At 54.7% G+C, this 57,671-nt stretch carries 50 protein-coding genes and 1 tRNA gene (1 of these 51 running past the window's edge); 39 read left to right on the forward strand and 12 right to left on the reverse strand.

The window, feature by feature from the left end; all coding sequences use genetic code 11:
* Positions 1–83: 83 nt before the first annotated feature.
* From A6X21_RS22735 to A6X21_RS22810, 17 genes are all read left to right on the forward strand, one after another.
* Positions 84–998, forward strand: coding sequence for a major capsid protein (locus A6X21_RS22735; RefSeq protein ID WP_131818506.1), 915 nt, complete (start codon positions 84–86; stop codon positions 996–998).
* Between the two features lie 112 nt (positions 999–1,110).
* Positions 1,111–1,518 (forward strand): hypothetical protein, encoded by a 408-nt coding sequence (locus A6X21_RS22740; protein ID WP_068853227.1) that lies wholly within the window; start codon positions 1,111–1,113, stop codon positions 1,516–1,518.
* 98 nt (positions 1,519–1,616) lie between these two features.
* Positions 1,617–1,877: a hypothetical protein gene (locus tag A6X21_RS22745; protein ID WP_131818507.1), complete on the forward strand. Its 261-nt coding sequence runs from the start codon at positions 1,617–1,619 to the stop codon at positions 1,875–1,877.
* A 1-nt stretch (position 1,878) separates the two neighbouring features.
* A complete protein-coding gene (locus A6X21_RS22750) occupies positions 1,879–2,382 on the forward strand; it encodes a hypothetical protein (RefSeq protein ID WP_068853232.1) in 504 nt (167 codons plus the stop codon).
* 37 nt (positions 2,383–2,419) lie between these two features.
* Positions 2,420–3,367, forward strand: a complete 948-nt coding sequence (locus A6X21_RS24900) for a hypothetical protein (protein WP_068853235.1) — start codon at positions 2,420–2,422, stop codon at positions 3,365–3,367.
* A gap of 35 nt (positions 3,368–3,402) precedes the next feature.
* The gene (locus A6X21_RS22760) at positions 3,403–4,476 is read left to right on the forward strand and encodes a hypothetical protein (RefSeq protein WP_068853238.1); all 1,074 of its coding nucleotides are present in this window, start codon (positions 3,403–3,405) and stop codon (positions 4,474–4,476) included.
* 2 nt (positions 4,477–4,478) lie between these two features.
* Complete coding sequence (locus tag A6X21_RS22765; RefSeq protein WP_068853242.1) at positions 4,479–5,201, forward strand: hypothetical protein; 723 nt, start codon at positions 4,479–4,481, stop codon at positions 5,199–5,201.
* Positions 5,202–5,209: 8 nt separating this feature from the next.
* Positions 5,210–5,584 carry a hypothetical protein gene (locus A6X21_RS22770; protein WP_131818508.1) on the forward strand — a complete coding sequence of 125 codons (375 nt, stop codon included), beginning with the start codon at positions 5,210–5,212 and terminating at the stop codon, positions 5,582–5,584.
* Positions 5,581–6,546 carry a hypothetical protein gene (locus A6X21_RS22775; protein ID WP_068853246.1) on the forward strand — a complete coding sequence of 322 codons (966 nt, stop codon included), beginning with the start codon at positions 5,581–5,583 and terminating at the stop codon, positions 6,544–6,546. Before A6X21_RS22770 ends, A6X21_RS22775 begins: the two co-directional genes overlap by 4 nt.
* Positions 6,547–6,549: 3 nt before the next feature.
* Positions 6,550–7,536 (forward strand): phage tail tube protein, encoded by a 987-nt coding sequence (locus A6X21_RS22780; protein ID WP_068853247.1) that lies wholly within the window; start codon positions 6,550–6,552, stop codon positions 7,534–7,536.
* Between the two features lie 2 nt (positions 7,537–7,538).
* Positions 7,539–7,988 carry a hypothetical protein gene (locus A6X21_RS22785; RefSeq protein ID WP_068853250.1) on the forward strand — a complete coding sequence of 150 codons (450 nt, stop codon included), beginning with the start codon at positions 7,539–7,541 and terminating at the stop codon, positions 7,986–7,988.
* Between the two features lie 9 nt (positions 7,989–7,997).
* Positions 7,998–8,399 carry a hypothetical protein gene (locus tag A6X21_RS22790; RefSeq protein ID WP_068853254.1) on the forward strand — a complete coding sequence of 134 codons (402 nt, stop codon included), beginning with the start codon at positions 7,998–8,000 and terminating at the stop codon, positions 8,397–8,399.
* Positions 8,399–8,554, forward strand: coding sequence for a hypothetical protein (locus A6X21_RS24905; RefSeq protein ID WP_165603912.1), 156 nt, complete (start codon positions 8,399–8,401; stop codon positions 8,552–8,554). The genes A6X21_RS22790 and A6X21_RS24905 overlap by 1 nt, the downstream gene beginning before the upstream one ends.
* A 3-nt stretch (positions 8,555–8,557) precedes the next feature.
* On the forward strand, positions 8,558–10,975 hold the full coding sequence (locus tag A6X21_RS22795) for a coiled-coil domain-containing protein (protein ID WP_068853257.1): 2,418 nt from the start codon (positions 8,558–8,560) through the stop codon (positions 10,973–10,975).
* Positions 10,976–10,984: 9 nt separating this feature from the next.
* Positions 10,985–12,883: a hypothetical protein gene (locus tag A6X21_RS22800; RefSeq protein ID WP_068853260.1), complete on the forward strand. Its 1,899-nt coding sequence runs from the start codon at positions 10,985–10,987 to the stop codon at positions 12,881–12,883.
* A 14-nt stretch (positions 12,884–12,897) separates the two neighbouring features.
* Complete coding sequence (locus A6X21_RS22805; RefSeq protein WP_068853264.1) at positions 12,898–14,124, forward strand: hypothetical protein; 1,227 nt, start codon at positions 12,898–12,900, stop codon at positions 14,122–14,124.
* Positions 14,125–14,126: 2 nt separating this feature from the next.
* Positions 14,127–15,740 (forward strand): glycosyltransferase, encoded by a 1,614-nt coding sequence (locus A6X21_RS22810; protein WP_068853267.1) that lies wholly within the window; start codon positions 14,127–14,129, stop codon positions 15,738–15,740.
* Positions 15,741–15,750: 10 nt separating this feature from the next.
* Here the strand turns inward: A6X21_RS22810 and cdd are convergent, their stop codons facing one another.
* The gene (cdd, locus tag A6X21_RS23925; protein ID WP_131818509.1) at positions 15,751–16,773 is read right to left on the reverse strand and encodes a cytidine deaminase; all 1,023 of its coding nucleotides are present in this window, start codon (positions 16,771–16,773) and stop codon (positions 15,751–15,753) included.
* A 278-nt stretch (positions 16,774–17,051) separates the two neighbouring features.
* Entirely contained in the window at positions 17,052–18,620 is a 1,569-nt protein-coding gene (locus A6X21_RS22820) for a patatin-like phospholipase family protein (RefSeq protein ID WP_068853271.1), read from the reverse strand.
* 942 nt (positions 18,621–19,562) lie between these two features.
* Between A6X21_RS22820 and A6X21_RS22830 the strand changes: the two genes are divergently transcribed.
* From A6X21_RS22830 to A6X21_RS22835, 3 genes are all read left to right on the forward strand, one after another.
* Positions 19,563–20,372, forward strand: a complete 810-nt coding sequence (locus tag A6X21_RS22830; protein ID WP_068853275.1) for a DNA-methyltransferase — start codon at positions 19,563–19,565, stop codon at positions 20,370–20,372.
* Positions 20,373–20,377: 5 nt separating this feature from the next.
* Positions 20,378–20,453, forward strand: a tRNA-Leu gene (locus tag A6X21_RS24910).
* Positions 20,454–20,647: 194 nt separating this feature from the next.
* Positions 20,648–21,667, forward strand: coding sequence for a bile acid:sodium symporter family protein (locus A6X21_RS22835; protein ID WP_068853279.1), 1,020 nt, complete (start codon positions 20,648–20,650; stop codon positions 21,665–21,667).
* A 54-nt stretch (positions 21,668–21,721) separates the two neighbouring features.
* On the opposite strand, the gene A6X21_RS22840 is transcribed toward A6X21_RS22835, so the two are convergent.
* The 3 genes from A6X21_RS22840 to A6X21_RS24915 all read right to left on the reverse strand — a co-directional run bounded on the left by A6X21_RS22840 (position 21,722) and on the right by A6X21_RS24915 (position 23,703).
* Positions 21,722–22,321: a nitroreductase family protein gene (locus A6X21_RS22840; protein ID WP_068853281.1), complete on the reverse strand. Its 600-nt coding sequence runs from the start codon at positions 22,319–22,321 to the stop codon at positions 21,722–21,724.
* A gap of 37 nt (positions 22,322–22,358) precedes the next feature.
* Positions 22,359–23,339 carry a 16S rRNA (cytosine(1402)-N(4))-methyltransferase RsmH gene (gene rsmH / locus A6X21_RS22845; RefSeq protein ID WP_240490376.1) on the reverse strand — a complete coding sequence of 327 codons (981 nt, stop codon included), beginning with the start codon at positions 23,337–23,339 and terminating at the stop codon, positions 22,359–22,361.
* A 115-nt stretch (positions 23,340–23,454) separates the two neighbouring features.
* A complete protein-coding gene (locus tag A6X21_RS24915) occupies positions 23,455–23,703 on the reverse strand; it encodes a PGPGW domain-containing protein (RefSeq protein WP_165603913.1) in 249 nt (82 codons plus the stop codon).
* A 325-nt stretch (positions 23,704–24,028) separates the two neighbouring features.
* Here A6X21_RS24915 and A6X21_RS22855 point away from each other — a divergent pair, with 325 nt between their 5' ends.
* The 11 genes from A6X21_RS22855 to A6X21_RS22905 all read left to right on the forward strand — a co-directional run bounded on the left by A6X21_RS22855 (position 24,029) and on the right by A6X21_RS22905 (position 37,917).
* Positions 24,029–24,838, forward strand: coding sequence for an SDR family oxidoreductase (locus A6X21_RS22855; protein ID WP_068853425.1), 810 nt, complete (start codon positions 24,029–24,031; stop codon positions 24,836–24,838).
* Positions 24,839–24,947: 109 nt separating this feature from the next.
* On the forward strand, positions 24,948–26,030 hold the full coding sequence (locus A6X21_RS22860; protein WP_013110356.1) for a sugar kinase: 1,083 nt from the start codon (positions 24,948–24,950) through the stop codon (positions 26,028–26,030).
* A gap of 233 nt (positions 26,031–26,263) precedes the next feature.
* Positions 26,264–26,524 (forward strand): DUF485 domain-containing protein, encoded by a 261-nt coding sequence (locus tag A6X21_RS22865; protein WP_068853285.1) that lies wholly within the window; start codon positions 26,264–26,266, stop codon positions 26,522–26,524.
* Between the two features lie 135 nt (positions 26,525–26,659).
* On the forward strand, positions 26,660–28,432 hold the full coding sequence (locus A6X21_RS22870; protein ID WP_068853287.1) for a solute symporter family protein: 1,773 nt from the start codon (positions 26,660–26,662) through the stop codon (positions 28,430–28,432).
* Positions 28,433–28,558: 126 nt separating this feature from the next.
* Positions 28,559–29,290, forward strand: coding sequence for an MBL fold metallo-hydrolase (locus A6X21_RS22875; RefSeq protein WP_068853289.1), 732 nt, complete (start codon positions 28,559–28,561; stop codon positions 29,288–29,290).
* Between the two features lie 205 nt (positions 29,291–29,495).
* Positions 29,496–30,440 carry a DUF1559 domain-containing protein gene (locus tag A6X21_RS22880; protein ID WP_068853291.1) on the forward strand — a complete coding sequence of 315 codons (945 nt, stop codon included), beginning with the start codon at positions 29,496–29,498 and terminating at the stop codon, positions 30,438–30,440.
* Positions 30,441–30,528: 88 nt separating this feature from the next.
* Positions 30,529–31,068, forward strand: a complete 540-nt coding sequence (locus tag A6X21_RS22885; RefSeq protein WP_131818510.1) for a transthyretin-like family protein — start codon at positions 30,529–30,531, stop codon at positions 31,066–31,068.
* Between the two features lie 59 nt (positions 31,069–31,127).
* A complete protein-coding gene (locus A6X21_RS22890; protein ID WP_068853295.1) occupies positions 31,128–32,111 on the forward strand; it encodes a DUF1559 domain-containing protein in 984 nt (327 codons plus the stop codon).
* A gap of 128 nt (positions 32,112–32,239) precedes the next feature.
* Positions 32,240–32,737: a hypothetical protein gene (locus A6X21_RS22895; RefSeq protein WP_068853297.1), complete on the forward strand. Its 498-nt coding sequence runs from the start codon at positions 32,240–32,242 to the stop codon at positions 32,735–32,737.
* 256 nt (positions 32,738–32,993) lie between these two features.
* Complete coding sequence (locus A6X21_RS22900; protein ID WP_083233854.1) at positions 32,994–36,503, forward strand: DUF1553 domain-containing protein; 3,510 nt, start codon at positions 32,994–32,996, stop codon at positions 36,501–36,503.
* A gap of 91 nt (positions 36,504–36,594) precedes the next feature.
* A complete protein-coding gene (locus A6X21_RS22905) occupies positions 36,595–37,917 on the forward strand; it encodes a DUF1501 domain-containing protein (protein WP_068853299.1) in 1,323 nt (440 codons plus the stop codon).
* 8 nt (positions 37,918–37,925) lie between these two features.
* Here A6X21_RS22905 and A6X21_RS22910 read toward each other — a convergent pair whose 3' ends face one another.
* The gene (locus tag A6X21_RS22910; RefSeq protein WP_068853301.1) at positions 37,926–39,164 is read right to left on the reverse strand and encodes a DUF6268 family outer membrane beta-barrel protein; all 1,239 of its coding nucleotides are present in this window, start codon (positions 39,162–39,164) and stop codon (positions 37,926–37,928) included.
* Between the two features lie 440 nt (positions 39,165–39,604).
* Between A6X21_RS22910 and A6X21_RS22915 the strand changes: the two genes are divergently transcribed.
* Entirely contained in the window at positions 39,605–40,942 is a 1,338-nt protein-coding gene (locus tag A6X21_RS22915; protein ID WP_068853303.1) for a protein phosphatase 2C domain-containing protein, read from the forward strand.
* A 23-nt stretch (positions 40,943–40,965) separates the two neighbouring features.
* Here the strand turns inward: A6X21_RS22915 and A6X21_RS24920 are convergent, their stop codons facing one another.
* Entirely contained in the window at positions 40,966–41,115 is a 150-nt protein-coding gene (locus A6X21_RS24920; RefSeq protein WP_165603914.1) for a hypothetical protein, read from the reverse strand.
* A 130-nt stretch (positions 41,116–41,245) separates the two neighbouring features.
* On the opposite strand from A6X21_RS24920, the gene A6X21_RS22925 reads away from it, so the two are divergent.
* Positions 41,246–42,778 (forward strand): sensor histidine kinase, encoded by a 1,533-nt coding sequence (locus tag A6X21_RS22925; RefSeq protein WP_131818511.1) that lies wholly within the window; start codon positions 41,246–41,248, stop codon positions 42,776–42,778.
* A 147-nt stretch (positions 42,779–42,925) separates the two neighbouring features.
* Positions 42,926–44,317 (forward strand): sigma-54-dependent transcriptional regulator, encoded by a 1,392-nt coding sequence (locus A6X21_RS22930; protein WP_068853429.1) that lies wholly within the window; start codon positions 42,926–42,928, stop codon positions 44,315–44,317.
* Positions 44,318–44,396: 79 nt separating this feature from the next.
* Here A6X21_RS22930 and A6X21_RS22935 read toward each other — a convergent pair whose 3' ends face one another.
* Positions 44,397–46,067 (reverse strand): PP2C family protein-serine/threonine phosphatase, encoded by a 1,671-nt coding sequence (locus A6X21_RS22935; RefSeq protein ID WP_068853309.1) that lies wholly within the window; start codon positions 46,065–46,067, stop codon positions 44,397–44,399.
* A gap of 513 nt (positions 46,068–46,580) precedes the next feature.
* Here A6X21_RS22935 and A6X21_RS22940 point away from each other — a divergent pair.
* The 3 genes from A6X21_RS22940 to hisA all read left to right on the forward strand — a co-directional run bounded on the left by A6X21_RS22940 (position 46,581) and on the right by hisA (position 51,226).
* Positions 46,581–49,349, forward strand: coding sequence for a hypothetical protein (locus tag A6X21_RS22940; RefSeq protein WP_131818512.1), 2,769 nt, complete (start codon positions 46,581–46,583; stop codon positions 49,347–49,349).
* Positions 49,350–49,655: 306 nt separating this feature from the next.
* Complete coding sequence (gene hisH / locus A6X21_RS22945; RefSeq protein ID WP_068853431.1) at positions 49,656–50,318, forward strand: imidazole glycerol phosphate synthase subunit HisH; 663 nt, start codon at positions 49,656–49,658, stop codon at positions 50,316–50,318.
* A gap of 170 nt (positions 50,319–50,488) precedes the next feature.
* A complete protein-coding gene (gene hisA / locus A6X21_RS22950; RefSeq protein ID WP_068853313.1) occupies positions 50,489–51,226 on the forward strand; it encodes a 1-(5-phosphoribosyl)-5-[(5-phosphoribosylamino)methylideneamino]imidazole-4-carboxamide isomerase in 738 nt (245 codons plus the stop codon).
* A 15-nt stretch (positions 51,227–51,241) separates the two neighbouring features.
* Here hisA and A6X21_RS22955 read toward each other — a convergent pair whose 3' ends face one another.
* The 4 genes from A6X21_RS22955 to tdh all read right to left on the reverse strand — a co-directional run bounded on the left by A6X21_RS22955 (position 51,242) and on the right by tdh (position 56,687).
* On the reverse strand, positions 51,242–51,898 hold the full coding sequence (locus A6X21_RS22955) for a trimeric intracellular cation channel family protein (protein ID WP_068853315.1): 657 nt from the start codon (positions 51,896–51,898) through the stop codon (positions 51,242–51,244).
* 28 nt (positions 51,899–51,926) lie between these two features.
* Positions 51,927–54,284, reverse strand: coding sequence for a M60 family metallopeptidase (locus A6X21_RS22960; protein ID WP_083233856.1), 2,358 nt, complete (start codon positions 54,282–54,284; stop codon positions 51,927–51,929).
* 73 nt (positions 54,285–54,357) lie between these two features.
* The gene (locus A6X21_RS22965) at positions 54,358–55,542 is read right to left on the reverse strand and encodes a glycine C-acetyltransferase (protein ID WP_068853319.1); all 1,185 of its coding nucleotides are present in this window, start codon (positions 55,540–55,542) and stop codon (positions 54,358–54,360) included.
* 116 nt (positions 55,543–55,658) lie between these two features.
* On the reverse strand, positions 55,659–56,687 hold the full coding sequence (gene tdh / locus A6X21_RS22970; protein ID WP_068853321.1) for an L-threonine 3-dehydrogenase: 1,029 nt from the start codon (positions 56,685–56,687) through the stop codon (positions 55,659–55,661).
* Positions 56,688–56,943: 256 nt separating this feature from the next.
* On the opposite strand from tdh, the gene A6X21_RS22975 reads away from it, so the two are divergent.
* Together A6X21_RS22975 and A6X21_RS22980 are read left to right on the forward strand one after the other, a co-directional pair.
* Positions 56,944–57,483, forward strand: a complete 540-nt coding sequence (locus tag A6X21_RS22975; RefSeq protein WP_240490382.1) for a helix-turn-helix domain-containing protein — start codon at positions 56,944–56,946, stop codon at positions 57,481–57,483.
* A gap of 101 nt (positions 57,484–57,584) precedes the next feature.
* A protein-coding gene (locus A6X21_RS22980) for an FAD-dependent oxidoreductase (RefSeq protein ID WP_068853323.1) crosses the window boundary here: on the forward strand, positions 57,585–57,671 show its beginning. The gene runs 2,034 nt beyond the window's last position; only the first 87 of its 2,121 coding nucleotides appear in the window; the start codon lies at positions 57,585–57,587; its stop codon lies beyond the right edge, outside the window.

Genomic DNA, 57,671 nt, shown 5'->3' on the forward strand with positions numbered 1-57,671 from the left:
CGCCACCCGTGTTCCGTCAGTCCGTTGTTCACGTTTGATGTTTTGCCAAGTGTCGGCCCATGTGGGCCAGAAAGGATTTCGCCATGCCCACGGGAATGATCACTCTCTTGGATATCGCCAAGAAAAACGGCTCTGACCGCACAGTCGGGCTGATTGAAGAAACCGTTGTTGCCACGCCCGAGCTGCAACTGGGAGCGGCCCGCACCATTAAAGGGATCAGTTACCCCGTGCTGGTGCGAAACTCAGTCCCCAAAGGTGGCTTCCGTTCTGCCAACGAAGGGACGGAACGAGTCAAAAGCGAATACGTCAACAAGACGTTTGAAGCGATGATTTTCAACCCGCAGTGGGCGATGGATAAAGCCGTGGCCATGGCGGATGAAGACGGCCCGGCAGCGGCCATGGCTCGCGAGGCTCAGGGGATCATGTTGGGGTCGATGATCCATCTGGCCATGCAGTTTTACTACGGTGTCAACAATGATGCGAAAGGCTTCCCAGGCCTCGAAGCTCAGTATGACCTCACCGGCATGACGCTGGATGCCGAAGGAGCTGGTGGCCGTTCCGTCTGGGCCGTGAAGTTCGGCCCGCAGCATGTCCAGTGGCTCTGGGCTCAGGATGGTACTGGCCTGGTGGTCACACCGGAACGAGAGCAGACGCTCTACGATGCCAACGGCAAGCCCTACACGGGGATTCTGCAGGAAATCAACACCCGTGTGGGTCTCCAGCTTGGTTCTCGCCACAGTGCGGCCCGGATTGCCAACCTCGATGGAACGACCGGTCACACGCTCAACGATGACCTGATGTTCGATCTGCTGGCCAAGTTCCCCGCCGACGTGCGGCCCGACATGTTCCTGATGAACACCAAGTCGCTGAACGAACTCCGCAAGAGTCGCACAGCAACCAATGCGACCGGCACACCGGCACCGCTCCCCACCGAAGTGGGGAACATTCCCATCATGTTGACCGAGGCACTCAAGGACAACGAGCCAGCGGTGACCTAATCCGCTCGCCGTCTTCTGTCGGTGCTGTGCGTGTGATTGATGCGTCCGTTTTTCTTCTGTGTTTCATCAGTGGGCTGGCCCGTGCAGCCCACTTTTCTGAAAGGCCTCTGCCATGCCTCTGCCCAATCTCAAAGATGCCAGCCTGCAAAAGTCGTTTGCCTTGCCCAACGGTGTGGCCTCGACAGTTTCCGCCGCTATTCAGGTGAATGCCGCGGGCTATGAGTTCACCGCCAACGCTGAGCTGCTGATCGAAGCCCCCGCATTGACCACGGCCCGGCTCCCCGATGGCCAGACCGTCTCCTATGCCCTAGAGCAATCGGTCGACGAAGCCTTCACTTCGCCCGTGCCACTCTATGGCACCCTTTTCACCCAGACGGGAGCAGGTGGAATTGGTGCTCTGGCGGCCTCGGATCGCGTGCGGCTTCCTTCCGATGTGCTGCCCTGGGTGCGACTGAAGGCGACAAAAACCGGGGCGGCCAATGCCTCGGGAGCCAGTGCCACACTCAGCCTGGTGTTCTAACTCGCGTGCGGCTGCCAGCCGCTGTGCAGGACGGGTGGAAGTGCTGGCAGGTTGTGCGGCGACGTATGACCTGCCAGCACTTGTGGGAGGAGTTTTCAATGCTTTCGCGACGTATGGACAACATCAGCACCGTGGCTCATGTCCCCATTCACGACAAGGCCACCAGTGGCCTGCGCACGTTAATCCGGGCCATGCCTGGAAACACGGGCACAGTGAATGTCAGAGATGTGAATGATGCTGATGCCGATGGAATCACGCTGGCGGCTGGGGAGTTTCTCCCCGACCTGAAAACGCAGCCCTCTCAACTGGCCGTGCGGGCCAGTGCTGCCAATCAATCGATCGAGTGGGGAGCCGAATAACATGAAGTTCGGCAATGCACCCGGCGGTGGAGGTAATGGCGGAAGTGCGGGAGTGGTGCTGCAGCGCGTGGTCACCACGCGAACCGATACCGCGACGATCACGTCCACCATGTCCACAACGCCGACGAACACCAGCGGCACGGAAGTCCTCAGTCGCACCATTACTCCGGCCAACGCGGCCAACCTGGTGCGGCTGCAAATCCAGATCAGCGGCAGCAGCAACAATACCGATGACGGGCCGTCGAACAAGTATTTCCTGCTGACTGTGCTCAGGGGAACGACCGTGATTGCTGTCTTTGGTCTGCAGCGACAGGCCTTTTCCACCGAAACCGATGTGTTCCAGTTTACGGACGCACCCAATTCAACCGCACAACAAACCTACTCCGTGAGACTGGCCAGAAATGCCACCAGCTCAGGGAATTTCCTGCTGAATCAACTCTGGAACGCCACCACGCCAACCCCGGCCATGGCCTCCAGTCTCGAAGCGATGGAAATCGCTGGCTGATTCGGCCCATTCACTCAATCCGCTAGGGGAATGATTCGTGAATAACATTGTCCAACTGGCCATCGCCTTGATCGAGAAATCGACTGGCAAAAAAACCTACACCCTTTCGGGGCTGCTGGTCATTCTCGCCGTGTGCGACCTGCTGGGGCTGCTCCCGTCCGAAGGGAGAGAAGCCATCTATGTGGCGGCACTCGCGGGCGTGGCCGCTTCGCTGCGTCATGCCCTGACGACGAACAGCACCATTAACCAACTGGCCCAGGGGCTGGAGGGGCCAAACGAGATTCTAGTTCTCAAATCCCTCGATCCCCCTGAGTCGCCCACAGAGCAGCCACCGTCTGCAGGGCGGCTGTACGCTCTCATTCCCTTTCTGGTGATGAGCTGCTGTCTGGCGGGTTGTCTCCCCGAGTCGCAGGCCCGCACGAACATCGAAAAGCCTGCCGAAACCGCCCAGGTGAAAGCGACTCGCGATGCGGCAGGGAACACGCTCTTCGAGTGGTCAATCCGCTTCGAAGAACTCCGGCCCCAGGTGACACCACAACCAGTGACACCGCAGCCAGTCGGCCCCCAGCCTGCCAAGCCCGATCCTGTGAAGCCTGCAGGCCCACAGCCTCCACCCGTTCCACCAGGCCCCACGCCACCGGAACCGGACAAGCCCTTGCCCCCCGATCGGTTTGCGATCCGTGACAAGCTGGCCGCCGCCGCCCGGCTGGTGAGCCCCCAGGAGCGGGCCACACGCTGCCCCCAACTGGCGACATCGGCAGAAGACGTCGCCGAAAAGATTCGCAAGGGGACACTGACCACCCCTAACGCAGTGCTCCAGATCATGGTGGGCGAGCTGGCCGCACTCCCCGCCGAGTGGCAACCCCTCAAGAGTGCGGCCAAGACGGAGATTCAGCGGGTCTACATGGATGGACTGCTGAAAACGATGACCGATTGGGCCGACTTCTGCGACACCGTGGCCGCCGCTTTCCGGGCCGCCGTCTAAGTCCCGGGGCAGCCCTCATCAAAGGAGTGTGATTCATGCAGTGGAAGTTATGGTTGCGAGTGCTGCTCGCCATTCTCTCGATCTGCGGTGTGCTGTGCGTGGCCGTGGTCGTCATGCCCCCCAATCCCGCAGGCCCAGCCGCCGAGCCAGCCCCCCCTGTGGAGATTCGCCCGGACGCTGGCCCCGATCAGAACTTGGGCCTCCCCGACGACTTCGCGGAGGTCGATGCGGCCACCAATGATGCCCTGTTCCCCATGCCCTTCGCGGCGGAAGGTGACGAAAACCTCGAGCGCCACCAGTCGGCCAATGCCCGGCTCTATCGGGCCGCCGTGAAGGTCTCGACCCCATCGAAGCCTGTGGGCCAGCAGTTTCCGGCGATGTTCCAGGAGACGGGGGACTGTGTGAGCCAGGGCTTCTGCAATGCCTACAAGCTGCGGCTCTCGGTGCAGGTGGCCAGTGGCAGACCCCAACGGGTGATTGATCCGTTTCCGCCCTATACCTATGGAGCCACGCGGGTACTGGTCGATGGGCCGAAACTCCCCTGCCGCAGAGCCGGGGCTTATCCCTCATCCGCCATCAAAGCCTTTCGAGAATTCGGTGTGGTCACAGCGGAAGAAGCGGGGGTGCCTTATTCCGGGCGGCTCGCTGATGACTGGGGCTGCAACGGGCCACCGGCCCGCCTGATTGCCCTGGGCAAACAACGCACCGGCGATGCTTACCCGATCCGCTCTGCCGCCGAGGCCGCCGCCGCTCTCGACAATGGCTACCCGCTCACACTCTCGACCACTTGGCGGCCTGATGCAGGCCGGGAAATCGATGGCCGCATTGTCTGCCGACGTGGCGGGAACTGGGCTCATCAAATGGCTGTGATCGGCTTCGATGGTGCCGTCTCCGACAAGCTCGAGCGCAAGTATTTCCTGATCTGGAACAGCCACGGAGCCCAGGCCCACAAGAAGCCACTCGGCGATGAACCGCAAGGTTCGTTCTGGGTCACATGGCCCGAGTTCGACCGGATTTGTCAATCCTCCACCCTGTACGCGATCAACGACGCCACCGGCTTTCCTGCCGATGACCTCGACTGGTCTTTATTTGACCGACTGAAGGAGTAATCATGTGTGCGTTCAAAGTTCTGGCATTTCTCTGGGCTTTCGGCTTTGGTGTGCTGGCAGGAGTCAGCACCTGCCGCCTGAGTCATTTCGTGCAGGCACTGCCGCTCGCCGCCAGTGCTCCCACCACAGAGAGCCGCCCGGCCCAGGTCTTGAGTCCCGTGGCTGAAGCCCATCTCTCGCTCCTGTCGCTCCTCGATGAGGTGCCGCAGTCTCCACCGGCTCCCACGCCCGTGGCCCCGGCCCCGTTGACGCCCGCTGTCTTGACCCCCGAGGAGTGCGAGGATTGTCTCCAGCAGCTCGAGAGTGCGGCCAATGCTCTCCCGCCGGTCGATCTCACGCCGCTGGAGCTGCTCACGCCCCCGGTACTGGTGACGCCCCTAGTGCCGATCCCTGACCCGATCTCCACCCCCGACGCTCCCCGGCTGAATTGGGAGTTGCCACCCTCACCCGTCAAGGTGCGAATGCCGACACCAGCCGCCATTCCCGCCGTGATGCAGAAGCCGCAGCCCACTCCCGCCGAGGCGCCCAGGCCCCAACAGGAACCACAGCAGAAGCCCCAAGCAGCACTGAGCCCCACGGCTCCCTTGCGGCCCCCGGCTGTGATCTGCGAAGGGGGCCAATGTCGGCCCGTCACTCTGGCCAATGTCCCCCGGGCTGTCGTGACTTACCAGCCCGCACCCAGCAAGCCCCGCAAACGCCTCTTCAGCCGTCTCCACCGCCCGTGAGGCCCGCCATGGATATGTCCGATTCGATCTCTGCCGCTCTCCACACCATGAAGCTGATCAACGGGGCCACGGTCATTTATCGACGCGGCAACCAGTCGGTCGAACTCATGGGAGTGCGAGGCCAGAGCAGGCAGCGGGGCTACAACGCGGACGGGCTGGAGATCACGTGGCAAAGCCATGATTGGACGTTCCACAGCGATGAACTCGAACTGGCCGGCACTGTCATCACGCCGACCCGTGGGGACACCATCGAAGAAACGATTGGCGGCGAACTGCGGGTCTATGCCGTCACGCACTTGAGCCCCGCTCAGCAGCCCTACGAGTGGGAAGATTTTCGAGGCCTCGTCACCCGCATTCACACCGTTTTCCAGAGTGCCACATGACCCGCTATCACGCACTGCTTGAAGAACTGCAATCGGCCCTCGAACTGGAACTGGCTGCCGATCAGCAGCTCGAAATCCGCGTCGGTCATTTTGACCAGGACGAAGCCACCCGGCTGCGTGGCACAAAACTGCTCCTCATTTCGTGCGATTCGGTGCAGACCGTGGCCATGTCTGAGGATCAGCGAGTGGATGAAGGCGTCGTGCAGTTGCAAATTGTGCGGAATGTGAATGGAGCCAACCGCGACTCGCTGACCATTGAAGCCCTCGACCAGTTTGTGGAGTCGCTCAAAGACTCTCTGCCAGGCCGGAAGTTCGATTCGGGCCGTCTGCTGACTCTGCTCCCCTCCCCGCTCGTCTCGCTAGACCTGCTCCGCTCCCCGGGCATTTATCTGGCCACCATTCTGGTGAGCTTCCAGCAGTGCTACACGATCGAGGGCGTGGAGCTGCCCGAGATCACGCTCCCCGATCCCTTGCCAATTGTCTCCCGTGTGCGGCAAGCCGTCTGGGAGGCGATTGACCATTGGGAGTGGCCGGACGGCTTTGAATGGGGCCGCATCTTCGAGACAGATGCCGACGTCGCCGAGCTGGCGTTGCGTGGCGGCCCGGCAGTCGATGAACTCCCTGCCCTGTCGGCCCGCTGGCAGGTCTATCAGGTGCAGGAAACCATGAACCGGCTCGAAGATCTTCCTTTGCGGCTGGTGCTCGAAGCGTGGTTGCCAGTCGGCTGGCAGACATTGGCCGAAGTGCTCGCCGATCAGCTCATGCGGGCCGTGATTTCATCCGCTCCCACCAATGGAGCCATGCCTTTCGTGCGGGCCGTTATCGGACACGTTCCCCGCCCCCTGGGCCCCGTTTCGATCACTGAGAAAGAACTTCCGGGCCCAAGTGGCCGTCTCTGTCTGCAGGTGCAGGTGGTCTTGGGCCTCCTCTCTCGCACTGACCTTTACCATCAAGGAGCTTAGGCCATGCCGCAAGATGTCCAAATTCAAACCGGGTTCGAGTCGTTCATCACCATTGTGGATGAGTCAACATGGGGTGATTATCCCAATTCACCCGTCCTCTGGCATTGCCCCTACGACACGTTTGACGTCAAGCATCAAACCGAAGTCCGCAGCGGCAACCAGTTCACCGGCTTCCGGCAGGAGACCCACAGCCGCTTCGTGCGTGGCATGCCACAGGGGGCTTTGGCGTTGCCACTCTTTGGGTGGCATCCCGTCGCGGGCGAGGAAAGTCTGGCCCAGTACCTCATTGAGTGGGCCTTCGGGAATCCGGAAGCCAAGTTCCGGGCCTCGAAGTCGATCAACTACTATGAGGGGGTCAACTTCGACAACAACCGCTATCAAGGCCTGCGCGTCAATCAGGGGACGCTGGCCGGTCAGGATGGGGGGCCGGTGACGATCAATCTCGATCTGATGGGCCGCGAAACCATCCCCCAGGTGGCCGATGAAGAAGACGGGCCGGAAGTCGGCAATGCTCCCACTGTCCCTTATGACCGCTTCAAGCTGATTGAGTGCGATTTCACCGACGTGACACTCAATCTGGCGGGGGTGAATGGTGTTCCCTTCTCCGGCTTCAATCTGGTGGCCACGCACGGACTGATTCCCGATTATCTCGGGGGAAAACTGCTCCGCACCATGCCATCCGGGCCGACCATTCAGACGCTCACTCTGAACCCGCCCAAGACCTCCAAGGTGTGGGCCGAGACCATCCGCAAAATGGATTTTGAGGAACAGGAAGTCACGGCTTCGCTGGTGCTGAAGATTCCGCACATGGGGACGGGAGCCGTTGACACCAACTTCACGCAGGTGACAGCCACCTTCAACCGGCTCTCACTTCAGAAGGCCGATACCGCCCGCTCGAAGGGAGTGTTGCAGCAGCCCCTGGAATTCAAGGTGCTCAAACCGATGAGCAACAACCCCGCGATTTCCTGGGCTTTTGCGGACGTGGCCTAACGATGGCTGATATTCCGGTGGAGCAGGCCGCCCAGCGGCTGCAGCAGCTCCAGCAGGAGTGGGAACGGGAGTTTCGGCAGTTGCTCCGGGAGGTGGAGCAACTGCTGATTCGTCTCCAGCGGGAAAGGTTTTCCCGCTTATCGCAGGGCCAGACGCATGCCGGGGATCAATGGCCCAGCACAGAGGATTCCCGGCGAGGTGTGCGGCAGACAATCGGGATTCGCTCTCGCAGACTGGCCAACAGTCTCACGACCCGCACCCGGCAGGGCCGCCGCCATTTCGGCCAGGTGCAACTGGTCTATCAAGCCAGTTATGCCGCCGCCTTTGACAAGTTTCGACGTTTACTACCCCAGCGGATTCCCCAGGAGTGGGCCGCCCAGATCAATGGACTGATGGAAGCTCGGCTGGATCGTCTCGAAGAAAAATTGAGACAGGCCGGGCTCATCGATTAAGGACAAAGTATGTTTCAGCTCAAAGAAGTGACACGTTCCGTGGTGCTCGATATCGCCGCCGCCGAAGGAACATTCTGGGTCTCCTTTCGCAAACCGACCTTTGCGGAGGCGATGCAGCACGATGCCTTGTGGGAGTCGCTCCCCCGCGATGAATCGGGCCAGCAGTATGCCCGACTCACTCAGTTGCGGCTGTCGCTGGTGAATGGTTGGGGAAATGTGCGGCAGCCCGATGGCACGATGCAACCCTTCAGCCAGGAGGCCTTGGAAAATGTCGTCTGGCAGTCTCCCACCGCCTTTCAGCAGATCACGAAGAAAGCCATTGAGCTGCTGACAGGGACTCCGCTGGGGGAGTCCGTAAGCGTGCCCGTCTCTGGATCAGAGGCCGGGGACGTTCAGCCAGCCTCGACGTAATGGCCCATCTGCTGCGATCGGCCCCACTGCGCAAGCGGCTGGGGCTGTCGCTGGTGGAGTTCGAGGCACTCCCCGCCGATGTGGCCGAGGAATGGCTGGTCTGTTGGGAGCTGATCCAGGAAGAGGCCGCCCGCAAAGCGAAGCAAAGGAAGTAACCGATGGCCGCAGTCTTTTCGTTTGGCGTGCGTGATGAGGTGGGCCCCGGTCTGGCTGAAATGGGCCAACGGATTGAGCAAGTGGGCCAGACGGCCCATCAGACCACACAGGAGCAGCAGGAGCTGACCCGCAGTGTGGCCCAACTCGCCAAACAAATGGAAGAAGCCGCCCCCCGCCAGAGGAGCTGGGCCGGGGCCATTGCTGACCAGGCCGAAAATCTGGTGCTCTTTCGCTTCGGTGTGAATGGTTCGCGGGAAGCCCTGCAGGCCTACAACAAGATCACCCAGGAGACCAGCGGCCCCGAGCGACTGGCCCGCGTGACTCGCAGTTCGGAGCTGGCCATTCGAGCTGTGGGGAATGCGAGCCAGTCGACCGCTCGTGATCTGGTGCAGATGACCCGCACAGCCGAGCCACTGGCCCGACTGCTGGAAAATGTGGAAGCCCGCCTCGGTCGTACCAGCCAGGCCGCCGGATCATTCCGCAGATGGGCCGCCGGTGAAGGAGCCGAACTGGCCAGTCGACGACTGGCGACACAAGGGGGAGCCACGCTTGCAGGACGTGCCGCCGGTGCGGTCTTCACTGGTGCCCGACTCGCCACCAGCACCTTTGCCGTGGGGGCCGCCGCCAGTGTGCAGGCTCAGAGGGCATTGTTTGCCAATACCGGCATTCAACAGGTGGGGGAAACGCAGGACTTCTCCCGTTCGACGGAGGCCCAGAAAGAGGCCTTCGCCGCTCTGGAACGGCAAGCCAAAAAAACCGGTCAAACCGTGGCCGAGCTGATGCAGGAAGCGGGCCAGACGTGGGATGACTTCGGGGCCCAGACGGTGCCGGTCTTCGAGTCGAATCTTGACCGGATGGAGGCCTCGGTGGCCAAGCTCAAAAGCAGTGTGGGCCGCGATCTGCAGGGGATTGGCACGGCACTGGTGGAAATGGCGGATCGAGCCATCCCCGTGCGATCGGCTTTTGTGGCGATCGGTAAGGAAATCGACGCCTCAGCCACACGCGGGGCCAACAACTGGGTGCAAAACATGGATTTGCTCGACCAGTTGAAGAATCAGATTCTCGAAGTGGCTGCCGACTATGACCAGATTCTAGTGGGCGAAGGCCAGTCGCTGGACAACTACCGGGAACGGGCCAAGCTGCTGAAAGAACAGGAGGAGATGCACGCCCGGCTCGATGTGCAGCGAGAGAAAGAACGCGGCCATTTCGATCGACTCCGGGCCGCCCATGAAGCGGTCGAAATGCAGGTCAAAGCCGCCCAGGAGAGCCGCCGCATTGCCAGCCTGCAAACGGTGGAACAGATCGACGCCGAAATCAGGCGGCAACGCGAGCTGGCAGGCCAGCGGGCCACCGCCCTGCAATTTGATGCCCAGGCCCAGCAGGCCCACACCCAGTTGCTGATGCGACTGGAGCAGCAAAAGGCCGATGCCCAGGCCCGCATCATCGAGCAGCAGCAGGAAGCCCAACGAGTCTATCGGGAGGATCAAGCCCGCTTCGAGCGGGAGCGCGAGGAAGAGTACAACGCCCATCTCCAGCGGGTCGTGGATGCCTCCAAGAAGCGTTACGACGAAGAAATGGCCTATCGTGATCAGGTCTATAACGAAGCTCGCCAGACCGCCGTGGAGCAGCTCGAAAACCAGCAGAATGCCGCCTTGGAAATGATGCGAGCGGAAGGAGCCAGCACGAAGGAGCTGGCCCAGCAACGCATCCGACTGCTGGAAGAGGAACGCGACCGCAATCTCTCTTTTGCCAAGACTCGCGAGGAGCGGCTGAAAGCCGAACATGAGTTTCAGCGAAAGCTCTCCCGCGAAACGACCAGCTATGCCGTTGCGGCCCATCGGGAGGAAGTGGAAGCGGCCAAAGAAGCGGAAGAAAAGAAGCGGCAGGCCATGGAAGAGACCGCCAACCGCCGCCGCCAACTGGCTGGCGAAGGCCTGCAGAAAGCAGGAATTGACGGGCAGCGGCTGCTGCAAAATCAAGACCCCCGAGCTGTGACCAAACAATTGCAGACGAGGGCCGGAGTGCTCGCCGCCCAGAAGTTCGATCGAGCCAACCGAGGGACAATGGCCCACGGAACAGCCCAGGAGAAAGCCCGGCTGAATGCCCGCCGCAAAAAGGTGATTCAGGCCGCCCAGCGCGATGCGTTCCGCCAGGAGCGGATGGGCAAGACTGACCCCCAACAGCGGATTGCGGCCCAGCGTGATCTGGCCAAGTCGCAGATTGATGCAATGAAAGACACCGGCCAACTGGCCAAAGAGCAGATCGAGGTGCTGGAGGAGCAATTGAACGCCGCGGTGCAAACGCAGCAGACGGTCGAAGCTCTCCAACAGCGGCTGGATCAGCTCGCCGAAACCAGCAACCAGTTGAACCGCAACGCCGCCGCCCAAAGGCAGCGGGCCCAACGCGGAAGCATTAAGTAAGGGGAGGCCATGACGGTACACATCGAGATGCAGACCGAGCCCTTTGGCCCCTTCACGGAACTGGACTTGGAACAGTTGGCAATGTCCAACCTGAAGCTGCAGATTGCCTACGAGCATGCGGCCCGACTCAGCTTTTCCGTGGCCGAACCGCAGCACACGCGGCCCATTCCCTATGGGGCTTTTCTGCGCGTGTGGATCGACGGGGAAACCGTGCGGGGGGCGGCTCAATCAGCCACCAATCCACTCTTTGAGGGGTTTGTGGAACCGATTCAACCGGCTGAAGCCAATCGGGTCGATTACGAATGTTTTGACCCCACTTTCCGCTGCAACAAACAGGTCAATCTGTTCAATGCTCCGTGGGAGCCCGGCGACCCGTTCGAACTGCTCTGGCCCCAGCCGACTCTGGGAGCCCTGCCCCGCCTGGTCTACAACTGCAAGAACGAGGCCGATGAAGACTATGCCCATTCCGTGGGAAACGATGGGACTGTGGCCAACATTCTCGCGGGAATTCTGGAGTACAGCTATCACCCGCTGGTGTGGCGAAACGCGGCCCCGGGAGATGGAACGGTCGAAGCCGCCGAGCTTCCCTTTGTGTCGGCTGATCTGGAGCCCTTTGACTTCAAGCCGCAGCAAAAATTGGTGTTTCAATCGGAAGGCATCCGTTCCTGTGTGGAACGAGTCAGGCAGTTTGAACCCCGCATGCGGCTGATCTTCGAGCCCGGGACGCGGCTGTGGCGATTCGTGAAGATCGACAGTTCGAGCGTGATCACCTTGCGGCTGAACGATCCCGAGGTGCCGTTCCCGGTCTTGTCGCTCAACATGAACAGCTCGATCGAGAATTGTCACACGGCCATGCGGGTCTATGGCCCCGAGACCAACACGCTGGAGGAATTCCGCTGGACGAAAGCGACAGAGGCCGACCCCTCACCGGTCAACACGCTCGCACCCCTGGGCGATCCGATCGAGCTCGAGACCTGGGGCGATTCGTCCGGCTTCACGACCGAGCAGACCTGGCAGCGGTGGCAGATTGTCCCGGCCATCAAACGCCGCGGGGCTCAGATGTTGCCCCAGTGGATCACCATTCCCATGAATGCCTACAACTTCATGCCGTGCAGGCGGCCTGTGTTGCAGATTTCCTACGACCGGGGCACCACATGGACAACCGCTGAAAACGTGTGGTTTGATTGGCTCAATGGCATTGCGACCTTTCAGGGAACGGCCCCCTACTATCGCCACCCCACGGCCCGGCCCGGATCGACTCAAAGAACCTACGCCCCCACGGCGGTGCGGCTGATCTGGGCCCCGTATGCGGCCCCGCTGATGGTGCGAGTGCCGGAAGAAGGCTATGAGGGGACGGCTTACACCGTGGCCGGTCTGGAGCAGGAGCTGGAGGAATACAGCGAGTTTCTCGCGACCGGGAAGGAGTGGGGCACACCAGTGACCACGGAGGCCCGCATGGAGCAGTTTAGGAAGTATGCCCGTTCTGTCCTCGATGAGCGGAAGGACATTGTGTGGGGGGGCGGCCTGACTCTCGATGGTCTCGACTTCCAGTGGGCCGGACTCAATCGCCGGGTGTCATTTACCAGCAGTGATGGAGCGGGCGGGACTCTGACCATTGGCTGGGAGGAGATCAAGGCGATTGTGACGGACGTGGAATACGACATCAGCCAGCGGCTGACGACGTTGACCTTTTCCAGTGACTGGCTGGAGCTGCTCAGCATCGACCCTGCCGAGCTGCGGGAGCGGCTGAAGATCAAGGCCTTGGAGCAGGTGACGCAGTACCAGGGGCGAACGCTCTTCTTCGAGGTGTTCAAAACTTACAAGGGCTACAACGTCCGGCAAGTGGTGGGAGTGCGGGACAATTACCGCATTGCGTACATCGACGAGGAAACGGGTCTGGAACAGTAGCAGGAGTGGCCGACATGCCCGCCGACTTTCGATCATTTGAGCAGCGACTGAATGCCCTCGAGCGCAAGGGGAACATTCACGACGTGGACATTGAGCGTTTGTGGAAGCTCCAACGGCCCCAGGGCGAAGGCGTCCCAGTCGGCGGCCCATGGCCCCCGATCGACTTCACCGGCCCTTGGGATGAGGAGCCCCCCTGCACCGATTGCGAAACGGAGTGTTTCCGCATTGAGGCCAGCGGCTTCGCGGGCGACTTGGAGCAATTCAACGGGACGCGATGCTTCACCCGTTCCAGCGATTGCGGATGGGTGACCAGTTCTGCCGATGTTCCATTGTTGCGGTATATGTCCCTGCAGATGAACGAGTCGGCTGAACCTCCTGTCGTGATTTTGAGCCTGCAGGGACAGACCGTCAGCTATCGCACGAACGAAATGGATTGCTCGATCAGTCGCACCCTGACGGCGACTCCGGCACCGGATGAAATGACGCCACTCTGGCCAGCGACATTAGAACTTGTTCCGGTCACATGCGGCGATTGCACGCCGAGCACTGGCACAGGAACGGATACCGGGACAGGCACAGGCACCACGACCAGCACAGGCACAACAGCGACCTGCCCGCCGATGACCTCCACGGCTTGGGAATGGACTGGTGCATTCCCCTGGGTGGTCGGCAGTGGTGGCATGTGTTCCGGTCAAGATGGTTGCGAAGCCTGCCCACCAGATTACCCGGGCGAATATCCCGGTCAGATCGTGGTCACCCCTTGCGGCCCGGCCCCTGCCGATTGTTCGAGCAGCACTGGCACAGCGACCGGAACAGCGACCGGAACCACAACCGGGACAGGCACGACGCCACCCACTGAGGGGACGAATACCGGCGATCCATCCAGCACAGGCACCGGGACAACGCCACCCACAGGTACCGGGACAGGCACAAGCGGCGGCACTGGCACCACGGCACCGACTGGAACAGGGACAACGAGCGGAACCGGGACGGCTGCACCGGGCACCTGCAGTTACACGCTGGCAGCGGCTGCCTGGTGTGTGGTCGGTGGCGTGACTCACAGCCTTTACAACCTGGCGACCTCCTGCAGTGTCTCCGGGGGCGGATCATGCCCCGCCCAGCTTGTTGTTCCGGGGACTGCTCCCACCTTGACCGTGCCTTGTGGAACAACAGCCAGTTACCCATGTGAAGGGGGCGGCACAGAAGCCGGCACTGAAGAAGGCCCACCCGAGGAACCATAACCATGAAACCAATACTCACCATCGGCATTCCCACTTGTGACGATCAGCGGGCTTTGTGGTTTACGCTGATCGATCTCCAACGCACGCGCCGCGACTTGGGCCTGACGGATCAGGTGGAAATTTTGGTCATTTCGCAATCGGCCAAGGAAACCCACATCAAAGCCGAACGGGAACACGTTGCAGAAATCCAGAACGCTCGATATCTACACTTGCCCGAACCTCAGGGAGCAGGCCCGGCCAAGCAAGCGGTCTTCGATCATGCAACCGGAAATGCCGTTTGCTGCATCGATTCCCATGTGATCCTCGATACGGGCGTTCTGGCTCGCCTGGTGGCGTTCGCGGCGACGATTGACGACGGGCTGTATTTTGGCCCGAACTTGCGGCGGCGGTTGATCAACGCCGATGGAAAGCCCGCGATAGTTGGCACGCATTATCTGCCGCGATATGGAGGCAACGGCAACTGGGGAGACTGGGCGACCCATCCATCAGCCGACAACCCGCACGCGGCCCCCTTCGAAATCAATAGCTGCGGCACCGGCTGTTTCGTCGCCAAGCGAGAAACCTTTCTGGGCTTTCATGCGGGAGTTCGCGGGCATGGGGGAATTGAACCTTACATCCCGCAGAAATACCGGCAAGCCGGGCGTTCTGTGAAATGCCTGCCGTGGCTTCGCTGGATTCATCTGTATGGCTATTCGGATGGATCCCCCTACAAAGGGTTTGCCTGGTCAGTGAAAGCCCGGAATGATCTGCTGGGATTCGCCGAACTGGGTTACCCATCGTTTCAAATGATCCAATCCAACTACACAGCCCCTGGGCGGCTCTCGCTGGATCGATTCACCGAGATTGCCCGCGAAGTGGGAGCACTCGACCGGCTGCAGCAGATGCCAGCCCCGGCGGCTTTACAAGCCGCGCCAGCAGCAATTCCAGACAGTGACCATCGACGGCTGATCATTGGCGTACTGTCTGCCGACAACGAGCAAGCCCGCTATCGCGACAAGCGGGAAGCGATCCGGCAGACTTGGGGAAAAGATCTGCCTGAGGACGTGGAACTGGTGTTTCTCGTTGGCCGTCCTGATCTGGTCGCACTGCCGGACAAAAGGGGAGATATGCTTTTGCTCCCCTGCCCGGATGATTACCAGCATCTCACCGAAAAAACGATCTGGTTTTGCCGGTGGCTGGTGGCGAATCGCAAGTTCTCGCGCGTCCTGAAATGCGACGATGACACTTACGTTCACGTCCAGAGGATCCTTGGCCGCGACCGGATGACCGCCGATTACGTCGGGACTCCCACCCCGCAGCGAGTGGCAGCGGGCCGACCGTTCGAAACAGCCAGCGGCGGGGCTGGTTACTTACTCAGCCCGAGGGCCGTTTCGATTGTGGCAGCCAGCGAGCCCACAAAAGAATGGCAGGAAGATGTGCATGTCGCCCAGGTGCTGCACGCTGCAGGGATCAACCTGACAAAAAGCAGGCAGTTTCACGCTGGGAAACAGACCATTCCCGGGCCGGACAACCAGCAGGTGACCGCCCACTATGTCACTCCCGAGCGAATGCGGGAAATTTACTTGCAGTTAGGATGCTTAAACATCAATCGTGACAAACACATAGTCATCTCATGACGCTACTAGGTTATAAAAGAATATCGAGAACTTGCTCCCAACCCGTGACTCTACGAATGGCCCAAGTACGATCTCCAAGTGCATTCCAGGGGTGTGAAATAACTAACGGAAACAAACATCCCGACTTTGCGAAGGCCATTGCCTGATTAAGGTCATCCTCAACGCATGCCCAAACAGGCCCAACAGCCTGATGCTTCTGGCCGCTACTAACAAAATGCGTATCTTCAGAAGGAAAACCATGGGAATGAAGCCATTCCAAAGTTGCTTGCCTTGCAGCAGGAAGTCTGGACGTTGCAAAGTGTATTTTAAATCCCTTTGAAAGTTCTTTCACAGCTTCCACAGCACCAGGAAGAACGGCAATTTGTGAAATGATCTCAGGAGAAGAAAACAAGTCGTGACAGACCTTCCATTCCTCATAAGTTATTTGTTGCCCGTGGATATCACTACACCTCCAGTAATCAAACGAGCAAATATCGTCATATGATAGATGGACGCGGCCGTTAGTCACTCGCTCAATACACTTTCGCATTGTAGAATCACTAGCAGCCAGCACATTGTCAATATCAATGCACATAGCAAGTTGCTGCGGCGTTCTCTCGTAAGTCGAAATGCTGGTCTTATCGCCTTGAGAAAAATGAAAGGAGTTTGGAAGCAAATCAACTACACTAGTGTGGACGATCTCCCCTTTGTTACAACCGATAAATATCGGAACATTGCTACAGAATTCAGCCATAAATTGGCGGCAGGCACCACATGGAAATGATGCAGTTTCCGTAGGTGTAAAAATGGCAATGCCTAGGAACTCTTTAGCTCCGCAAGAAATTGCTGAAACAAATGCGCTTCTCTCACCGCAGATTGTTAAGCCATAAGATGCATTCTCTACATTAACTCCTGTGAAAATTCTTCCATCGGAAGCTAGTATCGACACTCCAACAGGAAATTCACTATAAGGAGCGTAGGCATGGTCGCATGCAAGTCGCGCCAAACTCACCAATTGTTCACCAAGAACTGTGTTTATGTTAGCGTGGTGCATGTCTTTCCAGTTGCTCACTCGATAGTTTTGTCCACAATGTAACAAGCTCCTCGGGAACAGGAACCCCACCAAAAAGTTTGACAAATCCCTCTGCATCTAACCCTAGAAGGGTTTTCATCCTCGCGTTAAAAGCGTCTGGAGAGTCGAGTAACTCAGAGAGGCCAGAATCTCCTTGAACTGGCTCCCAACGTGGGAGTCTTGGTTCGGTGTCAGCATTAAAAACATTACCATCGCATTTCTTTGAAGACATGATGTCACCTTCCTGATATGTCGAGTTGTTAAGAGATATTTGATAGTAGACTGACAATCATCCTGGATGAAGCGTCTATCTCGGTTCGATGATTCAAAAGGAAGTCCTGGAATATAGGCACAATTGCCTCGTCGCTGTCGAAATTTAGTACGCCTCTGAATGCTCTGTGCTTAGTATGGTCATCTATGTTCATGTCATCTAGTTGTGTATTTGTTAAAGTGGAGAGTGGGACTGATAGGAGAGATTTAAGATCGTGACGTACTAGGCGTTGTTGGTACTTGCTCATCTTCCATTTATCACTAAATACTTGTTTTGCATGTAATAGGTCACAAACTACAGGCCGCAGGCTCGACCAGCAATGACCGGCAGCACCGCATCCAATTGGGAGTTCAAGCATATCATCGCAATCCTCATCGCTCATGTTGTGAGTGTATATAACCTTAAGGGTGTCGTGTGTAATCGGAAGCATGATATTGATACGTAAGTGGCCTGAAAAAGCGTATGTGTTTCTGAAGTTGTTCGCAATCAGAGTTAGAATGCTAGATATATAAGAAGGTTCTTGTTTCCAAATGGTGTCTCGTCTCGACAGATAATTGTTTGTGGCGTCCCTTGCTGCCTCATAAGCCGTGTGGATACTCTCCTTATCGGCCAGTAGGTCATAGGTGAGGAGTTTTACTGGCAAGAGAATCTCGTGGAGAGTGGAAACCTGGCGTGTCTCGAGGGAATTGTCTCCAAACAATCCTGCTTTAGCGACACTCCACAAATACTCCATGAGGGTGGGGCTTTGCTGGCCATCGTCTTGTTTTTTAGGACTTAAAGGGCCATTTCTTCTTTCAACTAGTCGAAAGCCGAATGTTGGTGTTAGTAATGGAGCTGTCTTACGTTCTTCGTCAAACACCCAAACTGGGAAGTTAGACATTAATCCACCATCTGAGAACAGTCCTTCATTGTGTTTCTTTGGAGCAAAAAGGAGTGGCAAGGCAATTGATGCTCCTACGGCCTCTGAAACACTTTCTTCACGGTCACGGTCGTCCTCGTGGGAATTAGAAAAAATGCGTATTTTATTCTCAGTGAGGTTCGATGCAATGATCTTTAGTGGAAGCGTAATGTCCTTGAATGCTACTTTTCCATGCGTTGCGGTGGGAGCGTAATTAGGGTCATGTTCCCTTAACTTGTGTAACAATCGCTGTTCGAGCCATGCTTCAAAATGTTCCGTTGTCAGTAGTCCCAAAGTTTTGTGGGAATGTTTAAGTGCTTTTTTCTGCGACCAGGCTTCGGCAAGTAACGATGTGACCCAATTGTATGAAGACTTATTCGCCCCAATTCGTTTCAACGACTCCTGGATGGACCGGTACGTTTTTTGGTCATTGTCAGAAAGAAATGGCTTAAATGAGTCCTTGAGGAGACCGCTATCTCCTGCTGGGCTGTAGAGTTCCTCAGCCTTGTATCCGCAGGCGACAAGCACTGCAATAATTGCCCCGGCTGACGATCCGGCGACGCCAATGAAATCGATCTTGTGTTCTTCCACAGCTGCAAGCGCACCAATGTGAGCAACTCCTTTCGCACCACCGCCTTCAAAGATTCCAAATGCTTGCATGATATTAGATCACACCTCTCAAACGTTTTTCAGAAGAGTCATGTATTTCACACGAGCTGAATGGACAAGTGTATCGAAACGTTTCTGCTAGCCGATACAATGTTTTCAATCTCATGGAGGCGTGGTTATTGGAAGTTATGATCGATGTCCGCATTATCGTTAAGAGTGCGATGGTGTCGATTCCTTCGATTATTCCTTTAGATCAAGTTACTACGGACGAAAGGGAGTTTTTCCAGCGAAATCTGCCGAACTTTGTTAGCGTAAATTCTAAGACGGTTTTTCTGTCAAGGCTTCATTATGATCTGGAAGCCGAATTCAATAAGTCGTTACATGAAAATTCCCTGCATCGAATTGACCCCATTTCGTATTTGATTTTTCAGTTCACGTTATGCATCACATCAATCAAGTGGAATCTAGTCGAGTTTCACATGCAACAGGTGATTGATTGGATCAGGTTCACCATACCAAATCAGAGTATGTACGGAAGTCCACTCTTTGTCAACCTGTTGATTGGGCGTCTAACGAATCACCTTTGTGATGCTCATGATCAGTGTCCTCCCATTGTGTTCATTCAGCCTTAATGAGTTCCAAGTGAAGAACGGATCTCATGTGCCTGTAACTCCTTTTTGAGGCTGATGGACTGAACCGGCTTTCGGAACATGATTCCACGCAGAATCAATCTGCACTTGCGCAGCGCATTTGTTCGCGGTAACAACGAGTGGTGTCACAAAACAAGGTGGCGGCGAGGCTGCGCGAACAACCCCGCCGCCGACATCGCCGACTGAGCAAGCAGCCGGGATGCACCCACTGGGGCATCCATGCGCCGCATCAATCCCAAATTAGTACACCTCCAGCGGCTTGCCGTGACCGCTCGCCCTCCGCCTCCAGAATTGGCTCTGGTTGTGTCAGTTGTGCCGATTCTTCCCATTTTCGGAGGCAAGGATGTCCCCCTTTTTCCAAAGCGGTGCCGTGACGCTTTACCACGGCGATCTGTTCGAGGTGCTGCCCACATTGGGCGGCCTGGCAGTCGATACGCTGTTGACCGATCCCCCCTATTGCTCAGGGGCCGCCGGTGGGGGAGCGAAATGCGACCCACGGCTCAAGTATTGCCAAAATGGCCATAACTGCGGGCGGGTGAGTTTCGACGGCGATAACAAGGATTCGATCAGTTACGGCTGGTGGTCGATGCTCTGGCTGAAGCTCTGCCGGAAATCCTTGCGGGAAGCCTCGTATGCGATGGTGTTCACGGATTGGCGGCAACTTCCGACGATCACCAACGCCATGCAGGGGGCCGATTTCATTCACCGCGGCACAATGGCCTGGGATAAGGGTCTGGCTTCCAGGGCACCCCACAAAGGCTACATCCGGCACCAGTGCGAATTCATCCCCTGGGGGACTCTCGGAAAATGCGCAAACCGTACAGATGCGGGGCCGTTTCCCGGCTGTCTGCGGCATCAGGTGCGGCAGGATGATAAACACCATATGACGGGCAAGCCCACGGCCCTGCTGCTGGAGCTGGTGCAGATCTGCCCGACTGGTGGCATGGTTCTGGATCCGTTTGCCGGGTCTGGCACCACACTGGTGGCTGCCCAGACCAGCGGCAGGAGGGCCATCGGGATCGAGCTTTCCGAGGCGTACTGCGAGATTGCGGCCAAGCGGCTGGAGCTGCTCGCCTCGAAGGGGCCGGAGGCGATTGCCAGACCACAAAAAAGGAGTGCAAAAAAACCGCCGCCCCCCTGCTCTGCGGTGTAATTTCGAGTGGCATTTGGCATAATCTCACTAGCTTCAGGAGCTAGTGGGATCACTCCCGTGCAGGTTCGATTCCTGTCTTGGGCACTCGAGAGCCTGTTGAAGTTTTGCTTCAGCAGGCTTTTTTCATTGCCGGAGGTCTTCGACCTGATACTTCATTCATGGCACCGCGTGCATGATTCGAAAATTCTTCTTCTATCATTGGCGACACACGCAACTGACAACTCGGAACAGATTGTGTTGATTGAACCTGATAGGCCGCGAAAGAACCTGGCGAGATGAAGCCGAAAATTGATTGGTTTCTGCTCGGAATGCTGGTGGCTATTGGGCTGGCGTGGCTTTATCCAACGCCTGGGGCACGGGGTGGCTGGCTCCATCCGGAACTGATCACAAGTTTGGGTGTCGCTTTAGTCTTTTATCTGAATGGTCTTTCCCTGAGCTTTGCTTCGCTGCGTCAGGGAATCATGAAGTGGAAAGTGCATGTGGTTGTCCAAGGGGCGGTTTTTCTGCTGTTTCCCTTGATCGGATTGGGGTTGATGACCGTGACCAGGGGCTGGCTGCCTGAGGAATTGCGGCTGGGGTTGTTCTACCTCTGTGCCTCACCATCGACGGTTTCTTCATCTGTGGCTTTGACGGCTGCAGCGGGTGGAAATGTACCTGCAGCGATTTTCAATGCGACCACCTCCAATCTGCTGGGCGTCGTGCTGACTCCTTTGTGGATGGCAACTGTGCTGCAGGCCGGTCATTCGAATTCCACTGCGGGAAGTTTTTCCATGCAGGAGGTGATCTTCGAACTTTTATTATGGCTGGTTTTGCCACTGGCTCTGGGGCAGCTTTGCAGGCCATGGCTGGGCGAATGGGTGACCAGGCATCGACGATTTGTCACCTCGGTCGATCGCGGCACGATTCTACTGCTGATCTACACTTCGTTCTGTGATTCGATGGTACTGGGCATCTGGACAAAGCATGGGTTTATGGTTGTGGCAGTTACGGCAGCAATTACTCTTGCGCTCTTTTATCTCGTGTTTTTCATTCTCAGTGCAGTTTGCCGAGGGTTAATGTTCAATCGAGAAGACTGGATTGCGACTGTTTTTTGTGGCTCCAAAAAATCGATGGCGACGGCTGTTCCTATGGCACAGATCATGTTCGGTACCAGCCCTGCTCTGGGGATGATTCTTCTGCCAATTATGATTTACCATCCGCTCCAATTGGTAATCTGTGGTCTCCTCGCCACTCGCTGGAAGAAGTTGGCGCTCGATTCTCCCCTGAACCCAAAGGGACAAACCAATCCTTCCTGAATTCAGTTATCGAATGGGTTTCGCAGCCATAGGGAAATGTTAGCCTGGTGATGATCAAAATCGAAAAGGCTGTTCAAATTTCCCCGTGAAGATCATCTGATCAAGTGATCGCCGGGAACGCTCGGATCGTTCTCGCTGTTGCAGTTCTGAAGGAAGTTTTTCGACTTCTCCCGGAAAGCCAATCGCCATGACAGCGGCAGGTTCAAAGCTTTCGGGGATCTCGTAAATGACCCTTGCCTGAGCAGCGTTATAGCCACCCATGAGGTGAGCCTTGAGCCCCATAGCTTCCGCCTGGAGTACAAGCTGGATCGTCGCCATCCCGGTATCATGCATCCCGAATCGATTGGGGTGACCATTCCGAGTCAGGGTGGTTCGGGCAATTGCCAGAACCAATAACCCTGCATGTTGTGCCCAGACCTGATTGGCGTCAGCCAGACAACTCAGCAGGCGGGAAAATTCGATCTCATCGTCGCGTGGTGCCATTAAAAAAGACCACGGTTGATCGTTGTAACTCGAAGGAGCCCATCGAGCTGCCTCGCAAAGCTGCTGAATCTGCAGTTTGGTCAACGGTTCCGGACGAAAACTCAAAGGACTCCATCGATCTTGAATCAGAGGATGAATCTCGACCGAGGATGGGGCAGGCTTATGGGACATACGATGAACTTTCGACTTTGCATCAGATCTCTAATGCTTAGTTCCCTGCCACTCTTTGGGCAATTCGAAGTTTTGCAGAGCGGCTGCGAGGATTAAATCGAATCTCGGCAGGTGTGGGTACGATGGGTTTGTCTGATAATTCTTGCCATACGTCTTTTTGTCGAAAGGCCTGCTTGACCAGCCGATCTTCCAGCGAATGGAACGTGATGACTGCCATGATTCCGTGAGGAGCCAAGACTTCCGGTGCGATCTGGTTCAACATGGTCGAAACATGCGTGAGTTCATCATTCACCTGAATGCGCAGGGCCTGAAAAACGCGCGTTGCCGGGTGCTTCTCGGCATTTCGCAAAATCGCTGGAGGAACTGTCTGCTCGACAACACGCACCAGGTCTTTCGTTGTTAGTATTTCGCCCCGCCGGGCAGCAAGACCAATTGCCGGCCCTAATCGCTCCGCAAAAGGTTCTTCGCCAAACTCTGTCAGGACTCGAATAATCTCCGAATCATGGGTCGTGGCCAGCCACTGGGCAGCGGAGACATTCTCGCCAGTTGAGAAGCGCAGATCGAGTGGTCCCTCTGTCTGAAAACTGAAGCCGCGCTGTCGATCCGCCAGTTGGTCGGAAGAGTACCCGAGGTCGAGAAGCATGCGATCAACGAGAGGTGGGCGACCAGTTGACTGACTGTGACGCTGGAGCACATCCCGGATTTCGATGTAACTTCCGTGGTGAATGTGGACGTTTTCGCCACATACAATCTTCTCTGCCAGCGAAATCATCATTGGGTCGCGGTCGAAAGCGAGCAGCATCCCTGCTGATCCGATCGCTTTCAAAATCTCTCGACTATGCCCCCCTGCCCCGAGAGTTCCGTCGGCCACCACGAGTCCTGATTCGAGCCGGAGTTGCTGGATAACTTCTCGAAGCATAACGGGCAGATGCACAGCCCGCTGGGACGAGTTTTTCTTGCCAGACCCCGCAGGCTCAGCGTCGGGAGTCGAAGCATTTCCCGGCGAAAAATTACCCAAGATCTGGTCTCTTTACTGCAAAGATCAAGTGCCGACAACAAGTCTGCAGCACTTTAGCCAATCGCTCGATCAAATGGCATTCGGCATGAGCAGGTTTTCTTTTGGTCGAAGACCTTCACTTCACGCTTTGGGGTTCGATCATTCGCCTCCAGCATTGATTGATCCAGATGAGCCACGGCTTGCCATGCCGACCGATCCACTTCATTACTCCCGCAGCCCACAAAAACTCTGTCGAAAGAATACTCAATCCTAAAAGGATCGTCAGAATGCCCGGCCCCGGGATGACGAGCATGATGATCCCGGCGGCGATGAGACCTGCTCCCAGACAGAAAATGAAGATCAACCTGAGCGGCTTTGGAAACATTCGAATTCTGCGCTGGGACAGCCTGAGTCGATACCGCAGCCCTCGCCAGCATGAATTCTGGTGATTCGAAGGTGCTATTGTTCCCAAAGTGCTGTTCACGGATGAATCGGAAGGATTCGTGTTGCAAGACTCCATCAAATGATCTCCTTCGCATGTGTGCATGCGTGCGAAAAGATCAGCCAGTTGCTACTCTTTCCCAAAAAATGAAACCTCAAAATTAAGAAACGAACTTCCCGAGTGACCAGATTCAAAAAATATGAGATGAAACTCACTCGCTCACAGATCTGATTTTTCGAAATTTCGTAAGTTGTTTAATGGTAGGATGATGCGGAATATCTTTGATTTATCGGAAGATGTCGCCATTGTGATTGGCGCCACTGGTGTTCTGGGTGGCTCGATGGCGAGTGCTCTCGCTGCTCAAGGAGCCCATGTGGTCGTGATGGGTCGAAACCAGGAACGCGGTGAAGCCCGAGTGGCGTCCATTCGAGCGGAAGGCGGCCGGGCCAGCTTTGTATCGGCCGATGCTGGCCATGCGGAATCGTTGCTTCATGCCCGTCAGGAGATTGAGGGCACTGTCGGAACGGCGACAATTCTCATCAACGCGGCCGGCGGCAATCGGCCCGAGGCGACGCTTCCTCCCGGGGCTGACTTTTGCAAACTCCCGATCAGTGCCTGGAACGAAGTGTTTGATCTCAACTTGACGGCTGGTGTATTGCTCCCCAGTCAGGTTTTTGGTGAGTCGATGGTCAAGCAGCAGCGTGGCTCGATTATCAATATTGCCTCAATGTCAGGCATGATTCCGCTTTCACGTGTAGTGGCGTATTCGGCAGCCAAAGCAGCGGTATTGAATCTGACCAAGTTTCTCGCCCGTGAATGGGCCACGACCGGTGTGCGGGTTAATGCGATCAGCCCTGGGTTTTTTCCAGCCGAGCAGAATAAGGCTCTGCTGTTTAATCCCGATGGGAGCTACACCGCCCGTGGTCAGCAGATTATCTCACATACACCGATGGCCCGCTTTGGGACTGCGGACGAACTTTCGGGCGCCGTCGTCTGGCTCGCTTCATCAACAGCCTCCTCCTTCGTGACGGGGCAGAATATTGTGGTCGATGGTGGATTTTCTTCAGTCACCATTTAATGCCTGATTGAGGCAGGCATTTGTCGATTCGGCAGAATCGAAAACTGGCATGAAAACCTTATTGGCAAACACGGTTTCCTCCTTTATCTCAATAGAAAGTTTTCAACTCATGGCTGACCTCGCAATTCGTCAAGATGCCTGTGAACTCGATTTTCTGGCGCTGGGTGCTCTTGTGCATCGTCTGGATCCTGGCATCATCCCTTTCCGGAAGGCCAAGAGTTTTGACATCCATGTCTCGGGTGGTGAGTACAACGTCGCTGCCAACCTGGCGGACTGTTTTGGTCAGAAGACGGGTGTGGCCACAGCCATGGTGGACTACGGGATTGGTGAACTGGTGCAGGCCCGTGTTCGCGAAATGGGCGTCAAGCCTTTCTATAAGTGGTTCAAGCATGATGGTGTGCGTGGACCAAATATCGCGACTGTTTATAGTGATCGCGGTCTGGGAGTCCGCCCTCCCGTCGTGTTCTACAACCGCTCCAACGAAGCGGGAGCTATGCTCAAGCCCGGCGATTTCAACTGGTCAGAGATTTTTGCCAATGGGGTTAAGTGGTTTCATTCGGGTGGAATTTTTGCAGCCCTCTCGGAGACTACTTCACAGGTCATTATCGAAGGGATGAAAGCTGCCAAAGCTGCGGGAGCTATCACTTCGTTTGATCTCAATTACCGAGCCAAGCTCTGGGCATCGGTCGGTGGTGATGCCAAAGGTCAGGAAACCATCGCCAAGATTGTCGAGCATGTCGACTGTCTGATTGGCAACGAAGAAGACCTGCAAAAAGGTCTGGGGATTGAAGGACAGGATGTCGAGCACAAATCGAAACTCGACCCGGACTCTTTCTTCCAACTGATCGACAAAGCCACAAAGAAATTCCCGAACGTCAAGCTGGTCGCCACCACTTTGCGTGAGGTGCATACGACGAATCGGCATGACTGGGCTGCAGTGCTCTGGCTCAATGGGCAGAAGTTTGTCAGTCCTACCATGGCCCTCGATGTGGTCGATCGAATTGGTGGTGGTGATGGCTTCTGCGCAGGCTTGATTTACGGTCTGCTGAATGGCAAGACACCTGAGCAGGCACTCCGATTGGGCTGGGCTCACGGTGCTCTGCTTACAACCTTCCCAGGGGATACCACCATGGCCAAGCTGCCGGAAGTGGAAGCACTGGCCAAGGGTGGTTCAGCCCGCGTTCAGCGATAAACCTGATTCGAAAGTGCAGGATAGCTTGTCGGGATCGGAGTGAGATCATCATTCCGATCCCGAAACTTTCCCTGACAAACTCCATCTCTTCATCAATATGACCTGCCCGTGAAAATACGATTTGACCGTGAAGCTGAACTGTGCCGGATGCAATTGCGAGGTCCTCTCCCAGATCGGCTGATTGAGAATTGATCAGCCAATTGAGAGGTTTTCCAAAAGAGGGGTATTTCCTGATGCACTTCGATCATCAACCTGTGAACGAATCGGCCCCTCAGTCACTGGCTTCGCAGCAAGGCAATGCACGCCTGGGAATGAGGCTGTTCATTTTCTACACGAGCTTGTACAGCCTGTTTGTTGCCATCAGCGCCTTCTCATTTTCGTCACTGGCAATTCCACTTTTCGGTGTCCCCGCCGCAGTGACGGCAGGGTTTGGCCTGATTCTGGGGGCAATCGTTCTGGCAGTGCTCTATGCCAGAGCCTGCACGTCGGAATAACTCCCCCTTTTAAGTTCAGTGGGGAGTCAGATTCAATGACTCACCTGATGATGGCGTCATCAACAACATCTCGACTTCACAATTCGCAACGACAGCCTGACGAATTCTTCTGCCGCTCGGCGTAAAGGTAATCTCGTGCTGACAGACCCTTCACCATTGGCAATGTTGATCTTTCTGATCTTTGTTGGCTTCACGCTGGGGATCAGTTTCTGGTTTGCTTCCAAAAGTAAATCGTCGGCCTCTTACTTTGCAGCGGGTGGGCAGATTCCATGGTTTGTGAATGGTGTGGCTTTTGCCGGTGACTATCTGTCAGCGGCATCGTTTCTTGGAATTTGCGGGATGATTGCTCGCTACGGCTACGATGGATTTCTGTATTCGATCGGATTTCTGGCTGGCTGGGTGGTGGCCTTGTTTGTGATTGCCGAACCTCTCAAACGCATGGGTCGGTACACATTTGCCGATGCATTGAACAGTCGATTTCAATCGCGCGCAGTGACCTTTGCGGCAGGATTGAGTGCGCTGGTTGTCAGTGCGTTCTACCTCATACCGCAGATGGTTGGTGCCGGCGCACTCATTATGCCACTCTTTGGTTTGCCTCACTGGATGGGTGTGATTGCCGTGGGACTGGTCGTCACGGTGATCGTGGTTTCTGCCGGGATGGTGAGTACGACGTACGTTCAATTCATTAAGGGAGCATTGCTGGTGCTCTTCAGTGGTTTGATCACCATTCTCATACTCAATCGTGGTTTGACAAGCACGGATGATCCAGTGGCCATGCAGCCGCAGGTTTTAACGGTGACAACCTCAGGAGAAAAACTGATTGATGGTACTCCTCTGGGAAGTGGTGCAGGACAGGCTCGAATTCGCGGTGTCGGTCAACTGGCATCGTTAGCCAAAGGGCCGAATGGCGAAGATCGCACGAGCACAGGCCCATTGAGTCCGTGGGGATTTCTGCAGGAGTTGAATCAGTCACAAGTCATCCTGTGGAATGAAAACACGCAATCGACCGAAAAAGGAAAGGTTACGACCTATTCCCCGATCGTGGTTTCTGGCCAGGAAGTGCTGATGCCCGGGCGGAGTCCCTTGTTCCAGGGAATCAAGTCGGATTCCATCTGGCCCAAACTGAACTTCATCTCGCTGATGCTGGCTCTCTTTGCCGGAACAGCTTCTTTACCACATGTGCTGATTCGCTATTACACTGTTAAAGACGGCCGTGCAGCGCGCCAAAGTACCGTGGTCGGAATTGCGACCATTGGTGTGTTTTACATTCTGACTTTGTTTCTCGGTCTGGGGGCCATGACCGGTGGAAACATCGATCTGACAGACAGCAATATGGCGGCTCCCCTTTTGGCTCGAACCTTCGGTGAGCTTCCTTTTGCACTGGTCTCTGCCATTGCATTCACCACAGTTCTCGGAACTGTGAGTGGCTTGATTGTGGCCGCCAGTGGTGCCGTGGTGCACGATCTCCTGGTGGGGTGGCTGCAGATTCCATTGAGCGATCATCAGAAAGTTCGCTTTGGAAAACTCGTCGCTTTGTTGGTCTCTGTAATGGCCATTGGTCTGGGAATCTGGTTTCAGAAGTTTAATGCCAGCTTTCTCGTCGGTTGGGCCTTCAGTGTGGCGGCTTCGGCCAATCTGCCAGCTCTGGTGATGGTCCTTTTCTGGCGAAGGACAACCGGTGCCGGTGTGGCAGCTTCAGTACTTGTGGGAATGTTGTCTTCATTGACCTGGATTCTTCTCAGCCAGGAGACATTCCAGAATGTCTACGGCTACGCAAAGAACGATGCCGCCCAGATGGCGCTCGTCCCCTTCAGTCAACCCGGGATTGTGACAATCCCTCTCGGATTTCTGGTCGTGATTGTGGTGTCACTCCTCACGCGGCCTCAACCTGCCACTGAAAATGAATGATTGCATCACTGCTCACTCGCAGTGCATGATTGACATGCGGATGATTCAGAGTTTGCGAGTCGGCTGGTAACGTGGGGCACTCATCGTGCTGGTAAAGTCTTTCATTTTGAACAGGGATCAACCGTTATGGAGGTGATTTTCCTGGGCACCGGGGGGTATCACCCCAATGAAAGACGGCATACAGCGGGAGTGGCCATCCCTGAAGCTCGAATTGTCTTTGATGCGGGAACGAGTGCTTTCCGTATTCCCAAGGTCATGCCACCTGGGGAATTGAATGTCTTCCTCTCCCATGCCCATCTTGACCATGTGTGTGGTCTGACTTACCTGCTGGCACCATTGCTCACTGGGTACTTTACCAGTTGCAGGCTGTATGGCACAGCGGCCACTCTTCATGCCGTTCGCACTCATCTGTTTGCAGATCCGATCTTTCCCATTCTTCCGGCGTTCGAATTCTGCATTCTTCAGGATGTGATTTCTTGCGGTGACTATGTCATGACCTCACGTTCGATGGTGCATCCGGGCGGATCGATGGCCTTCCGCCTCGAAAAAAATTCGAAGGTGCTGGCCTACGTGACAGATACCACGGCGAACGAGAGCTATCTCGATTGGATTCGCGGAGTGGATCTGCTGATTCACGAATGCTCATTTCGTGATGCTGACGAGAAATGGTGCCAGCCGACAGGCCATAGCCATACCAGTGCGGTGGCCCGGCTGGCAATGGCGGCGAATGTCCAGCAGCTTTACCTGACACACATCGATCCGCGTGATCTGAGTGACGATCCGGTCGATCTCGATCAGGCACGTCAGATCTTTCCCAACACTGTTGTGGCAGAAGATCTCCTCGTCGTGCGGCTTTAGGCATTTTGCGAGGATTGAGGCATGTTGTTGAATCCAGCGGATTTCAAACGTGCAGCCATTTGAATGTCTCAAGTTCAGCGAAAACCTCCACATTTGTGATCGTAAAAGATTGATCGCATTAGTGTATGTTGTTATGTTCAAGTGACGCTCCATTCATTTCTGGGTCAGTTCTTATGGCCAATACTCCTTTCTGTGGAGAAATCGCATGTCTCGTCGCGCATTCACTCTCATTGAACTCCTCGTCGTGATTGCCATTATCGCGATTCTGATTGCACTGCTGCTCCCTGCTGTTCAACAGGCACGGGAATCGGCTCGGAGAACTCAGTGCAAAAATAATATGAAGCAGTTGGGGCTAGCTTTTCATAATTACCACGACGTCCACAAACGCTTTCCTGTCGCGGCTGTCGCAGGTGGTGTGGGAGCCAACCAGGACACGACGACGAGGTCGTGGACATGGACATGCATGTTGCTCCCATTTATCGACCAGACACCACTTTACACCGCCATCAACGTGGGGAATTCGAATCTCATTCCTCAGAACACAGCGAATATGTCCAACATTGAAGATTACTCAACAGCCAATGGCGGAACCGTCGAACGATTGCTGACGACCAAGATCCCCGGTTTCATCTGCCCTTCTGCCAATGGAGGTGATTTGAATCCAAACCACAAAAATCTGGGCGTACTCATGTACGCTGGCAGCAATACGATTTTCCCGGTGCCTAACCCACCAAGAGCCACACCCATCTCAGATATTCTCGATGGAACCTCGAATACGATCCTGGCTGGTGAAAAAGCATTAATGACGGCTCCCTTTGTCGCCATTGGCTCGACCTGGGGGACGGGAAAAATGTGCCAATTCCGTATCAATATTGTTTCACCACATACGGAGATTAATACCCCGTTTGATGGGACGTTAGACACCGCTACGAACTGCTATCTGGAAAATGGTACGCCGGTCAATCTTTTTTCCCGGGTGGCAGTGGCGAGTCCACACACGGGAGGGGCGCATGTCCTGATGTGCGATGGAACAGTCCGGTTTCTGAGTGAGAATATACAATCCAATCCAGCACTTGGGGCTGATACAGGAAATTTCCTTTACCAGAATCTCTTTCAGATCAATGATCGCAACGCGATTGGTGAATTCTAAAGCGGCTTTCCTCCGATCATCTGATATGAAATCGATTAAGGTTTAAGTCTGTCTGCTTAGAACATTCATATAGATAAGGGGCTTAGCAGTGGCTGCTGCCATGTATCGAACGGGTGTGTTGAGCCTCGGAATCCTGGTGCTCCTGGTCGAGTGCCTGACATCTTCCGGTTGTGGGAATGGACGTCCCAAACTGGTCAAGGTCACAGGGAAAGTCACGTTGGATGGTAAGCCTCTCGAGGGTGCCGCCATTGTCTTTCAACCCAAGACCTCCGGAGAAAAGGCAGGTTTTCAGCGTCCTTCGACAGGAGTGACAGATGCTCAGGGTCAGTTTGTCGTCAGGACTTATGAACCCGGCGATGGGCTGCCTTGCGGCGAATATCTCGTCGGGGTTCAGAAGCGTGAAGTCGTGGGTCAGTCCAAGGTGGATCCTGGCGATGAAGCCAGTTCGTCTATGAACATCACCTATAAATGGGTGGTACCTAAGTCATATGCGGATCCACTCGGCTCGACGCTGACAGCGAATGTCACGAGCTCAGGAATAAATCCTGCGGAGTTTGCTTTAACAACTGGTGGTAAACCCGCGCAAATTGAAATTGTAGGTCCCAGAGCCCGAATCAACGATCCATAATCAATTATCAGGTGTTGTAATCAATATAGAGTTCTTCGTTATTCCCTGGAGTGAGAAAGATGTTTTTTCAAAATCGTAAAGCCTTTACGCTGATCGAATTGCTGGTCGTTATTGCGATCATTGCGATTCTGATCGCCCTGCTGTTGCCAGCTGTCCAGCAGGCTCGTGAAGCTGCCCGGCGGACAGAGTGTAAAAATATTCTCAAGCAATGGGGGCTCGCACTCCATAATTATCATGACACCTACAATTGTCTTCCTGCAGCAGGTTTTTCAGTAAGTGCCGGAACTCCGCCCAATCCAGGTCAGCATAACCGCTTCAGTTTTCATGTGCGTGTTCTGCCATTTCTTGATCAGACCCCGCTCTATAACCAGTTCGATATGTCTCGCTTTTATAATGATGCACCCAATTTTGCCTTGAAGCGATCCACAATCCCGGTCCTGCATTGCCCCAGTGCCTTGCTCTCTGACAGGACAGCAGACAGCGAGACAGTCACTTATGGCTCCACCAACAACCAGACTCATTCGCCGGTATCGGTGCATTATCTGGGAGTTGCGGGTGCAAAAGGCTTTTTACCCGGTTCAACAACTGCGTATTACGCCTCTCTGCCGGCAGTTCCCAATCTGACGTCTGATCATGGTGGTCTGGCGACGAATGGTTTATTGACCCGAAATGTCTCGTCAAGATTCAGCGACTGTACTGATGGTTTGTCGAACACATTCCTCATGGGTGAGGCCTCAGCCAACGCAGCTTCGGGTTGGAATCGAACTTTTCGAGCCTGGACACAAGGCGTTTCGACCAACGATAACTCTACGGCCATGTATGCCTCCAAGAATATTACGCATCAGATTGGTTCAAATACCGGTTGGAGAAGTAATACGGCTGGCAGTCTCTACAATGATTCCCGGTTTGGCAGTCAGCATGTCGGAGGGACTCATTTTCTCATGGGCGACGGAACTGTCCGTTTTGTCTCTGAGAACATTGACTTTGCGACCTATCAAGGGGCAGCCAGTCGAGATGGTGCCGAATCGATGCAGATTCAATAAATCATGCGACGGCAGCCACTATGAGATGTGTTCATTCGTCGGATGTCAGCCGTTTGCGTGAGGCAACGACTCGCTTCTCTGGCGATTCCGGCTTGATCTGCAGGTGCTGAGAAATTAGGTGATTGAAGATGATCGATGTTTTTTACCGTTCCCATTTCAATCAACGGTTGCAATGGATCGGGTCTCTGTCGCTGATGCTCTGGATTGGCACCTTTGTGACAGGCTGTGGCCAGAGTGGCGTGCAACCCGTCGATGTCTCCGGGAAAGTGACTTTTGGGGGCGAGCCAGTGAAGTTCGGCCTGCTGGAGTTTGTTCCCGATAGCGCTAAAGGTCATCAAGGCCCCGCCGGTTCGGCGGAAATTGTCGATGGTCAATTCACGACAAGGGGTTCAGGGAAAGGAGTCATTCCCGGGCCCCATCTTGTGAGGGTGACAGGTTATGAGAAAAAGCCTGCCAGTAGCCAGGGGGATGAAACGGTAATCACCAAGGCTGATATACCGCTGTTTCTCATGTTCACCATTCCTGTGGAAAAGGTCGGTGCGACGTGTGATCTCGATGTGCCAGCCTCCGCGAAAGGCTATGGCGTAGCACCTGTCAATCGAGGTGGAAGAATCGCCGCTCCTTGATTTTGCACTCAATCCTGAAATCTTGATATCGAGATTTCATATCGAGATTGGTGGATGCTTTCGCTATACTGACAACGGCATCGTTTGCATCGATCTGTTCGTCGAGTGATCTGGCCCGCGGTGCGATGAAGCTGAGTGATGAGTTTGACAGGTTCGGCCCGTGAGCCCCATTTGCTCATGATGCGTTCGGAACATTTTCAATCATTCATTGAATCCAGCTTTGCTCCGCAGGTCTTCTTTGAGTAGCGAGTTCTCAATGAGCCATTCTTCTCTTCGTATCGTCATAATGGCGATCACCCTCCCTGTATTGACGGGCTGGCTGATGGGTGTGGGCTGGAGTCAGCAAGCGGAGGCCGTCCCTGGTGCTGATCAGCCAGTGAAGAGTTTTCAGGAAGCAGTCAGTAACCAGGACGATTCGGGAGAATCACAACCTTCGAAGAACCTGTATGCAGCGATGGTCGCTGCGGATCAACCCGCATTCTATTGGAGCTTTGATCAAGGCTCTCTAAAAGACGTTTCTGGCCAATGGGTCTTCCAGCAGCAAGGAAACGTCAAGTTCAAAGTCGCAGGGCCCAGGGGCGAAAAGTATCCTCTGTTCAGCAGCGACAACCAGGCTCTGGAGTTCGGCAACAAAGCCGGGTACCTGACTCTCGATGATTCCCCCATCACACCCAAAGATCCAGCAGCCTTAGCGGCCAGTCCCCTGCGATTTCAGCAAGGTGATTCGATCACTCTGGAGGCCTGGGTCGATGTGCAGCAGATTGCCGAAAATCAGCAGATGTACGTGGTCGGCAAAGGACGCACCAAACGCTCCGGCTATCCTGCCGAAAATCAGAACTATGCCTTACGACTGGCTGGCAAGAATGGCCAGGCCCTTGTCAGTTTCCTCTTTCGTGATGCGGAAAGTCAGCCGGGGAACAGTGAGAATTACCACCGCTGGAACTCGCAATCTGGCGTGGCTGTCGATTCGGGATGGCATCACATCGCGGTGAGTTACACTTTTGGCGAGCCCAAGTCGATCAAAGGTTACATCGATGGTAGCCTCGTGGAGGGGACTTGGGATTATGGGGGGGCGACAACCAAAGCTCCTGTCGTCGATGATGATCAGCTCTGGGTGGGCTCGTCGTTAGGCGGGAATCCCGCCAGTACCTTTCGCGGATTGATTGATGAAATTGCGATCTATCGATCCGCCTTGCCACCTGCCCGCATCGCACAACATGCCCGGATCGTTCAGGAGCCCCCTTACCTGACCCCTCGTGAGCATATCTCACGAGACAACGTCTTTGTTGAGGTCTTTCATCATGTTCCCGATAAGCATAACTGGGAATTTCGCTTAGGTAAGCCGTTCGAATCGTTCCAGCAGGTCGATTGGTCACTGATTGCGATTCCTCAGCTTTACAACTCGCATGGGGTGCGGGCTGATCGCAGCAATCCTGTCGTCGTGCGATTAAGCGGCTTGGTGGAGTTTCCACCAGAAACGCGGCATTTGCTGCTCAGGGCGCGCAGTGGAGCCAGGCTATGGATTGATGACCAGCTCGTGCTCGATAATCGGCACCCTGGTCGAGGAAGTGATGGTCATGGCCCGCTCTATCGAGTCGAGAGCCAGATCTCAGATGCGATTCGTCCTTTGCAGCCAGGTGACTATGAGCAGGCGATTGCATGGAGTCCCACACCCGGTGAGCATCGTGTGCAAGTTGATCTCTGGGTGGGTGGTAAAGGACGCCGCCCGGAACTGGGAGAGATGTGTCTGGCCATTAGTGATGATGGCAAACAGTTCCAGGTGTTGTCTGCCAGACAACCCTTTCCACTGGATGACTGGCATTGGGAACAATGGGCCAAAACCGAGAAGAAACGTCTTGAAAGTGAAAACACCATCAGGCGAAGAAAAGCCTCTGAGGCGTACGCCCGCTATTGGGAAAAACGTCATCAATTGGCGAAAGATACGCTCGGGCAGCAGTCTCAAGGGCCCATCGGAGAAGATCTCAGCAGAACCAGAGCCACTGTTGCGGCCATTAACCGCGAAATTCAACAAGGTCTGTCTTCGGCTGGTGTTGAGCCCATGGCTCCCATTTCTGATGCCGAGTTTTTGAGAAAATCGACACTCGACATTCTGGGAACGATTCCTTCATTGAAGCTCCAGGAGCACTTCTGGTCACTCACGGAATCCAATCGACGTGCCGAGTGGATTGATTGGCTGCTCGAGCAGCCGGGTTGGGCTGATCATTGGGTGGCTTACTGGCAGGACGTGCTGGCGGAAAATCCAAATCTGGTGAATCCTACGCTCAATAACACGGGTCCCTTCCGCTATTGGATTCATGAATCGTTCAGCGATAACAAGCCCTTTGATCGATTCGCGACAGAATTGATCCTTATGGAGGGGAGCACCTACTTTGGAGGGCCAGCCGGTTTCGCTCTGGCGACGCAGAACGACAGCCCGATGGCAGCCAAGGCTCATATCCTGGCGCAGGCCTTTCTTGGCATGGAGATGAAATGCGCCCGTTGTCACGATGCTCCTTATCATGATTTTCAGCAGCGAGACCTCTTCAGTCTGGCAGCGATGTTGAAGCGAGAACCCGAATCAGTCCCCAAAACAAGCACGATTCCCGGTGATGAAAATGCACTGAAATCACTGCTGGTCAAAGTGACGTTGAAGCCGGGTGAGCCTGTCCCACCGGAATGGCCATTTGCAGAACGTCTTTCGGTGAGTCTCTCTCCTGATATTCTTGAACATCCTGCGGATCGGCGTGAGCAACTGGCTGTGCTGGTGACCTCTCCTGCCAATCGGAGATTTGCAGATGTGATCGTCAATCGCCTCTGGCAACGGTACCTGGGCAAAGGGATCGTGGAGCCGATTGATGATTGGGAGAACCCCGACCCGACGCATCCTCAGGTGCTGTCGATTCTTGAACAGGAACTGATTGCTTCCGGTTATGATCTGAAGCAGATCGCCCGTGTGATCTTGAATACCGAAGTTTACCAGCGAAAGAGTGACCATTCGGTCTATAGTGATGCCCGGCGAGCACGACTTTTTGCTGGGCCCGCACCACGTAAACTGACTGCCGAGCAACTTGTGGATTCGCTCTTTGTGGCTTCCGGGAAGAGTTTCCGCACAGAAGAGTTGAATATTGATGTCGATGGGCTGAGGCCGATGAATCAGTCCCTGGGATTTGGTTTCCCGGAACGTGCCTGGGAGTTTGTGGCCACAAATAATGAACGTGACCGCCCGAGCCTGGCACTACCTGGGGTGCAGAGCTTTATCAATGTGCTCGAAACATTTGGCTGGCGAGCATCACGACCTGATCCCCAAAGTCTGCGTAGCCAGGAAACGACTGTGCTGCAGCCGGCGACCTTAGCCAATGGAACTTTAACTCTCAGGGCGTCTCAACTCTCCGATGATAGTTTGATCACGGAACTGGCGATTTCGTCGAAGTCGGTCGATGAGTTTGTTGAGAAGGTCTTCCAGCAGTTGATGACTCGTGCTCCATCTGTTCAGGAAAAGGGCATGTTCGTGGAGTTCTTAAGTTCTGGCTTCAGCGAACGTGTGCTGGCGGGTACAGAACCAAAGGTGGTGCTTCGTCCTCAGGCAACAGGTGTCTCCTGGACGAATCATCTGCAGTCAGAAGCGAATAACATTAAGGTCAACTTCGCCATGACGATCGAAAAAGGTGATGAACCCTCGTCGCGGTTACAGGCTGATTGGCGTGAACGGGCAGAAGATTTTGTGTGGACGCTGATCAATATGCCCGAGTTTGTGCTGCTGAACTGAACGTTAACGGTATGGATACAGTATCAGTTAACAGCGCGAACAGACCTGTCCTTCGATCGTTGATTTGGCCCAGTGCTGATGGAAGAACGCTATGAATCCATTTTTAAATCGTCGTGATTTCAACCAGTACACTGCACTGGGTGGGGCCGTTGCTTTATCAGCGGGCCTGGGTCGAGTTGGATCTGCATCTTCTCTTCTGGCTGAGGAGCATGCAAAAGTCAGTTTTCCGATGGGAAAAGCCGAGCATTGTGTCATGATCTGGCTCGGTGGTGGAGCCGGTCAGATCGATACCTGGGATCCCAAAGTGAAAGGCGATCCCAAAGCGAATAAAGCCGGTTCGTATTATGACAAGATTCAGACAGCGATCCCGGGGGTGGAAGTTTGTGAACACCTTTCACGCTGTGCACCGATCATGGATCGATTCACGTTATTTCGGACTGTGCATCACGATGTGATTGATGAGCATGCCGCAGCAACGAATCGAATGCATACGGGTCGCCCTGTCAGTGAAACGGTGATTTACCCTTCGGTCGGTTCTGTCATTGCTCATCAGCGTGGTGCAGCAGGTGATGGTGTTCCCGCATATGTTCTCATCGGGTATCCCAGCACGACGAGAGGCCCGGGATTTCTTGGTAGCAAAGGCAACTATGTCTATTTGACGGATACTGAAAGTGGACCCCAGGGTTTTCAGCCAGCTTCGGTGATTCGCCAGGAGCGGCAAGCACGTCGTAACGAATTGTTGAAGAAAGTTCGCCAGCTCAATACCACTGAAGAAAAACAGGCTTTACTCAAGAATTACGAGTCGATGATTGATGAAGCTCAGCGGCTCGCTGGCCCCCAGTTCATGCGGATCTTTGATTTGAAGTCTGAATCTGCCGACCTTCGTAATGAATATGGTGGAGAGTTTGGGCAGCGCTGCCTGCTGACCCGCCGATTACTCCAGTCAGGGGTGCGGTTTGTCGAAGTCTCGCACAACTTGAACTTTCTCAACGGTACTGGCTGGGATGTCCATAATGATGGGATCGTCCAGCAGCATCGCCTGATCCAGGAACTTGATCAGGCGCTGGCTGCCCTTGTGCTCGACCTGGAACGAAACAAACTTCTTGATAAAACACTGATTGTGGTTTCAACAGAGTTCGGACGACCTGCCAAATTCGATGGCGGCGGCGGGCGCGGGCATCACGGCAAATGTTTTTCAGTCGCCTGTGCAGGTGGTGGGATCAAGACCGGCGTGGCAATTGGTGAGACCGATGATCTGGCGATGAACATCGTGAGTCGTCCGGTTTCCGTGCCCGACCTGCATGCCACCATGTATGCAACATGTGGCGTGAATCCCCGGGAAGAACTCTATGCAGGTGAGCGTCCTGTTCCCATTACTGACGGTGGTACTCCCGTACTGGAACTCTTCTCGTGATCGTTCAGTTAGAACCCGAGACCCACGCGGATCATCGCTGCTGAACTGGGATTAAAATTCCCGACATTCGACTCATATTCGACTCGGCGATTGAAGACATAACCAGCTTCAAAGCGGGGAGCCAGCCGTCCCTTATGTTTGATTTCATAGCCGGCCAGCAGATAGAGAGCATTGTAGGTGAGAGTATCATCGACACCTGATGTCCGTTCGACGGCCCATGTACCGCCACCCAGTTCACCAGCAAGGTAGAACCAGCGTTCTTCATCACCAACTTGTGAAAGACGCCAGGCAGCCCGTGGTCTGGGGAAAATAGCTTCGATTCGAAATGATTCACTGGGGGTATAAACAGCCCCCACCGCTGGCAGAGCCACGATGTCATCCCGATCAAGATAGACCGCACCAAAAGCCAATTGCCAACTGGCATTCATCTGCCACATGAAGATCGCTCTGCCAGTGATGCGGTACGCATTGCTACTGGTATTCTGAGCATCTGTGTAAATGCCCGGAGCGACAGCCAGATTCATTTTCCATTTCGGCGAGAGTTCTTTAGCCCACATGAAATCAATCGAGCCGCTGTAGAGAGTGGGTGGGAGATCAGTCGATGTCGGGCCATTGAGAAAGTTTGTGCTGAAAGCCGGGGTCACCATCCAGCCATTGGATCGAGGGAAAAGAAACGTCTGCCTGAACTCCAGGTTCGTCATGCCCAGTTCGTCACCATCACCAGGTAGAATCGAAACTGCGGCTTGAGTCGAAATGGGGATGATCCAGGGTTTGCCGGCTTGAGGAAGCAGTGGTTCATGGAGGTTTGCCTGTCCAATGTCAGTTTCAAACGGGGATGCTGGCTCTCCCGGAAGCATGACGTTATCGCCCTGCATAATCTGATTTTGTGGTTCGCCCTGCCATTGAGCTGCAGGTACGACATGGGGCATGGTCGTGATCATGCCGGGAATCTCGTTTGAGGGAGATTCAGGCACCGCCCAGGCGTTTCCGGATTCGACAACGTCGGTCTGAACTGTCATGGCTTCCGGCATGAGCAGAATGACAGGCCAGGCTGTGGCACTGGATTCTGTTGCGAATGTCTCTGTTGATTGCTGAGCGAGAGGCGAAACAGTGTGAACCGGCCCGGACGGGTGCTGAGCCCCGGAGGTGCTGGAATAGAACATCGCTGCAATCAGAGTGATCGACAAGAGTGCTGGAGCGGAGTTTGTTCCGCGATGGAAAGCACCCTTTTGATTTGGAGAAGACATGAATCCTGTCCAGCACAACAGTTTGAAGATCATTCAGCACAGGGGGAGTTACGAGACGAGCAAGGCCAGAAGAGGAAAGGCGGGGAGAAGCCGAGGGAGAGAGAAGCGGAATTTGGTCTTATCAGAAGTTCGCCTGTCCTATCAAGTGAAAGTCACCCGATCGATGCGATTTCAGGTTTGTATAACGGAATTTTCTGCCTGATCGGTTGTGAGCTTGAAGGTTGTCTCATGGCTCTGCCATGTCGTTCGCCTCATGCCGGTGATGCACTGATAGGCCTCTGGAAATTGTCGGTACAAAGCTTACAACCTGAAACTCCACGAAATTGACGAACTCGCTGCTTTACCTGCGGTGATTCTTGCTGTTACAAATAATACTCTAAACGAGCTGGCGTCCGTAAAATCCAGCAGGTGGAGATCATTATTATTTCAGGAAGCAGGGCATGCTCTTTGAGCAGTCCGTTCAGTTCGCCAGTCTGAGTGATATTGGATTCAGGCGTCAGAATAATCAGGATTCCTTTGCGGTTCATATTTGCAAAGACCGCGAAGACTGGGTTCGTCGCGGCCATTTGTTTGTCGTTTGTGATGGCATGGGTGGTCATGCCGTCGGAGAGTTAGCCAGTAAGCTGGCGGTGGATACGATTCCACATGCTTTTCAGAAATCTCTCGAACAGGATGCTAAGACAGCACTTCTGAACGCCATTGTTGATGGCAATCGCGTGATCAATGAGCGCGGCACGCAGAATCGCGAATTTGAGAGAATGGGCACCACCTGTACGGCTCTCGCACTCGGAAGTACCGGTGTGCTGATCGGCCATGTGGGGGATAGCCGGGCGTATCGGGTCAGAGGCAGTCAGATTGATCAACTGACGGCAGATCACAGTCTGGTCTGGGAAATGATTCAGCAGCGCCGCGTGCATCCCAAAGATGCGAGTTCAATCGTTCCGAAAAACATTATTACCAGATCTTTGGGTGTCGAGCCCACAGTGAATGTTGATATGGAAGGGCCCTTCCCTGCTCTTTCCGGTGATGTGTACGTCCTGTGCTCCGATGGTTTGACGAACCTCGTAAGTGACCAGGAGATTGGCGTGGCTGTGCGGGAACTGGCTCCTGCAGATGCTTGTCGATTTCTCGTCAATCTCGCCAATTTGAGAGGTGGCATCGATAATATTACGGTGATCACAGTTCGTCTGGGGGCCATGCCTGAAGGGGTCTCTCTCGATGGAATTCCTGAGAGTGAGGCTCGCGAGATTGATGGACGCTCATTCGCTCGCCTGGCATGGGTCATTGCCATGGTGGTCTCATGTGGTTTTGGAATAAGCCTGGTGATCAATGGACCTGACTGGCGTGCCGCAGGTTTAGCGTTGATTGGATTATCTGTCTTTCTCCTTGCCGTTGGTTGGATTTTTCGTAGAAACCAAGTGAAGCCATCTGATAAAGCGGGGATTGAAGCCGATTCGATGGCGACTGTGCTCTGGCGGCCTTATCGCACAGCATCGGCTCGCGCGACACCGGAACTCATCGATCGACTTGCCAGGTTGCATGCTGAATTGCAGAAGGCGGCCCGGGAAGAAGAGTGGTCGATTGATTGGCCTGAACATGATGATCTCATGCAGAAATTCACCCTGGCCACGATGGAGAAACGTCTGAGTCGGGCATTTCGAGATCTGACGAAAGTGATCGGCATGCTGATGAGTGGCGTTCAGGCACAGCGGCGGCGGTTGAAACGAGAGTCTCGCTGGGGCTCAGTTCGAAAGCCGAATGACACTTCAGGCAGTTGATCTCGCGTGCTGTCACCGAGTGATCACCGATGAGCAGCGGCTGATGGGTTCTTCTGCTGGTGATTCAGCGAAGGGAGCTTTACCGCCGGTTGACTGAGTGATGATCGCGGGTCGTAAGAATTCGATAGGCGAGATGACTTCTCCCGGAAATCGGTCTTGCTGGAGTTGGGCATGACCTTGTAATCTTTTCAAATCCATTAAAGCTGTTCAGCAATTGGCACAGAAGCTGGTTGTGGCTGCCAGGAAGTCACGACGGCGGAACACAGGCTTGATGGAAAAGCAGGTTTACGGCAAGGAGGCCGGGTGTTTTTAACGCGTTCCATTCGTCGCAAGCTGTGTATTGTGCTCTTCATCTCGGGGGGGCTGCTCACCGCTCTATTTGGAGCCGGATTTCTAGGCCTGTGGTCTTATGGAAGTATGGTTCATGAGATCGAAAAAAATCTGAGGTCGAGTCCTCGTCGCTACGAAGTCCTCGCGGCTACTTCGAGATTGATGGATCCCACACTCAGGCGAGATGCATTTACGCTATCGAGGCATTTGGCTGATCTGGAGTCGGCCATGGCTGACTACCGGTTGCAGCAGGCAAAGCTGCCCAATTCACCCGAAAACCGGGAGCAGAGCTCAATTGCGTTCGCGATTCTCCAGAAAATGGATGCGGATATTGCCCGGATGAAAGACAAGCTCCCGGCGCTTGAGAGTCAACAGATTGCTTTTGTCGCCCAGCAGGAAATGACTGAATCGCTGGCTTCTCTGCAGAAGAGTGCTGTCAGTCTGCCCAATCCAATTGAGGGGTTGCAGAAGCTCTGGCAGGATTCGCAGTCGACTTATCAGGTCTTCTTCTGGATTTTGCTGGTCGTTGCCTTGTGTGCCGTCGTTGCAATTTTCATGGTGATGCACCTGATGATTCGCTGGATCTTCTTGCCCATAAAAGAGCTGCACCGAAAGGCGATGAAAGTTGCGCGCGGCGATTTCAGCGTGCGGGTCAAACTCGACGGACAGGATGAGATTGTCGATCTGGCACAGGCATTCAATGCCATGACTGAGCGATTTTGCGAGATTAAAGCCGACCTCGACAGGCAGGTGAATGAGCGATCAAGGCAGTTGGTTCGCTCGGAGCGTCTGGCGGGTGTCGGATTTCTGGCGGCAGGCGTGGCACATGAAATCAATAATCCGCTTTCGGCGATCTCGATGGCCTCTGAATCGCTGGCATCTCGAGTGGCGGGATCCAATGGCGAACCTTTGTTGATCTCAGCAGAAGATGCAGAAGTCGCGAGGCAGTATCTGGAGATGATTCAGTCAGAGGCGGGTCGATGTGAGGAAATCACTTCAAGATTATTGACTTTTGCACGCGGGCAGGACGCTCCTCGTGGTCGCCAGGATCTGACGAGGATTGTTCAGGATGTGGTGCAGATGGTGGGGCACATGGGGCGTTTCTCGGGACATACGATTGATTGCCGTCCTAAGGAATCGGTCTTCGCTGAGGTGAATGGTGCAGAAATCAAACAGGTGGTTTTGAATCTTGTGGCAAATGCCCTGGAATCGATGGGGGCATCTGGTGGGAAGCTCAGTGTGGAGATCAAAGAGCTTTCTGATGAGGTGTGTCTGGTTTTTACAGACACCGGTTGTGGCATGTCGGCCCGCGTTCTGGAGAATCTGTTTGAGCCATTCTTTACAGAAAGAAAGTCAGGGCGTGGGACTGGTCTTGGGCTGTCGATCAGCCACCGGATTGTCGTTGATCATGGCGGGCGAATTGAGGCTCACAGCGATGGCCCTGGCTGCGGAAGTACCTTCCGTGTTCATCTTCCCAAAAGAGCCGTTCAATCGATGGCAGCATGATGAAAAGCTGCTGCAATCGATGAATGCGGCATTGCCGGGATTCGTATCTTCTGTTAACAAGCCGATGTAATGATTTGCCAAATCAGCCTGAACAGGCCCTGAGGCATGATGCCTCTGGAAGGGCAAGGAGAAAGCCCGTTGGGTACGATGACATCAAACAAACTGCGTGTGCTGTTCGTGGATGATGAGGCGGCTATCCGCAGTGTGATGAAGATCGAATTGCCACGCATGGGGCACGATGTCACATTCTGCGAAGATGGTGAATCCGCGCTGAAAGTGCTGGAAAATCATACCTTCGATGCCGCAATTGTGGATCTGCGGATGCCAGGGATCAGTGGCTGGGATGTGATTGATCACATCAAAAAAGTTTCTCCTGAAACTGAAGTGATTATCAGTACCGGGCATGGTGATCTTGAGGCGGCCATTCAGGCTGTTCGCAAGGGGGCTTACGACTTTCTGCCCAAGCCCTGCAAATTGTTTGAGATTTCTGCTGCATTGAAAAGAGTCGCTGAAAAACGGACTCTCACCAATAAAGCGATTGCTCTCGAAACGCGATTGAAGGCGGTCGAAGGAGCGCCAGATATCATTGGCAAAACGCCATCGATGCAGCGTGTTAAACGGATGATCGAAAAGATTGCTCCGACAGATTCCGCTGTGTTGATTCTCGGTGAGACCGGGACTGGCAAGGAGCTGGTGGCTCGTCGGGTGCATGAATTGAGCCATCGTGCTCAAATGCCGTTTGTGGCTGTGAATTGCGGAGCCCTCCCGGATAACCTGGTGGAAAGCGAACTGTTCGGTCACCGGAAAGGTGCGTTCACCGGGGCGGATACGCCTCGGAAAGGACTCATTGAGGTGGCGAATGGAGGGACACTGTTCCTCGATGAATTGGGAGAGCTCGATAAGTCGATGCAGGTGAAGCTGCTGCGATTTTTAGAGTCCGGTGAAGTTCGTCGCGTGGGTGAGAACGAAGCTTTTCACGTGGATGTTCGCATCGTCTGTGCGACAAATCGTGACCTCGAATCAATGGTTCGCGAAGGGGCTTTCCGGGAAGACTTATTCTTTCGTGTGAATACGTTCGAAATTCGGCTCCCTCCCCTGCGCGAACGGAAAGAAGACCTTCCCGATGTGTCTCGCAATCTGATTGCGAGACATCTCAAGCGGCGTGACGTGCCACCCGAGATTCTTGCACCAGAAACGATCGAAGCCTTGCAATCACACGACTGGAGTGGAAACATTCGTGAGCTTGCCAATGCACTGGAGCATGCGGTAATTCTGGCGGATGGCGGAGTCATCCTTCCCGAACATCTTCCCGGTGCAATCACACGTCAGCGATCTGCTGTTCTGAATGGCAATAAGGGCGTCGAAGCTGCTTTTTCCAGCGGTTCTCCCAAAACCTTGCGTGAGATTGAAATGGAAGTCATCTATCAGGTGCTCGAGAAGCACAAAGGTGACAAAGTCAAGGTGGCTGCCGAGTTGGGCATCGCTCTCAAGACGTTATACAACAAGCTCAACGGTGATCAGACGCGTGCTGCCAGTTGATCAGGCCTGATTCGCGCCAGAGTGGTGGAGCCTGTGTCTTAGTGGTGTTGAATCGTACACTCTGTACAGGACGCGAGTATCAGACTTTCGTGGTCTGCGCGAGAGATGCTCCGATATTCAACGGTAAATTCGCATCCTGCGGAGAGCGTTTCAGCAAAAGGCAGGTCAGGTCATCCACGGGGCCTCGCTGACCAGCATGCCTCAGGACAGCCGTTTTGATCACACTCGTGAGGTGTTCGGCCGACTGGCCTTTTCCGGCATGCAGTAGCTCGTACAGAGGCTGTGTCCCCAGAGCAAATCCCGAGGTATCTGTCGTTTCAGTAATGCCATCCGTGTAAAGCAGCAGCAGACTGCCGGGAGGCAATTTCGTTTGTTCCTGAACGAACTGACAATGAGGATCAAAACCAAGCACGGGGCCGGTGGGTGACAGGGCTTGAGTTTCACCATCGGGGAGTAGAATGACACCCGGTTGACCTGCCGCGATGTAACGCAATTCGTGTTCTTCGGGAATCAGTCGAGCAAAAAACAGACTGACAAACCGGTGGTTAAGAATATCTCCATCGCAGAGAAATCGATTGAGACGTTCGGCAATGATCGCTGGATCATGACCCACACTGAGATCAGCACGTAGAAATGCGCGTGTCTGCGACATGAGGATCGAAGCACCCAGGTCGTGACCGCTGACATCGGCAATCACGAGGCCAATCGATCCATCGCCATAAACCAGATAGTCGAAGTAATCTCCTCCCACAGCCTCTGCAGGGATAGAAAAACCTGCCAGTTGATAGTTCCTGATGACGGGTGCTTCTCTGGGAAGAAGTGCCTGCTGCAGTTGGCGAGCCAATTGGAGTTGGGCCTCGGTACTCAACATTTTGGCTTCGACCTGCGAGACACGAGAGTAATCGCAGAGCAGACCAATGAAAGGGACGAGGTAACCGACGATCTTCAGATAATGGGCGATGACTGCCGCATTGTCGTCAAAACGGCGAGATCCAAAGGCCATATACATTTGCAGTAGAATATGGGGGATCACACTCAACAGCAGACCATGTGAGAACAGACTGGGATACTGCTTGTAAAATCGCGGCAGAAAGAAGATTCCAGTGATGAGGTAAATGATCAATGTAAATGCATCGAGGGGTCTGGGGATCGAAGATGCAGGGAACACCGTTTTGGGCAACTCGGGAATCCAGGCACAGAGCTCGACAATCGAGAAGGCACCAAGTCCGAATACGATCGCTGCACAAATCAGAAAACCTGCGTTACGGTTATTCCTTGATCCACTCCATTCGGGCGTGATGAACCCCAGAGCGAATGGAGCCGTCCCTAATGTAATGATCAAGGCATATGTCAGGCGTGTCATGGCATCGGTAAAGTCAGCAAATCGGGAGGGATCTGAAGCCGAGACCAGGATTCCATTGATCGCCAGTGCATTGGCAGCATCCATCAATCCGCAGAACAACAGTGCCGTCCCAAGAATGGGTGTCGTGACATCTCCCCGGAGACGAAACATGGAAAACGCGCTGACGGCTGTCACAACACCGGTGCAAGCGGCTGTCCATGAGAGCAGAGTGACAACGATCTCGCCACGAACCTGCTGAAGGGCCGTCCCCGCGTCAATCGGGTTGATGCCCCAGCGAATACCGAACAGATTGGTTACCAAAGGGAGAGCGCAGGCGACGACTAACCCCATGATGATCGATGGAGGAAGGACATCGGGAGGATTCTGTGAACGATTCCAGCTCGGCATCAGTTGTCTCGTCGCATTGAAATCGGCCCAGTGATCGGCAACTCGGCTTCCCTGTAATTTCCAGTTCCTGCAATGGAATTGCCAGTATCACTTCTTCAGCTTCGCGAAACATTCAATATTCCGTCCCGAGCGGTCTCAGCCGATTGATGAGTCTATTCATGCGTCCTTCTGGTTGATCCACACCGGACAGGAACTACAGTCCTCTGTGCGGCAGATTCTGCGAATAGAGCTTTGACACTGTCAAAGTTTAACGATCAGGCAAAGGGTACGGATTGTTCGTCGTATAACGACTTTAGCCAAAGTGCCACCTGAATCGCTCGTGACGCCCGCAGAACCGTGAAATTCGGTTTACCCGGAATGTCGATCCAGAACAGTGAGCGGCATTGTCCAGGGCCAGATGTGTGGACGATTGCCGAATGGAACTGAATTGACAGCTCGGGTGCCAGGTGTCGAGCCCATGCTTGACGCCAAAATGGTCAATCTGCCTGGTCTGTCGCGAGGAGTGCTTCTGCAATGAAAAAGTCGTCAGGGATGAATGACTATCGCTGGTTACTGACATGCGCAGCCGGGGGAATGCTGGCTGCGGCAACTCCTGCCGATGCACAGATCGTCAGGCCTGGGTTCTTGTCTCAAGGGCAGAAAAGTGCTCCAGCTCGAACAACGCCGATGACCAAATCGGATGACGTCAACTTCAAGCAGCAGACGGCGACGATTCAGCAGCCCTCGCAAGCGGCCAAAATCATTCCGGTCGGAAACAATTCGATTCAGGAAGAGTTAGAAAAGCTCTATCGAGAAAGTGGTCGGGAAATGCCGGCCATGACTCTCGAATCAGCGGCCCAGCAAACCAGCCCGAATTATCAGCGGCCGGGACAAACTCCGGGAAGTTCCGTCGCTGCCCCTGCTGGATCTCAACCCGCTCAAGCGGCACCTGCGACAAACTGGTACGCCCCGGGAGCGGCTCCAGCAAGTATGCCCCCCTCGGGAACTCCTGCTGTACCCGCCACTGCAGCTCCAACCGCTCAGCCTGCTCCTGCTCCCTCAGGGAATGCTGTTTCGCGATTCTTTAAGCGATTGACACCCGGTCGAAAAGAAACCACGCCGGCCAGCTCACAACCTCCGGTACCTCCGGGAGTCGCACAGTCCTATCCGGCGTATCAGGCTCCATCGGTGCCGCCTGCTGAGTTGATGACAGGTGATGAAGCCCCGCTGCCCTCTGCCGCACCGAACCGACTGCCCGCCGTAATTCCCCCACAGATTCAGGCGGCACCTTTGGCACCCACAACTCGTCCTGTGGTGACATTGCAACGCCCATTACCTGCACCTTCAACTCAAACTCAAGCGCAGGTTCCGGCCCAGGCTCCACCACAAGCTGCCCGGGTGATTCCTGTCCCTGCTCCAGTGCCCGCTCCAGTCGCTGCTTCGAGCATCCTCGCGGTTCCACAAGGGTTATCGCAGACTGTTGTGCCACCGGTGATGGCACCCGTGGATTCCTATGCAATTCCTCCATCGCCAGCACCTCGGCAAGCATCAGTCGCTGCCCCCGTTCAGGTACCAGCCCCTGTTCAACCACCAGCCACAACTCAGGTTCCAGTGACTGTCCAGACGCCAGTCACCACCACCCCTCAGGCGACTGTCGCGAAGATCCCTGTTGTGCCTGCGATTCCGGCAGTTCCTGCACAGCCTGTTCCTCAGGTCATGGTACAAACTCAACCAGTCCAAACTCCGCCAGTGCAAACTCCACCAGTGCAGAATGCGCCAGTCGCTGCTGAACCAGTGTTTTCAATGCCTGTCCCACTGGGAACCTTACCAGCCCCTGTGGAACCGACTTTGCAGAATCCTGGACGGATTCCAGCGACTCCCAGCGCAGCACAAGCAGTGCAGCAGCCTGTGGTGACAGAAACCAGGATTCCTGTGAATCAGGCCGCAATTCCTGTCGTCAAACCTGCCGTAGAGGCGACATCACAGGCCGCTCCAGCTGGGCAACCGGCAGTGGCTGCAGGACTGGACGACTTCCCGGATCCGTTTACCGAAGTCTCCGAAGCGATGGCGGATCGCGGCTTGCGTCGGGCCGAACCAGCACCACAGACTGCGGCTGCCGCTCCAATAACTTCGACAACTCCTCTTGCCGCTCCGGCGCAGGCTGTGCCAACGCAGAACGCCACGCTGTCGAACGCTCTTGTGCCGAATGCGCCTGTGCCGAACACTCCTGTGTTGCCAGTGGAAAAAACTCCCGCAAGTCCTGCACCGGTGGCTTCACAGGTGGCGACTCCTGCGGCGGCACCTGTGACAGATGAGGTCGCGGATCCCTTCTCGGGAGTTGCTTTACCTCCACCAAGCTTACCTGCCGCAGTGACGGAGAAAGCACCAGCAGTGGCTCCCTCCACAACGACTGCCAAGGAAGCCATGAAGAATGTGATTCCTAACAAACCAGGAGAACCAGCTCTGGAGGATTGGGAGCTGGAAGATCTGGCCGAAGAAGCTGCCGAACTCGAAGAAGAAGCTCGAAAGGCACGCGAAGCTGCCAAAGCTCCAGCAAATCCAACCGACACAGCCACTCCAAATGCCCAACCTGCAAGTCCAGTGGCACCTGCTGTTCCACCCGTTGGACAAGCTTTGGATTTGCCTCTCGATGCGGACAAGGGTGGACAGCCAGCGGCTCCTGCTCAAGCTCCGGTTCAGCCCCCCGCTTTGATGGTTCCCGCAGAAGTCCCTGCTCTGGCGATTCCGCCAGCGGCTGAGGCCGTGCCACCAGCAGCCATTCCCGCTCCGGCATCGCCACCAGCCACGCCACAGGCAAAAGAAGTATTACCTGGAACATTGGCCACTGCCGTTCCAGCAGTTCCAGCAACTCCAGCAGCCCCTGCCCATGCAGCCGTGGCACCGGCTCAGCTTCCGGCGGATGCACAGAATGACCCACGGATGAAGCAGATTTTTGCTCGTGAAGGAGTTTCGGGATTGAAAGGGTTCTGCCCAGTGGCCTTACGCGATCAACGCGAATTGAAGGATATTCAGCCCCAGTTTGCAGCCACCTATCGTGGGCAGAAATTCCAGTTCTCCTCGGCCGAGGCGAAAGCCCGGTTTGAACAGGAACCTACTCGCTATGCACCGGCTGCTTACGGTGCTGACGTGGTCGTTCTGGCAAACGCGAAAGATGTGGTGGAAGGCTCACTCGATCATGCGGCCTGGTACAAGGGCAAACTGTATCTGTTCAGTGATGCAGAGTCGCATCGGCAGTTCGTGATTGATCCCGCGAAGTATGCCTCACCTGCCGGGTTGGAATAATGGCGAGATCACACCTCGATTGACCTGAGCCCCTTGCGGGCGAATCTGTCAGGATCGATCACCCCTTTGGCCGGACCCTGCGACCGGCTGAAGGGGTGATTTTTTTGCTGCCATTGCTCGTTCAGAGAAAATGACCTGAACCTTTCACTCTGTGAGAGATCACATCCGTGCGAAGTGATAAGTGTTCAGAGAAGCTCGCTACGATCCAGTCGCTTTACGCGCGAATTGCCGAAAGCGTATGGTGGTATTCAGCTATGTGGCCATGGTGGGGCTCGTGTGATTGATCAAGTCGCGAAAGACAGTGAAATGATCGGGATTGTGGATTATGGAATGGGGAACCTGAGAAGCGTCCAGAAGGGCTTCGAAAAAGTGGGTTCTACCGCCCATATTGTAAGTACACCAGCAGAGATTGCTGCTGCTGATCGACTGGTTCTCCCCGGTGTGGGAGCCTTCCGAGATGCGATCAGCGAACTTCAGCGTCTCGATCTGATCCCAGCCATCAAGGAGCATATCGCAGCCGATAAGCCATTTCTCGGGATTTGCCTGGGCCTGCAAATGCTGTTTGATGTGGGATATGAAGATGGCGAATATCAGGGCCTGGGGATTTTTCGTGGCAGCGTACAGCGTTTCGCTTCGCGTGAAGGGCTGAAGATTCCTCACATGGGTTGGAATACGATCGAACTCCAGAAACCTGTCCCGCAACTGACTGGTATTCCCTCGGATGCCACTTTCTATTTCGTCCACAGTTATTTCGTCGTTCCAGAGGATCCTTCCCTCATTGCGACGACCACGACACATGGTGAAAGTTTTGTGTCCTCTGTTTCGCGGGGAAATCTTCTGGCAACACAGTTTCATCCTGAAAAGAGCCAGAACGCCGGGCTCAGATTATTGAAGAATTTTGCACAGAGTATGGAAGGTCAAGGTTCTACGGGAACTTCTCACGGGCTCCCCGTGGTTTCCGCTCAATGATCTGATACCGCGTGGCAAAAATTGTCTCCGAGTACCGGATCGGAGATGAGGTGACCCGTTTGTCCCGCTGATCTTTGAAATTGAGGTCTGCTGGGCTGTGGACGAATCCTTCTGGCGCAAGCTGAATCAGTATCTGTCGAGAATCAGTGTCTGTAGAGAAAGTGATGGGGATGGAAATTCTGCCTGCAATCGATTTGCGTGGAGGCAAATGTGTGCGACTTCGCCAGGGGGATTATGCCCTCGAAACGGTTTTTGGTGATGACCCGGTCGCCATGGCCCAAAAGTGGGCAGCCACAGGTGCAGACAGGCTCCATCTGGTCGATCTTGATGGAGCAAAAGCCGGCTATCCGGTGAATCATGAAATCGTGAGAGCGATCGTCAGTGAGCTGTCGATTCCCTGTGAGTTGGGAGGTGGTTTTCGCTCCGAGGATTCTGTGCGATTCATGCTGGAAGATGTGGGCCTGGACCGTGCGATTATCGGTACACAGGCACTCAAAGAACCGGCATGGTTTCGAGATTTGGTCAAGAAGTATCCCGGGAGAATCGCCCTGGGATTGGATGCTCGCGATGGCAAAGTGGCGACGGCAGGTTGGCTCGAAGTCTCGGCCGTCTCGGCACTGGAATTGGCATCGCAGTTTGTCGGTCTCCCGCTCGCAGCGGTCATCTATACCAATATTGCCAACGATGGCATGATGCAGGGTGTCGACGAAGGGACAATTGCCGACATGCAGCGTCTGGCCGACCTGGGTTTTCCCGTGATTGCTTCAGGTGGTGTGACAACCCTTGACGATGTGCGCCGCCTGGAGGCAGTGCATCGGGAGCAACCCCATCTGGTGGGAGCGATTATCGGTCGCGCAATTTATGAAGGAACGATTCGTGTCGAAGAGGCGGTGGCTCTCACCCGTTGATTCAGGCGGCCTGATTTATGCCACTGGTGGGAGCTTATCCTCTGATACGGTATGCGTGTCTTCGTGCGTGCGGAATTCGGGAAGCCGCCAGCGATACCGGAGAGCTGCCAGTCTCAGGATGAGAATCAAGGCGGAGGAGACGATGAGGTTGACCGGGTTGGGCCCCTGCACCAGATGAAGTGTCAGATAGCAGCAGGCACCGCAGAAGGCCGCTGTCGCGTACCAGTAGAAATCTATGCGAAAGATGCTGGGAAATTCACTGCAGAGGACGTCTCGAATAATCCCACCTGCGACTCCGCTGGTGACGCCCATCACAATGCAGATGATTCCCGCATGCTCCAGCGAGAGCGTCTTGGATGTCCCCACGATAGCGACAAACGCCAGTCCAGCGGCATCGGCGAAGATCAGGAGCTTCAGGGGCGTTTTGCGGTAGCGTGCCGTCACGAACATCAGGCACGATGCGACCACCACCGTGTAAACAAAATTCGGATCTTTCAGCCAGAAGACCGGGACATCGAGAATCAGGTCTCGTAAGGTCCCTCCGCCAGTCGCAGTGACCATTCCGAGAACCAGAATCCCGAACAGATCGACTCGCTTTCCCCTGCCGGCAAGCACACCGGCAATGGCCCCAAAAGCGACAGAAAGATGCTCAAGAAAATACAGAAACGACATAATGAAGTATCAGGGAACTCGTAGTCGATCAGGTTTGCGAACCGGGTCTCCCTGGTGGCATCCAGGTGGGGAGATCTTTAATCATCTGGCGGGCATTTTCACTCGTGGGGACTCCCCAATATTGGAAAAACGGCCCTAAATTGCGATTCACTTTGCGCGAAAACCGCACCATCCACTGATCCCGTTTATCCATTTCGGATTTAGGACGTTCGTCTTTCTGAAGCTTTTCGTATTCCAGGAAGACATCACGGAAGGGTTGCCAGCCGAATTGCTCCTTGAGCTGGATGTACATGGTCAGAGCCAGGAAAGGATCTTCCTGCCAGGTGCTGAAAGGAGCACCATTCGTGACATATTTGCGTTCGCGATTGTCACGCTCTGGCTGTTGAATCGCATCGTGAGAAAAAGCTCTGGGTGTGAGGGTGTCAATGACATACAGAGGTGTGAGGTTGTTCGTCACTTCACCTGTCCCCTGGAAAGTCCAATCTCCCTTTTGGTGATTATGGCCTAACTCGTGATAGAAACCCCAGCCCCCTTTGTTTTCAAGGAAATTGAGATCGACAACTTCGGGTGCCGAGGGGTTTGTAAAGCACATGATGGGATAACCACTATGCATGAACCCGGCACTGATCTGATCGTCGAACACAAAGCGCTCGGCATAAGGTCGATTTCTCGAAATCGAATAGAGATCAGCACAGGCATCGAGGACTGCGGCCCAGTGGTTCATGAGCTTATCTGGAAAATCGAGCCTACGGACGAGTTCGCTGGGCACCGTAATGACCAGGTGTCTCGTCTCCAGTTCGGCCCATGGAGCGGGATAGTTACGAATGGTAAATCGCCAGTCGCTGATATCCGTTTCGCCATGCACAAAATAGGGTGCATCGACCACATTTGAAAACTCGACTTCAAACTTCCCCGCAGGCGTTTTCTGGGGAACGACAACGTAGATTAACCCTCCATAGGCATTGCCAACTTCAAACTCGACTTTGTCGATGGGGAACTGGCGGATGACTGCCGGTGGTCGCTTCCATTCATCTTTCGACCAGAGGGAATCCGAGTGACTGCCAATCTGGATTTCGAACTTCTGGTCCACAATGTTTCGCGGAACTTTGACCTTGACCAGCGTTCCCGGGGCCGCATAAAGCCCTGTGCTTTTCCAGCGAGTGGTTTCGGTGTTGATGGTCACTTTTCGAGTGACCTTTTTAGCATTTGCTGGAACTGCCCCGGGAAAAACAGCAGCCGTCGGCGCGGGTTTCATCTCTTCTAAAGGGAGCTGCAGGTAGTAGCCTGTTTGTAATCCAACCAGTAACTTGGCATCGGCCTGCTTGGCTTTGACGGGCTGTTTAGAAGTTGGAACCGGGATTTGCTTCTTGAGGTCCTCGACGAAAGCAATCAGTTGTGAGACCACTCCGTGATCCATCTTCCAGGGAATGCCCACCAGTGCTGGTTCCAGAGTGGAGGCAATCATTGCCATTTCTTCAGCAGTGGGTGGGACTTTCGTCTCCAGCGCATCCTTAAGATGCTGGGTGGCATAGCCGGCATTGGAAAACTTTGGAACGGGGTTGATCACCTTGAAAATTTCATTCTGACCTTCTTGTGTCGCATCCAGCCAGACAATGCCCGCCTTTGAGAAGAGCTTGTTGGATTGGTTATCCGTGGCGGCGTTGCCCCCTTTGCCATATTGTTGCCACGCCCAGATCAAGGTGACGGAAATCAGTCCTCCACCGTCCTTGACGAAAGCTTCCAGACCTCGAAGCTCGTCATTAGAAAGTCCATCGGTTTCAGCAATGATGACATCAGCTCCGCGAGTTTGTGCCAGCCAGTTTTTCCCCCCGACTTCAATGGCAGCGATCTTCGCGGACTGCAATTGCTGCAACAGATTTCGCTTCCCCATCACGGCCACTTTCACTGTTCCCGGGGCTTTTTCTTTGTGTCCAGCCCAGGCAATGCAGTTGCTGATAAAGCGGCCGGTCATCGTGTGATTGGCTGGACCTGAGCCAAGCAGATCATTGTGGCAAAGAGCCACAACTCGACCTTTGCCAAACTCCGCCGCGGCCGCTGCCACACTGGTTTTCCCTTTGTTGGTCGAAACGACCACCGGGAAAGCTTCCGGGCCGTAAGGGAGGATTGTTCCGGGAGCACCACTAATTTTGATCTCCGTGACACCTTCCAGAAGAAAATCCTGGTGAGGCTTCCAGAGTTCGGGATCGAACTTTGAGGTTTCTGTGCGGGCAGCAGCCCCTTTTTTGGATGAGGATTTAGCTGAGGGCTTGGTTGCCGGTTTCGTTGCCGCTGGCTTCGTACCCTGTGATTTTCCTGATTGCGCCAGAAGGTTTTCTGTCATTAGACAGCAGGCGAGGCTCAAAATCATCACGTGTCGATATGACATGGAAAACTCCCTCAAAGCCAGGCAGAATCAACAATCGATTGATGGTGATAAATTTCTAGCGGGATAACATTGCTCAGACAGCCAGCTCTTTCCAGACTTTAGTAAATGCTGCCGCTGCAGTTTCCAGATCTTTTTGCGAGTGAGCCGCTGAAATCTGTGTGCGAATGCGGGCTTGTCCCTGGGGGACGACCGGGTAAGAGAAGCCGATGACATAAACTCCTTCGGCCAGCATGCGATCTGCAAATTGAGCAGCCAGGGCAGCATCACCCAGCATGACCGGGCAGATGGGGTGCGTCCCCGGAAGCACCTTGAGCCCTGCACTTTGCAGTGCATTTCGAAACCAGACCGTATTGGCCTCCAGTTGATCACGCAAATGAGTGGATTCGCTGAGAAGCTCTAACGCCTTGAGCGAAGCCGCAGCAATAGGAGGGGCGAGAGTATTTGAAAAGAGATAAGGTCTTGAACGTTGTCTCAAGAGATCAATGATCGGCTGGCGTCCACTGGTATAGCCTCCACTGGCGCCTCCCAGAGCTTTACCAAGCGTACCGGTCATAATGTCAATGCGATCCATGACGTTGTGGTATTCGTGTGTTCCGCGCCCATTGGGGCCAGTGAAACCAACAGCATGAGAATCATCGACCATAATCATCGCATCATACTTATCCGCCAGTTCGCAGATTGCGGGAAGATTCGCGATGTAGCCATCCATGGAGAAAACGCCATCCGTCGCGATGAGGCGAAAGCGAGCCCCCGAGGCTTCTTTAAGTCGTGCTTCAAGCTCGGTCATATTGTTGTTGGCATAGCGAAACCGTTGAGCTTTGCATAAGCGGATACCATCAATGATGCTCGCATGGTTGAGTGCATCAGAGATGATTGCATCTTCCGCTCCCAGCAATGTTTCGAACAGCCCGCCATTCGCATCGAAGCAGGATGAGTAGAGAATGGTATCCTCCATTCCGAGAAACTTGCTGAGTGCACTCTCAAGCTGTTTATGTAGCCCCTGTGTACCACAGATAAAACGCACTGAGGCCAGCCCGTAGCCCCATTCCTCCAGAGCCTTGGCAGCCGCTGCTTGAACTGCGGGATGCTGTGCTAAGCCGAGATAGTTATTCGCGCAGAAGTTCAGGACTGGCTTTCCTCCTGCAACTTGAATGCTCGAATTCTGCGGAGTCGTGATGACTCGCTCCGACTTATAAGTTCCGGCACTGCGAATCTGATCCAGTTGCCCGGAGATATGTTCGAGAAATCGTGTGGACATTGGGCGATCTCGGGAAGGCAAAGAGAGAGTCGTTTTTTAACAGTCACTATCTGATGAGTTGGTGCATTTCGTCGGAACTTCTTGCACCCTACTGAGTATTCAATGCAAGGGGAAATTTAGGTTTCCCAGTCGAGCACGACTTTGCCGCATTGGCCGCTGAGCATGACATCGAAACCCTTCTGGAATTCGGTGTAGTGGTAGCGATGAGTAATGACGGGGGCGATCTGGAGGCCACTCTGAAGCATGACAGTCATCTTGTACCAGGTTTCGTACATTTCTCGGCCGTAAATCCCCTTGATTGTCAGCATGTTAAAGACCACGGTGTTCCAGTCGATGGCCATTGATTTTTCGGGGATGCCGAGCATCGCAATCTTGCCACCATGAGCCATATTGGCGATGAGGCTATTGAAGGCGTGCGGATTTCCCGACATTTCGAGGCCGACGTCAAAGCCTTCCTTCATGCCCAGTTGTGCCTGGACTGCCGGCAGATCCTGCTCTCTGGGGTCGACAGCGACTGTTGCGCCCATTTTTCGGGCCAGTTCGAGGCGGTAAGGATTCAAATCTGTGACCACCACGTGTCGGGCTCCTGCATGCCTCACAATGGCAGTGGCCATAATTCCAATCGGGCCAGCACCTGTGATCAGCACGTCTTCACCGAGGAGGTCAAACGAGAGGGCGGTGTGTACGGCATTTCCAAATGGGTCGAAGATGGACGCCACATCGAGGTCAATATCTGAGGAGTGATGCCACACATTCGACATGGGAAGCGAAATATATTCGGCAAAGGCGCCAGCACGATTGACGCCGACACCTTTGGTGAAAGCGCACAGATGTCTGCGACCTGCGAGGCAATTGCGGCAGCGGCCACAAACGACATGCCCTTCCCCACTGACGATGTCGCCAGGGTGGAAATCGACCACATTCGAACCCACCGCAACGATTTCACCCACAAACTCGTGCCCAACGACCATGGGAACGGGAATCGTCTTCTGAGCCCAGTCATCCCATTTGTAAATGTGGACATCGGTGCCGCAGATGCCCGTCTTTTTGACACGAATGAGAACGTCGTTAATGCCGTATTCAGGCTTGGGAACATCTTCCAGCCAGAGTCCGACATCGGCCTTACGCTTGACCAGTCCGTGCATGAGGTGCTTTCGTATGCTGGGTGTTTAATGAGATCAATGAAGTTGATCGTGTGTGTTGTGGCTGAGAATTCGTTGTTTAGTATAGTGGAAATCGCCTCCGGTATGGTAGAATCTTCGAAGCATCACAACAAGCGAAAAATTGGATTATCTCTCGAAAAAATGGAGAGATGGTTTTTCGATCCTCAAGACGAATGAAAATTACGCGATGACATCCATTTCATCGGATCTGCCCACGCCCAGTGACGCAATTAGTCAAATGCTTTGTCACCGTGTGCGTGAATTGAGACAACAGAATGGCTGGTCTCTTGATCAACTGAGTTCGGCGAGCGGTGTGAGTCGGTCCATGCTCAGTCAGATTGAGAGAAACCAGGCGAATCCTACCCTCGCTGTGACTGCGCGAATTGCACAGGCTTTCGGGCTGACCATTGGCCAGCTAGTGGAAACACCGCATGTGACCCCAGGCATTCATGTCATTCGGGGGGACGACCCCGCGCATCTGTATCGAAGCGATGAGGACTGCGAGATTCGCACGCTTTCTCCTTTGCCACTGGAAAAGGACGTCGAGTTTTATCAGCTTCGCATCAAGCCGGGGCGAGCATTGCGGAGTGAAGCTCATTTCCAGAAGACCCGCGAGTTCATCACCGTCGAACAGGGGCGAATCTGTATTCACTCGGCCGGTGAACAACGAGAACTTGGCAAAGGGGATTCAGCGAGTTACCGCGCGGATGTCCCCCATGCGATCGAAAATCGAGGCAAAGGAGACGCTTTGACCTTTCTGGTCGTCATTTATGAGTAGGTCTGGAGAGATGTTTTTGGGGAGTGAGTCTGGTATAAGCGGGTATTGATCTGTGAAGTCGCTGAGGTTGATTCAGTCACCGCATTCCAGAGGTACTCTCTATGATTTTGCCGCACCGTTTTCGCTTTCCAGTCTTTTTGGCATTTACGCTCGGTGTCATCACTCTTCAGTTGGCAGGTTCACTGCCT

The sequence above is a fragment of the Planctopirus hydrillae genome, assembly GCF_001707835.1.
Taxonomy (GTDB): domain Bacteria; phylum Planctomycetota; class Planctomycetia; order Planctomycetales; family Planctomycetaceae; genus Planctopirus; species Planctopirus hydrillae.

Coding starts and splice junctions, on each gene's coding strand:
- A6X21_RS22735 (WP_131818506.1), top strand. CDS start 84: ATGCCCACGGGAATGATCACTCTCTTGGATATCGCCAAGAAAAACGGC.
- A6X21_RS22740 (WP_068853227.1), top strand. CDS start 1,111: ATGCCTCTGCCCAATCTCAAAGATGCCAGCCTGCAAAAGTCGTTTGCC.
- A6X21_RS22745 (WP_131818507.1), top strand. CDS start 1,617: ATGCTTTCGCGACGTATGGACAACATCAGCACCGTGGCTCATGTCCCC.
- A6X21_RS22750 (WP_068853232.1), top strand. CDS start 1,879: ATGAAGTTCGGCAATGCACCCGGCGGTGGAGGTAATGGCGGAAGTGCG.
- A6X21_RS22760 (WP_068853238.1), top strand. CDS start 3,403: ATGCAGTGGAAGTTATGGTTGCGAGTGCTGCTCGCCATTCTCTCGATC.
- A6X21_RS22765 (WP_068853242.1), top strand. CDS start 4,479: ATGTGTGCGTTCAAAGTTCTGGCATTTCTCTGGGCTTTCGGCTTTGGT.
- A6X21_RS22770 (WP_131818508.1), top strand. CDS start 5,210: ATGGATATGTCCGATTCGATCTCTGCCGCTCTCCACACCATGAAGCTG.
- A6X21_RS22775 (WP_068853246.1), top strand. CDS start 5,581: ATGACCCGCTATCACGCACTGCTTGAAGAACTGCAATCGGCCCTCGAA.
- A6X21_RS22780 (WP_068853247.1), top strand. CDS start 6,550: ATGCCGCAAGATGTCCAAATTCAAACCGGGTTCGAGTCGTTCATCACC.
- A6X21_RS22785 (WP_068853250.1), top strand. CDS start 7,539: ATGGCTGATATTCCGGTGGAGCAGGCCGCCCAGCGGCTGCAGCAGCTC.
- A6X21_RS22790 (WP_068853254.1), top strand. CDS start 7,998: ATGTTTCAGCTCAAAGAAGTGACACGTTCCGTGGTGCTCGATATCGCC.
- A6X21_RS24905 (WP_165603912.1), top strand. CDS start 8,399: ATGGCCCATCTGCTGCGATCGGCCCCACTGCGCAAGCGGCTGGGGCTG.
- A6X21_RS22795 (WP_068853257.1), top strand. CDS start 8,558: ATGGCCGCAGTCTTTTCGTTTGGCGTGCGTGATGAGGTGGGCCCCGGT.
- A6X21_RS22800 (WP_068853260.1), top strand. CDS start 10,985: ATGACGGTACACATCGAGATGCAGACCGAGCCCTTTGGCCCCTTCACG.
- A6X21_RS22805 (WP_068853264.1), top strand. CDS start 12,898: ATGCCCGCCGACTTTCGATCATTTGAGCAGCGACTGAATGCCCTCGAG.
- A6X21_RS22810 (WP_068853267.1), top strand. CDS start 14,127: ATGAAACCAATACTCACCATCGGCATTCCCACTTGTGACGATCAGCGG.
- cdd (WP_131818509.1), bottom strand. CDS start 16,773: ATGCACCACGCTAACATAAACACAGTTCTTGGTGAACAATTGGTGAGT.
- A6X21_RS22820 (WP_068853271.1), bottom strand. CDS start 18,620: ATGCAAGCATTTGGAATCTTTGAAGGCGGTGGTGCGAAAGGAGTTGCT.
- A6X21_RS22830 (WP_068853275.1), top strand. CDS start 19,563: ATGTCCCCCTTTTTCCAAAGCGGTGCCGTGACGCTTTACCACGGCGAT.
- A6X21_RS22835 (WP_068853279.1), top strand. CDS start 20,648: ATGAAGCCGAAAATTGATTGGTTTCTGCTCGGAATGCTGGTGGCTATT.
- A6X21_RS22840 (WP_068853281.1), bottom strand. CDS start 22,321: ATGTCCCATAAGCCTGCCCCATCCTCGGTCGAGATTCATCCTCTGATT.
- A6X21_RS24915 (WP_165603913.1), bottom strand. CDS start 23,703: ATGTTTCCAAAGCCGCTCAGGTTGATCTTCATTTTCTGTCTGGGAGCA.
- A6X21_RS22855 (WP_068853425.1), top strand. CDS start 24,029: ATGCGGAATATCTTTGATTTATCGGAAGATGTCGCCATTGTGATTGGC.
- A6X21_RS22860 (WP_013110356.1), top strand. CDS start 24,948: ATGGCTGACCTCGCAATTCGTCAAGATGCCTGTGAACTCGATTTTCTG.
- A6X21_RS22865 (WP_068853285.1), top strand. CDS start 26,264: ATGCACTTCGATCATCAACCTGTGAACGAATCGGCCCCTCAGTCACTG.
- A6X21_RS22875 (WP_068853289.1), top strand. CDS start 28,559: ATGGAGGTGATTTTCCTGGGCACCGGGGGGTATCACCCCAATGAAAGA.
- A6X21_RS22880 (WP_068853291.1), top strand. CDS start 29,496: ATGTCTCGTCGCGCATTCACTCTCATTGAACTCCTCGTCGTGATTGCC.
- A6X21_RS22890 (WP_068853295.1), top strand. CDS start 31,128: ATGTTTTTTCAAAATCGTAAAGCCTTTACGCTGATCGAATTGCTGGTC.
- A6X21_RS22895 (WP_068853297.1), top strand. CDS start 32,240: ATGATCGATGTTTTTTACCGTTCCCATTTCAATCAACGGTTGCAATGG.
- A6X21_RS22900 (WP_083233854.1), top strand. CDS start 32,994: ATGAGCCATTCTTCTCTTCGTATCGTCATAATGGCGATCACCCTCCCT.
- A6X21_RS22905 (WP_068853299.1), top strand. CDS start 36,595: ATGAATCCATTTTTAAATCGTCGTGATTTCAACCAGTACACTGCACTG.
- A6X21_RS22910 (WP_068853301.1), bottom strand. CDS start 39,164: ATGTCTTCTCCAAATCAAAAGGGTGCTTTCCATCGCGGAACAAACTCC.
- A6X21_RS22915 (WP_068853303.1), top strand. CDS start 39,605: ATGCTCTTTGAGCAGTCCGTTCAGTTCGCCAGTCTGAGTGATATTGGA.
- A6X21_RS24920 (WP_165603914.1), bottom strand. CDS start 41,115: ATGCCCAACTCCAGCAAGACCGATTTCCGGGAGAAGTCATCTCGCCTA.
- A6X21_RS22930 (WP_068853429.1), top strand. CDS start 42,926: ATGACATCAAACAAACTGCGTGTGCTGTTCGTGGATGATGAGGCGGCT.
- A6X21_RS22935 (WP_068853309.1), bottom strand. CDS start 46,067: ATGCCGAGCTGGAATCGTTCACAGAATCCTCCCGATGTCCTTCCTCCA.
- A6X21_RS22940 (WP_131818512.1), top strand. CDS start 46,581: ATGAAAAAGTCGTCAGGGATGAATGACTATCGCTGGTTACTGACATGC.
- hisH (WP_068853431.1), top strand. CDS start 49,656: ATGATCGGGATTGTGGATTATGGAATGGGGAACCTGAGAAGCGTCCAG.
- hisA (WP_068853313.1), top strand. CDS start 50,489: ATGGAAATTCTGCCTGCAATCGATTTGCGTGGAGGCAAATGTGTGCGA.
- A6X21_RS22955 (WP_068853315.1), bottom strand. CDS start 51,898: ATGTCGTTTCTGTATTTTCTTGAGCATCTTTCTGTCGCTTTTGGGGCC.
- A6X21_RS22960 (WP_083233856.1), bottom strand. CDS start 54,284: ATGTCATATCGACACGTGATGATTTTGAGCCTCGCCTGCTGTCTAATG.
- A6X21_RS22965 (WP_068853319.1), bottom strand. CDS start 55,542: ATGTCCACACGATTTCTCGAACATATCTCCGGGCAACTGGATCAGATT.
- tdh (WP_068853321.1), bottom strand. CDS start 56,687: ATGCACGGACTGGTCAAGCGTAAGGCCGATGTCGGACTCTGGCTGGAA.
- A6X21_RS22975 (WP_240490382.1), top strand. CDS start 56,944: ATGCTTTGTCACCGTGTGCGTGAATTGAGACAACAGAATGGCTGGTCT.